We start from the raw sequence: 51618 nt of genomic DNA on the forward strand, positions 1-51618 counted from the left end.
CCCCGCCACCGCCGGCCCCGGAGCCGGTGACCAGCGCAGCGACCGAAGCCGCGACTGCCGCACGACGCGCCGAAAGCGTCGCGTCACCCAAGACCCAGCCGATCGCTCCGCCGCCGGCTGCGCCAGCGCCTGCCGTCATGGCTGCACCTGCTCCCATGGTCGCGCCGGTGGAGGTGGAAGCGGACGGGGCCGCCGCCGCGCCGGCTGCTGCGGCACCCGAACAGCGCCAGGAGCTGGATCGGATTTCGGTCACAGGCTCCAAGATCGATACCGAGCGCGAACCGTCCGCCCTGCGTCGCCAGCGCGCCGCGTCCACGCTGGCCGCCCGTGCCGAGCCCGCGGCCGCTGATGCAGCACGCAGCGCTAAAGCAGATCCGATCGCCACTGCGGTGGAAGCAGATGCCCTGCTGCCGAGGCGACGCTGGATCCAGCGCATCCGCGAGCGCCGCGATGCGGGCGATGTGGATACCGCGCGCGCCAGCCTGGAGCGCTACCTGCAGCAGTACCCTGAAGTGCGGATTCCGCGCGACCTTCGCGCCCTGCTCGATTCCTGAGCGCGGGCCACTAGAATGGTGGGCGATGCCCGATACACTCACCCACCCCGTCAGCCACACCCTGGACGTCAAGCACAGCCGCTTCATCGCGCACGCTGCGCCGATTGAAAGCGCGGCCGCTGCCCTCGATTTCCTGCAGCAGGTGGCGGTACCCGATGCCACCCACAACTGCTGGGCCTACCGCCATGGCCAGGACTACCGCTCCAGCGACGATGGCGAGCCGGCCGGTACCGCGGGCCGCCCCATCCTCGCGGCCATTGATGGCCAGGGCTTCGACCGGGTGATGGTGGTCGTGATCCGCTGGTACGGCGGGATCAAGCTGGGAGCCGGTGGACTGGTACGCGCGTACGGCGGTACCGCCGCCGAGTGTCTGCGCACGGCACCGCGGCTGCCGCTCATCGCGCTGGCAGAACTGGACGTGCAGGCCGCCTTCGAAGACCTGGGCCTGTTGCACGCGGCCGTCGCCGCGCACGCCGCCGAGAAGCTTGGCGAGTCGTTCACCTCCCGTGGGGTGGATCTGCAGATCCGCCTGCCTGCCGACCAGGTGGAACCGTTGAAAATCCGCCTGCGCGACGCCACTCGTGATCGTATCCGCATCCATTCGCGCACCGCCCCGGACTCCTTACATGACTGAAGCTTCCGCCACGCCTGCACCTCCCCTGCGCCGCCTCGGCAGTCTGGGCACGCTGTGGCCATTCGTGCGCCGCCATATCGGCCTGTTCTCGGCCTGGCTGGTGGCGCTGGCGGTCTCCTCGGCGGCCACGCTCAGCCTGCCGCCCGCGGTGAAGCAGATGATCGACCACGGCTTCAGCAGCGATGGCAACATCAACCGCGCCTTCGCGCTGTTGTTCCTCGTTGCCGTGGTGCTGGCGCTGGCGACCGCCGCGCGCTTCTTCTTCGTATCGATGCTGGGCGAGAAAGTGGTCGCCGACCTGCGCAGCCGCCTCTACGCCCATCTGATAAGCCTCGGCGCGGGCTTCCACGACCGCAGCCGCAGTGGCGAACTCGTTTCGCGGCTGACTGCCGACAGCGAACTGCTGCGCAGCGTGATCGGTTCGACCATGTCAGTCGCGCTGCGCAGCAGCGTCACCGTGGTCGGCAGCCTGACCATGCTGTTCATCACCAGCCCACGCCTCGCGGCGTGGTCGCTGGTGGGCATTCCGCTGGCGATTCTGCCGATTCTGATCGGGGCCGCCCGCCTTCGCCACATCTCGCGCGCCAGCCAGGACCGCATCGCCGATGCCAATTCGCTGGCCGCGGAAACCCTGGGGGCCGTGCGCACGGTGCAGGCGCACGCGCGCGAGCCCTATGAGCGCGGACGTTTCAACGCGGCACTGGGCGAATCGATCAAGGCCGCGCGCCGCCGCATTACCGCACAGTCGCTGGTCACCGCTGTCGCCATCGTGATGATCTTCGGTGCCATCGTCGGCGTGCTGTGGCTGGGCGCGCACGATGTCATCGACGGCCGGATGAGTGCGGGCACGCTGGGACAGTTCGTGCTCTACGCGCTGATCGGCGGCGGCTCGGTTGGTGCGCTGGCCGAAGTCTGGAACGAACTGCAGCGTGCTTCGGGCGGCATGGGCCGGATCGCCGAGCTGCTGCAGGAAGACGTGGAGATCACCCCGCCGGCACACCCGGTGGCCCTGCCCGCGCCGCTGCGCGGCGAGATCCACTTCAACGACGTGGTGTTCCATTATCCGCAGCGACCCGACACGGCCGCGCTGGATCACTTCGACCTGCACGTGCGCCCAGGCGAGACCGTGGCGCTGGTCGGGCCTTCAGGTGCCGGAAAGAGCACCGTGCTGTCGATGCTGCTGCGCTTCCACGACCCGGCCGCCGGTGGCGTGGAAGTGGACGGCGTGGACATCCGCCAGTTCGACCCGGCGCAACTGCGCGCGAAGATGGCACTCGTGCCGCAGCAGCCCACCCTGTTCGCGGCCACCGCACTGGACAACATCCGCTACGGCCGGCTCGAGGCCAGTGACGAGGACGTCCAGCGCGCCGCCGAAGCGGCCGAGGCCGACGGCTTCCTGCAGGCGCTGCCCGACGGCTACCTGAGCGAGCTGGGCGAACGCGGCGCACGCCTCTCCGGCGGCCAGCAGCAGCGCATTGCCATTGCCCGCGCCCTGCTCAAGGACGCGCCCATTCTGCTGCTGGACGAAGCCACCAGCGCGCTGGACGCACAGAGTGAGCGCGCCGTGCAGCAGGCGCTGGAGCGGCTGATGGCCGGGCGCACCACGCTGGTGATCGCGCACCGTCTGGCGACGGTGCTCAAGGCCGACCGTATCGTGGTGATGGACCACGGGCGCATCGTGGCCCAGGGCACGCACGCGCAACTGCTGGCCGAAGGCGGTCTGTACGCTGAACTGGCCCGACTGCAATTCATCGATTGATGACGCGCCGATAACGACCGCGGTCGCATGGTGGCGCTTCCAACAGCGGTTGAAGGAGGTGCTGCATGTCATTCCGCCAGTTCCCTGCCACTGATGCCAATGGCGAAACCCGCATCATTCTGGAATTCGTGTCCGACGAGAGCGATGGCGCTGAAAAGCGCTACGAGCTGGATTCCGGCGAACCGCTGGAGCGGGATGGCCGGCAGTACCACACGCGTGACGGCGCGTTGACCCTGAGCACGTAGCCCGGATTCCGCGTAGGGACACGCCATGCGTGTCCATCGAACCCCCACAGACCGCGAGAACACGCATGGCGTGTCCCTACGGTGGTGAATTTATTGCCAGGTATCTTGACAGCGTTGCGTGTCGGGAGCTGCACGCACTTATCCACACCTTTGTGCGCAGTTCATCCACACCCCCTGTGGATGAACTGCGGCTCGTCTCAGCGCGCCAGCACCCGACCGATGCCGCTGGCATCAATTTCCTGCGCTGCGCGCAGCATTGACTGCGCGTCGCTGCCGGCCACGAATCCCATGCGGAAATGCACTTCGCCTGCTGGCGTGCGCGAGGAATGGATCGACGCCAGGCTGACGCCATGGCGCTCGAACACATGCAGCAGCTCGCGCAATGAACCCGGTCGGTCCTCGGGCAGATGCACGCTGATCGCGTTGCGCTCGGTCAGGTCCGCAAGCAGGTAGCCGACCCGTTCAAAGGTGTAGTTGCCTTCGGCCAGCTGGTCCTTGCCCTGGTGCTCGCGATTCACCCGTAGCAGCTGATGCCGGAAGTCAGCACGCGCGGCATCGTCGCCCTGCAGCACCTGGTGGTGGAGCTGCTGGAGTTGGCCCAGCAGGCGTTCCAGCATCGGGGCCACGTGCGGGTTGCCGAACTGGATGTCTTCGTAGATTGCCGGATTCATCGACAGGATGCGCGCGATGATCGCGGTATCCAGTTCGAAAGAGGCCGACCGGTACGGCATCAGCGCCGGCAGTGCGCCCAACAGCGGCGCGTACTCGCGCAGCACGCCGGCCTGGGCCAGATGGGTGGCGTGCACCATCGCCTGCACCAGCGCCATCACCTGGTCATGATGTTCGGGCGTGGCCTGCACGCATTCGGCTTCCAGTGCCGCGCACAGGGTGTCCACCCAGGGCTGCCAGCTGCTCACGCGCGCCTGGCAGACCACCATCACCCTGCCCTTGAGCGTGGGAGCCTTGGGCGGCGCGGTCATCGGATGCAGGCCCACGACGTCCGCCTGTGAGGTCAGCATCGCCGCCACCGGCGCGCTCTTGACCGAGGTGACATCCAGCCACAAGCGCCCGGCTTCACGGCCGGCCGAGCGTTCCGCATACTCGGCCACCAACGCCGGGGTATGCCGGATCGGTGCGGAGAAGATCAGCACCTGTGCGCGCTCGAGCAGCTCTTCCGGCGAATGCGAGCCCGCGTCGGCCGGATCATGGCCGATCACCTCCAGCCCCATGCGCTGCTCGAAGAAGCGTTGCAGCCAGCGCCCGTAAGCACCGGCACTGCCGACAATGCCGATCAGCGGGCGCAGGCTCACGCCAGACGCTCGGCGACGAAGCGATCCGGGAAGGCCAGCGCGGCCGGCGCGGCCGCCAGCACGTCGAACTCCTCGTGGTGATGTGCCAGTGTGGTTTCCAGCGCCACGTGCACGCCGGCGATGGCGCGCGAGATGGCCTGCTCGAAGGTTTCACCCCGCAGCAGGAACGCGACCAGCAGCGACATCAGCACGTCGCCGGTGCCGGCCACATCCACCGGCAGGTGCGGAGACGACCAGCGCCAGATCGCCTCGCGGCTCACCGCCAGGGTAACCAGCTGGCCGGGCTCGCCGCCTACGCTGTGCGCCAGCACCCACTGCGGGCCGCGCGCCAGCAGCGCCTGCGCAGCGACGACGGCATCGCCTTCTTCCAGGCTGGGCAACCCGGTCAGGCGGTTGAGTTCGAAGGCATTGGGTGTCACCAGCCATGCATGCGGCAGCAGACGCTCGGCAAAGATGGTTTCCAGACCCGGTTCCACATAGGGGCCGGTATGCGTATCGCCGATCACCGGGTCAAGGCAGTAGCGCAGCTGCGGCGACGTCGGCAGCACCGCATCAAGCCAATCGGCGAAGGCCGCACCGTTGCCGACACTGCCGAAGTAGCCCGAGACCAGCATGCGCGCCCGCTGTGGCAGGCCGCGCTCGCCCGCACCCAGCAGCAGGTCGGCGAACCAGTCCGACGGCAGCACGCGACCGCGGGTGGTCGGGTAGAACGGCGCATTGCTGAGCAGCGTGGTCGGAATTTCCGCCACACGCACGCCCAGCGCGCGCAGCGGTGGAACGGCCGCGCTGTTGCCGGCGTGGCCATAGACGAGCTGCGACTGCACCGAGATGACATCGACCGGTGACGGACCGTCCGGGCGCTGGCGGCGACCGTGGACGAGGTGGCTTTCGAGGGGTTCGTTCATGGGTCCATTATAAAAAAACGCCGGCATTGCCGGCGTTTTTCGTTACCAATGGAACCAATCGCGATTACGAGGTCATGCGGTCCCAGAAGCCCTTGACGCCGTCGATGAAGGTGGCCGACTTGGGCGAGTGCTTGCGTGCCTCCTCGCCAACGAAGGTGGCTTCGAACTGCTCCAGCAGCTTGCGCTGGTCAGCGGTGAGGTTGACCGGGGTCTCCACCACCACGCGGCAGTACAGGTCGCCTTCGCTGCGGCTGCGTACCGAACGCACGCCCTTGCCACGCAGGCGGAACAGTTTGCCGGTCTGGGTTTCGGCCGGGATGCGGATTTCCGCATAGCCGCCCAGGGTAGCCACGCGCACGGTATCACCCAGCGCCGCCTGCGAAATGCGGATCGGCACCTCGCAGTGCAGGTCATCGCCATCGCGCTGGAAGATGGCGTGCTCGCGCACGCGCACTTCCACGTACAGGTCGCCCGGCGGCGTACCGGTCGGGCCCGCTTCGCCCTCGCCTGCCAGGCGGATGCGGTCACCGGTGTCGACGCCCGCAGGCACCTTGACCGACAACACCTTGTCTTCCTCGACACGGCCATTGCCGTGACAGGTCTTGCAGGGGTTCTGGATGATCTGGCCGCGGCCATTGCAGTTGTGGCAGGCCTGCTGCATGGCGAAGATGCCACGCTGGATGCGCACCTGGCCATGGCCCTTGCACACCGGGCAGGTTTCCACCTTGCCATCTTCCGAGCCGCTGCCGTTGCAGTCGTCGCACTCGGCCAGGGTCGGAATCTCGATGTTGCGTTCAACGCCACGGACCGCTTCTTCCAGGTCCAGTTCCATCACGTAACCGATGTCGGCACCGCGACGCGCCTGGCGCGGGCCACCTGCGCCGCCTCCGAAGATGTTGCCGAAAATGTCGCCGAAAATGTCGCCCATGTCCGGACCGCCTGGACCGCCGCCGCCCATGCCGTGCTCGAATGCGGCGTGACCATGGGCATCGTACATGCGACGCTTGTTGGCATCGGACAGGGTTTCGTAGGCTTCCTTGCACTCCTTGAAGGAGGCTTCGGCGGCCGCATCACCCGGATTGCGGTCAGGGTGGAACTTCATCGCGCAACGGCGATAGGCCTTCTTCAGTTCTTCTTCGCTGGCGGTGCGGGTCACGCCCAGCACTTCGTAATAGTCGCGCTTGCTCATAACTTCAATCGTTGTCCAGCAGTCGGGTTTTGCCCCCGACACACCGGGCTGCGGCGGTCAGGATCAGAGATGTGACAACGGGACGCTGCCTGCGCAGCGTCCCGTGTCGCGTCTGGATCAGGACTTCTTGTCGTCCTTGACTTCGGTGAACTCGGCGTCGACCACGTCGTCGTGGGCCGCCGAACCGCCGTTGCCGGCCGACTCGCCACCCGCAGCGGCACCACCCTGGTCAGCGGCCGACGCAGCGGCGAACAGCGACTGGCCGGCTTCTTCCAGCGCCTTCGACTTGGCTTCGATCTGGGCCTTGTCGTCGCCCTTCATCGCGGTTTCCAGATCGGCCAGGGCCGATTCCACCTTGCCGATCACATCGCCGCCGACCTTGCTGCCGTGTTCGGTGATCGCGGTACGGGTACCGTGGATCAGCGCGTCAGCCTGGTTGCGGGCCTGGACCAGCTCATGGAACTTCTTGTCTTCTTCGCGGTTGGCTTCGGCGTCAGCCACCATGCGCGCGATTTCGTCCTCGGACAGACCCGAACCGGCCTTGATCTCGACCTTCTGTTCCTTGTTGGTCTTCTTGTCCTTGGCCGACACGTGCAGGATGCCGTTGGCGTCGATGTCGAACGAGACTTCCACCTGCGGCAGGCCGCGCGGAGCCGGCTCGATGCCGGACAGGTCGAACTTGGCCAGCGACTTGTTGAAGCGGGCCTGTTCGCGCTCACCCTGCAGCACGTGCACGGTCACCGCCGACTGGTTGTCCTCGGCGGTGGAGAACACCTGCGAGGCCTTGGTCGGAATGGTGGTGTTCTTTTCGATGATCTTGGTGAACACACCGCCCATGGTTTCGATACCCAGCGACAGCGGGGTCACGTCCAGCAGCAGCACGTCCTTGACGTCGCCGCCCAGCACGCCGCCCTGGATGGCCGCGCCCAGTGCCACGGCTTCGTCCGGGTTGACGTCCTTGCGCGGTTCCTTGCCGAAGAACTCGGTCACCGCCTGCTGCACCTTCGGCATGCGGGTCTGGCCGCCGACCAGGATCACTTCGCTGATGTCGCTCGAGCGCAGGCCGGCATCGTTCAGCGCGATGCGGCACGGTTCGATCGACTTCTTGATCAGGTCTTCCACCAGCGCTTCCAGCTTGGCGCGGGTCAGCTTGATGTTCAGGTGCTTCGGACCGGAGGCGTCCGCAGTGACGTACGGCAGGTTCACTTCGGTCTGCTGGCTGGTGGACAGCTCGATCTTGGCGCGCTCGGCGGCGTCCTTCAGACGCTGCAGGGCCAGCGGATCCTTGCGCAGGTCGATGCCCTGGTCCTTGTTGAACTCGTCCACCAGGTATTCGATGACGCGGTTGTCGAAGTCTTCGCCGCCCAGGAAGGTGTCGCCGTTGGTGGCCAGCACTTCGAACTGCTTTTCACCGTCGACGTTGGCGATTTCAATGATCGACACGTCGAAGGTGCCGCCGCCCAGGTCGTACACGACGATCTTGCGGTCCTTGCCGTCACCCTTGTCCAGGCCATAGGCCAGGGCTGCAGCGGTCGGCTCGTTGATGATGCGCTTCACTTCCAGACCGGCAATGCGACCGGCGTCCTTGGTGGCCTGGCGCTGGCTGTCGTTGAAGTAGGCCGGCACGGTGATGACGGCCTCGGTGACGGTCTCACCCAGGAACGCTTCGGCGGTCTTCTTCATCTTCTCCAGCACGCGGGCGGAGATTTCCTGCGGGGCCATCTTCTTGGCATCGCTGGTGGACACCCAGGCGTCGCCGTTGTCGTGGGCCAGGATCGAATACGGCACGTGCGCGATGTCCTTCTGGACTTCAGCGTCGGTGAACTTGCGGCCGATCAGGCGCTTGACGGCGTAGAAGGTGTTCTTCGGGTTGGTGACCGCCTGGCGCTTGGCCGAGGCACCCACCAGCACTTCGCCGTCCTTGGTGTAGGCGACGATGGAAGGCGTGGTGCGGTCGCCCTCCGCATTTTCGATGACGCGGGCCTTGCCGCCGTCCATGATCGCCACACACGAGTTGGTGGTGCCGAGGTCGATACCAATGATCTTGCCCATGGGGAGACTCCTGAAAGTTCTTATGTTCTGTCCGGCGGCTGCCGGGTTATGAAGGGGATGTGGGGGATGGGTTTGTCACATTCAACCCATTCCGCGAACGCTGTGTTCAACCAGGGTTGCCGTAGTGCCGGGCTTGCCCGGCTGCACGGTTGATCAATCCCGCGCGACAACCACCAGCGCGGGGCGCAGCAGGCGGTCATTCAGCAGGTAGCCCTTCTGGAACACCTGGACCACGCTGCCCGGAGCCGCGCCGGGGGCGTCGACCTGGCTGATGGCCTGATGGTGCTCCGGGTTGAACGGCTGGCCGGTCGGGTCCAGCAGGGTCAGGCCGTTATCCGCAGCGACCTTCAGCAACTGCTTGTAGGTCAGCTCCAGGCCTTCGCGCAGCGGGCTGGCGTCGGTGCCGGCGGCGTTCAGTCCGGCGTCCAGGCTGTCGAACACCGGCAGCAGTTCGCCCAGCAGCTTTTCATTGGCGAAACGGCGCGCCTGTTCCACGTCGCGGGCCACGCGCTTGCGCTGGTTGTCCAGGTCGGCGCGCTCGCGCAGCGACTCTGAACGCAGCAGGGCCACCTCGTTCTGCAGGGCCTCCAGCTGCTGCTGCAGCGAGGTGCCTTCAGCGGCGGTGTCGGCCGGGGACGGGGTTGCGGTATCGGGGTGATCTTGGTTCATGTTGGGGTCCTTGGCGGTCACTCCCCGCCTCCACACCCCCTATGTGGGCGCGGCGGACCGATTCAAGAGCTGAAGGCTCTTTTTAGGTGCGATCACGGGACAATCCGCCTGCGGACGGTGCGTCCAGCGCTGCCCCCAGCACCTGGGCGGTCGCCTCCACCAGCGGAATCATCCGGTCGTAGGCCATCCGCTTCGGGCCGATCACCCCCAGCACGCCCAGCACCTGGCCCCCGGCCGAGTAAGGCGCGGTGACCAGCGACACGCTCTCCAGCGGCACCACGCCGGTCTCCTCGCCGATGAAGATGCGCACGCCCGGGGCCTGGCTGGTCCGCTCCAGCAGCTGCAGGATCTCGCGCTTGCTGGCAAACACGTCAAACAGCTCGCGCAGCCGCTCCAGGTCGGACAGGTCCTGCACCCCCATCAGGCGGGTCTGGCCGGCCAGCACGATGTCGTCGGCCGGCGGAGCCAGGGCCTGTTCGGCCAGCTCCACGCTATGGTCCAGCAGCTGCTCCATTTCCGAGCGGGCCTGGCGCAGTTCCAGCAGCAGGCCGGCGCGGATCTCGGCCAGGGTGCGACCGGCGCAGTTGGCATTGAGGTAGTTGGCGACCTTTTCCAGCTCGGCCGGTTCCCAGGCCCGGCGCGGTTCGATGACCCGGTTCTGCACCTCGTTGTCAGCGAACACCAGGATGGCCAGCACCCGACGCGCGTCCAGGGCGACGAAATCGATATGCCGGAACGCGAACTGCTCGCGCCGGGGGGCACCCACGACACCCACGAAATGACTCATTGCCGACAGCAGCTCCGAGGCGCTCCCCAGCAGGGCCTGCGTGCCCGCCCCGCTGGACAGCTCGCTGCGCAGCCGCTGCAGCTCGCCGTCGCCCGGCGGCTGCATCTTGACCAGGCTGTCGACGAACACCCGGTAGCCGGTGGCCGTGGGCACCCGGCCCGCCGAGGCATGCGGCGAACTGAGCAGGCCGAGGTCTTCCAGGTCGCCCAGGATGTTACGGATGGTGGCCGGGCTGACATCCAGGCCGGCCAATCGCGCCAGCGTCTGCGACCCCACCGGCTCGCCGTCCTGGATGTGGCGCGCGATCAGGGTCCGCAGCAGATGGCGGGCGCGCGGTGCCAGCGGTGGCGAGGATGCGTGCATGGAATCAGCCTGTGAGACGCCCGCCTTGATAATGTCTGGCGTGGACGTTGGCAAGTCATTGGAGTGGCTCCCCGCCCATGCTAGCGTTGCGCGGCTCAAGAACCCAATACCATGCTCAGACATCTTTCGATCAAGGATTTCGCCGTCGTCCGTGCCACCGAACTGGAGTTCGGGCCGGGCATGACCGTGGTCTCCGGTGAAACCGGGGCCGGCAAGTCGCTGATGGTGGACGCGCTCGGCTTCCTGTCCGGCCTGCGCGCCGACAGTGGCGTGGTCCGCCATGGCGCGGCCCGCGCCGAGCTTTCGGCCGAATTCGCACCGTCTGCGGATGCGCCAGCCCGGGCCTGGCTGCGCGACAACGAACTGGACGACGATGACCAGTGCCAGCTGCGCCGGGTGATCCGTGCCGACGGCGGTTCACGGTCGTGGATCAACGGTCGCCCGGTCACCCTGACCCAGCTCGGCGAGCTCGCCGGCATGCTGGTGGAGATCCATGGCCAGCACGACCAGCAGGCCCTGCTGGCGCGGCCCTCGCAGCTGGCCCTGCTCGATGCGTATGCCCGCAACGAGCCCGAGCGCACGCAGGTGCGCCAAGCCGCGGCGCGCTGGCAGGCACTGGTTGACGAAGCCGAGGCGCTGTCGCGCCAGGGTGACGTCAGCGACCGCATCGGCTTTCTCGAACACCAGCTGGGCGAACTGCAGCGCGAAGACCTGGAGCCGGCCTCGATTGCCGGCCTGACCAGCAGCCACCGCCGCCAAGCCCATGCCGGAGCCCTGCTGACCGCCTGTGACATGGCGGCAGCCCGGCTCAATGGCGATGACGACGCCTCGGTCCTGCAACTGCTGCAGCAGACCCGGCATGAACTGTCGCGCGTGGCCGAGCATGACCCGCGCCTGGGCGAAGTGGACGCCCTGCTGGACGGCGCGGCGATCCAGCTGCATGAAGCCCTGGCCCTGCTCGACCGGGTGCACGGCGATCTGGATGCCGACCCGGACCAATTCGAGGACATCGAACGCCGCCTAGGCCGCCTGCACGACCTGGCGCGCAAGCACCGGGTGCCGATGGAGCAGCTGGGCGAGCACCGCGACGCGCTGGAAGCCGAAGTTGAGCAGCTGCGCGGTGCCGATGCCCGGCTGCAGGCACTGGCCGGCGAGATCGAGCGCGCAGCGGGGCAATGGCAGGGCGTGGCCGCCACCTTGAGCGCCAGCCGGCGCACCGCGGCGGCCGGGCTTTCCGCCACCACCACCGCCCTGATTGGCGAGCTGGGCATGGGCGGCGGTCAGTTCCTGATCGAGATCGAGCCGCAGGCCGTGGCCAAGCCGGACCCGAACGGGGCCGAGCGGGTCGAGTTCCTGGTCGCGGCCAACGCCGGACAGCCCCCGCGCGCCCTGCGCAAAGTGGCTTCCGGCGGTGAACTGTCACGTATTTCGCTGGCCATTGAAGTCGCCGCGCTGGATCTGGACGCGGTGCCGACCATGGTCTTCGACGAAGTGGATTCGGGCATCGGCGGTGCCGTGGCCGACATCGTCGGCCAGAAGCTGCGCGCCCTCGGCGAAAAGCGCCAGGTGCTGTGCGTGACCCACCTGCCGCAGGTCGCCTCCAAGGGCCACGCCCACTACCGGGTCAGCAAGGCTCCGGTGGACGGGATGACCCAGAGCGCGGTCGAGAAGCTCGACAGCAAGGCGCGCGAGGAAGAACTGGCGCGGATGCTGGGTGGCGTGGAAGTCAGCAAGGAGGCGCGGGCGGCCGCACGGAAGCTGTTGCAGGTGTGACCTGCAGCAACTTCGGATGCACTTCGGTGGCGCCGGCCGTTGGCCGGCCCTTATGAACCCGGATGCACCGCCTGGGCCGGCCAACGGCCGGCGCTACCGGATGGATCCGGCATCGGAATAAGCGTGGATACCCGTCGTAAACAACCGCGTTGCGGTTATTTACGCTTCTTGCGCACGTAGAGCACCAGCGAGTGCTCTTCCAGCTCGTAGCCGTGGTCGGCGGCGATCTTGCGCTGCAGTTCTTCGATCTCGTGGCTTTCGAACTCGATGATCTTGCCGCTGTCGACATCGACCATGTGGTCGTGGTGACCGCCGCGGTCCAGTTCGTAAACGGCCTGGCCGCCTTCGAAGTTGTGCTTCAGCACCAGGCCGGCGGCCTCGAACTGGGTCAGCACGCGGTACACCGTGGCCAGCCCGATTTCATCGCCATGCTCAAGCAGCTGGCGGTAGATGTCTTCCGCGGTCATGTGGTGCTGGTGCTTCTGGGCATCCCGCTGTTCCAGCAGGGCCAGGATCCGCATCCGCGGGTGGGTCACCTTCAGGCCAACTTTGCGCAGGTCGTTGGTTTCCATAAGTCTCCGTTCATTGGCGATTTAGCGCCAGCTGCCTCGGATTGGGTCGCGGCGACACGCGGGGAGTGTATCATCGACTCGATTTCCCCAAACGCCCTTTCCGATGCGCAATCTCCTGCTGGTCGCCGCCGTTGCCCTGTCCACCACCGGGTGCGGCATCATCTACAAGCAACCCATCTATCAGGGCAACCTGGTCCGGGAGCAGGCCGTCGGTCAGCTGCAGGTGGGCCAGAGCAAGCAGCAGGTCAATGCCCTGCTCGGCACCCCGTCCATTCCCGATCCCTTCCACGCCCAGCGCTGGGACTACACCGCGACCGAGCGTACCAACCGGGTCGGCAACACCGAAGTGAAGAACTTCACTGTGTTCTTCGAGAACGACCTGGTGACCCGTTGGGAGGGTGACTTCTTTGCCACCCGCGATGCCCAGCTGGCCCAGGACACGGTGCGCCAGTTCGGCCGCAACCTGCCCAAGGACAAGAAGAAGCAGCGCGGCCGGTAACGGGCCGTTGACGGTTTCATGGGGTTGCCGGCCAACGGCCGGCACGACCTGATCGCCCGGCCGCCGGCATTACCGCGCGGCCCGCCGCCGGCGGTTGTCCTTCGGGTCGGCCAGCAAGGGCCGCAGCAGTTCCACCCGGTCGTTGTCCTCCAGCACCTGGGTAGGCCGGGCGAGCAGCCCGTGCACCGCCACTGCCGGACAGTCTGCACTACCAGGCAGGTTCGCCGCCGCAATCGCTTCGGCCACGGTCGCTCCCTCGGCCAGCTCCAGCGCCCGGCGCTCCACCCGGTCCGGCCAGGCCAGTACCACTTCGACGCGGATCACGCGTCAGTCCTGGCTGTCGGCAACGCGGATGAAGTCGTTGACCATGCGATCGGCCAGTCCCTGGAAGCCCAGCGCCAGCGCCGGTCCCAGCAGGCGGCTGGTCGGTTCGAAGTCCAGGGTGAGGGTGACCTTGCAGGCGTCTTCGGCCAACGCATGGAACTCCCAGCGGCCATGCAGCTGCTTGAAGGGGCCATCGCGCAGCTTCATATCAATATGGTGTGGTCGCTGCAGGCTGTTTTCGGTCATGAACCAGGTCGAGAACGAGCCCAGGCCCAGATCCAGCCGCGCCACCACCCGGTCCGGGCTGGATTCCAGGACCTGCGAGGCCGAGCACCAGCGGAACCGGCGCGGATAGGCCTCGACATCATTTACCAGGTCGAACATGCGGGCGGCGGAATGTTCAACCAGGGCACTGCGGCGGATGGTAGTCATACGTTGGCTTGACTGACGAATCGACCACGGACGGCCGGAATCGGAGACAATAGATAAATGAGCAAGAACAGCGCCAAGGATAAAGCAAAGAACGCGACGGCCAATAAAACCATCGCGCTCAACAAGCGTGCCCGCCACGAGTACCACATCGAAGAGCGCTTCGAGGCCGGACTCGCCCTGCAGGGCTGGGAGGTCAAGTCGATCCGCGCCGGCCGCGGCAACATCGTCGACGCTTACGCCTATGTGAAGTCCGGCGAGATCTACCTGATCGGCGCACAGATCACCCCGTTGATCCAGGCCTCCACCCACGTGGTGGCCAACGACCGCCGCGAGCGCAAGCTGCTGCTGCACCGCCGGGAGATCGACAAGCTGATCGGCAAGGTCGAACGCGACGGCTTCACCATCGTGCCCACCGCGATGTACTGGAGCAAGAACAAGATCAAGCTGGAAGTCGCGCTGGCCAAGGGCAAGCAGACCCACGACAAGCGCGATGCCGCCAAGGACCGCGACTGGGCCATTGAAAAGCAGCGGGCCATGCGTCGCGGAAACCGCGACGCCTGATCCCTTGATGCCACATTACCTCCCCTCCCACGGCAGGAGCCGCGCGTGACCCAGACCCCTACTCCGGCCGAATTGCAGGCAGACATTGCGGCATTTGAGTTCATCTTCACCGAATTCAGCCGCACCATGGAGCCAGCCGCCCTGCTCAAGGTGCTGACCTACCTGCTGCGCAACGCCCAGCGCGAGGCCGCTGAAACCGACAGCCCGCTGCTGCAGGCCCGGATCGCCCGCCTGCAGGCCCTGCTGGCCCAGGTGGAACCGGAAGCCCAGCGCCAGCTCACCGCGTTGAAGCACGAGAAGAGCAACCAGCGCCGCGAAAAGGCCCGTCACCGCGCCGAGAACCTGCGCCAGCGGTAATCACCTCCGTGCGCTTGATCCGGGCCACCACGCCCCGATCCTGGCACACGATCGGACATCCTCGCCCGACACTCGCGACGATCCGGGCCGCCACGCCCGACATTCGCGGACGACCCACGTAGAGCCGGGCTTGCCCGGCTGCTCTTCGCGGCCCTCCAAAAGGTGACTGTTCAGCCTATTTGGCGTAGCATTCCTGTCATCGGGTAGGGCCTCTGGCCGGTTTCGACCATCCAGCAGCCTGAAAGCCTTGCAAGAACTGAAGAAACCGGGGGTGCATTGGTTTCGACGGGGGTTGTGAAGTTACCTGGTGCATGCCGAGGGGGCAGCTTTCCTCGTAAATCCAGCGGCAAAACTCTAGTTGCCAACGATAGCGACTACGCTCCGAACTTCGCTGTTGCTGCCTAAAAAACAGCTGCAGTTGTAGTTCTTCTGCCGCATAAGGCGGAGCCCCGAACCCACTTGTGTCCATGCTCGTCGGTGTAGGGTCATTATCATGGAATCGGCTGTGGTGGCTGCCCGTCAGTCACGGCCTAACCTAAAGCGGGCTGATCCTGGGGTGCGTTTCGCACACCGTACTGCTTCAGGACGACACCAAACGGTGAGCTAAGCATGTAGAACTGGGGATGGAGTGCCTTCGGACGGCGGTTCAATTCCGCCCACCTCCACCAACGAAGGGTCTGAGAGGACCCACAGAAGCCGGGAAAGCCTTATAAAACGGGCCTCCCGGCTTTCTTTTTGTCCATAGCGGACTACCCCCATCTGTTGCAGGCAGTGAGAACGTGGGGGTATATCTTGGGGTATCGCCTCCGCCCGAAAACCCGATACCCCCATGCCTCTGACCGACGTCGTCATCCGTCGCGCCAAGCCGTCCGAGAAGCCGCAGAAGCTGGCTGACGGCTGCGGCCTATATCTGCTGATCACCACCACCGGCACGAAGAGCTGGCGCTGGAAGTACCGCATCGGGGGGAAGGAAAAGCTGTTGACCCTGGGCCTGTACCCCGACGTGACACTGGCAATGGCCAGGGACGCGCGCGAGGACGCCCGCCGGCTGCTACGTTCCGGTGTCGACCCGGGGGAACACCGCAAGGTCGCCGCGTCGACGGCGAGCGCCGGCATGCCGCCGGACAGCTTCGAGCTGATCGCCAGGGAATGGCTGCGCGGCCGGAAGTGGGTGCCTAACTACGAGAAGAAGGTGCTGGCGTGGTTCGAGAACGAGGTGTTCCCCGCCGTGGGCGCGCGCCGCGCCGTGGAGTTGAAGGCGTCTGACTTCCTGACGATCGCCAGGAAGATGGAAGCGCGCGAGGCGTTCGAGTCCGCCCATCGCGTGATGCAGAACTGCGGGCAGGTCATGCGCTATGCCGTGGCCACTGACCGGGCCGAGCGCAACCCTGTCGCCGACCTTCGCGGAGCGCTGGTGCCTGCCCCGGAGCGGAACCACGCGGCCGTGGTGGACCCGGTGCAGCTGGGCGGCCTGCTGCGCGCCCTGCACTCCTACACCGGTACCGGCGTTGTCTGCGCCGCGCTGAAGCTGATGCCCCTGGTGTTCGTGCGGCCTATCGAGCTGCGGGCGGCGGAATGGTCGGAGATCGATCTGGACGCTGCGCTCTGGAGCATCCCCGCGGGCCGCATGAAGATGCGCCAGCCCCACATCGTGCCGCTGGCACGCCAGGCCGTGGCCATCCTGAGCGAGCTGAAGGCGCAGATGCCAGCCGGGTACGCCGGCAAGTACGTGTTCCCCGGGCTGCGGTCTGACGACCGCCCGATGTCCGAGGTGGCAGTGCTGGCCGCCCTGCGCAGTATGGGGTTCGACAAGGACACGGTGACCGGGCACGGCTTTCGCGCCACCGCGCGCACGTTGCTGGACGAGGTGCTGGGCTTCCGGCCGGACATCATCGAGCACCAGCTGGCGCACGCGGTGAAGGATCCGAACGGCCGCGCGTACAACCGCACGACCCACCTGCCCGACCGTGTGCACATGATGCAAACCTGGGCCGACTACCTCGAGGGGCTGCGCACGGGCAACGTAGTGCAGCTGCGGCCCGGTCAGGCCGCCTGATCGTCGTCGAAGGGTTCGAACCGGCTGGCGATGCGGTCGTATCTGGTCGCCTCGCTGCGGAGGCGTGCGGCACCGGCCTTGCGCCGTGCCCTGGCCCTCCAATCGCCACCCCGGTCCTGTTCCAGTTCTCTGGCCTGCTGGTACAACGAAGCGGCCTTCCCGCGCGCCCAGCGCGCCTTGGCAGTGCTGTTCTCGTCCATGGCCAGCATGGTGAACTGGCGGCGTCGCACCGGCCGATACGCCGGCAACGGCAGCTGACTGTGGGCGTTATCGCTTCGCGTGGTAACGGCGTTCCTTGATGCCCTGCAGGTAGCGATCGACCTCCGCCCGCAGCCGGTCCTGATGCCGCTCCGCCCACAGTTCAGCGCCGGCCTTGCCCTTCTCGTATCCGCTGCAAAGCTGCTGCTTTCGCAGCTTCTGGTCCCGTTGGTTATTCAGGCTGATCCACCAGGTGTGGTCGTCCACTCGCTGGTACAGGCGTGCGACCTCGACAGAATCGAGTAGCAGCTGATTCGGACGGTCGTGGGGGGCACCGCCAATGGCGTGCCAGCGGAAGTCGGGCGGAAGCATGGGGCGCAATCCTACGGACGGCCGTCTCAAATCCTGCGAGAGGTCGGGCCGGCCGAAAGCCTGGCCCCGGATGCACCAGCTGCTGAGGGAACAGCGGCGGATAGCCAGCGCATCCGGTAAAGCGGCCAGGAAGGCAGCGGGGCTGATGCTGCCAGTGGGGCGAGATGCCTCCCCCTCACTGACGCCAAATCTGCAATTTGCGTCGTTAAGGCCGCGCGAAATGAGCGCGGGCGTACCCCGTGTCGATAGATCTTCACCTCCGAGTGAGACAAGTACGTATAGTGGAAACCTCAACGCTTCTGGCGGCGCAACAAGAGTTGCTACCGCGTTTAGCCCTTTGAGAAGCGTGACCTAATGTCGAATAGTTTTTCAGCCCACTTTAGGGTTCATCGCGTCTTCGCAACCGTCTTGCGCCGAACGGGCGAAATCCAATCGGTTCAGTCCTTCGACGCTACTTGCTGTCGGTGCGGCGAGCGAGGCACCTTCGCGCCTTCTACGGGTCTGGAAGATGATGGGGTCACGTCAGAGCTCACATGCCGTTCCTGCACCCAGGTAGCAACATTATTCCGAAAGGAACTTGCGACAATGCTGGATGACCAACAGCGTCGCGACCTGCTTCTGCTTGCTAACAGAACCTAGCTCGGCTGGGCTACCGCCACAGAAAAAGCTCGGCCACGGCCGAGCTTTCGTCGCCTAGTTGATGTACGGGCCAACCACCGAGCGCATTCGATCAATCCCCGTATGCGAGATGCCTTCTATCAGCCGAACGCGGCGTTGAGCCAATCCGCGCCAATCACTGCGAACTGCGATGCGCAGCTCAGGCTCGTCCACAGGGATCCAGCGCATCGACCGGTATGGAAAGCGGCGCTGGCCGCCCCGGCTTCGTCCGAGTTCAACAATCTCAGTATGGCTGCGAGCATTGAGAATGCGTGAGTAGGTCAAAGCAAGACCGTCCTCCGGCCCCTCGATGTATTGCAGGAAGTGAATGCCGTCCGTGAGAAGAATGCCTGTCACACCCGCAAGGTGGTTGTGCTCAGCTGCGTCTTGGGTCAAATCATCGATCTGGTCAATAGTCAGCCCAGAGATCGCCTGGCTGAAATAAACGAGAGCGTGTAGCGTCATGCCCTGCCCTCCAGTGTGAATCGCCCCCTGCAATTCACACCGTAACAGCTGCCTCACTACCCTTGGTGTGAAATCTGTCGCTATGTGAATAGTCGCTGGAGTATGGCTCCCGATGTGCGGCCGCTTCGTCCAAACGCCGATCAAGGCAAAAGGCAGCTTCGCCTTCCCCGAGCTGGTGGGTGACCTGCTGGCCATGCCGTCCAGCTACAACCTGGCCCCGACGCAGCGCGCCTCGGTGCTGCTGGATCGGGGTACCGGCCTGCAGCTGACGCGGCTCTCTTGGGGCCTGCTGCCCTTCTGGGCCAAGGCGAAGAGCCTGCAAGGTTCCACGATTAACGCCCGGATCGAGACAGTGGCCACGAAGCCGGCGTTCCGCTCGGCGTTCAAGAAGCACAGATGCCTGATCCCCATGGCCGGCTACTACGAGTGGTCGGTGAGCCCGGAGGACGGGAAGAAGGACCCGTGGTTCATCCACGCGGCAGAACCGCTGTGGGCGGCCGGTCTATGGGAGGACCGGAGCCCGCTGCTGGACGATGAGAACCTGGGCACCTTCACGATCATCACCGGTGACAGCAGTGGCGTGTCGGCCGATATCCACGACCGGATGCCGGTGTGGCTGGGTCTGGACCAGGTGGAAGAGTGGATCACCGCGGAGCCGGACGCGGCCATGGCGATGCTGCTGGCATCGGAGCCGCCCGCCATGGAGGCCTACCGCGTCAGCCGCGCGGTGAACACGCCCCGGAACAACACCGAGGGCCTGCTGCAGCAGGTCGCATAATTGGCAGATATCGGCGGTTCGACCGATACTTGGGGCCAACAACAGTCCGTGAGCCACTCATGCTCGGCAGCTTCCGCTTTTTCCTGGCCATCTGCGTGGTCCTCTTCCACCTGACTGCGCAGATCCCGAATCTCGGGCAGTTCGCCGTCGAGTGCTTCTACGTCATCAGCGGCTACCTGGTGACCATGATCCTCACGAAGACCTACAAGTTTGAGTTCAAATCGTTCGCGCTCAACCGGTTCCTTCGGCTCTACCCGTCGTACTACGCCCTTGCGCTTCTGACCCTGGCCATGTGGTTCATCCTGCCGAGGATGGATGAATTCCACGCATGCTGGGTATGGGCGGGCCGGGCAACGGACGTGATCGGAAACCTACTGATCTGGCCCTGGACCTTCTTCCCAGACCAGCCCGGCAACTACAAATTCAGGTTGATCCCTTCCACTTGGTCGATTGCAGTGGAGATCTGCTGCTACGCGCTGCTCTGGGCGTTCGCCGCCAGAAGCTGGAAGTGGACCGTCGCCACGCTCGTTGCTTCAGCCTCGTACCACGCATACAGCCTGTACAGCGGCATGGATCCGTCGACTCGCTACTCGCCGGTATCAGCCGCGATGCTCGCCTTCGCAACCGGCTCCCTGGCCTACCGCGCCAGTTCGTTCGTTGTGCGGCACAGGCCGGCTTGGATGGGTGCGACGGCTGCCCAGCCGTTCCTGCTCCTGCTGGCCGTTGGCGCGTTCCTCGCAGTCTGGAAGGCAAGCACCTATGACGGCACGGCCACTTCAAACCCCTTCTACTACGGTGTAATCATCGTCGCGGCAGCTGCCGCTCTCATGTTCCACGGTATCCGCGCCACCGGGGTTCTCGGATGGGTGGACCGCTGGCTCGGTGACTTGTCCTACCCGGTGTTCTTGATTCACTACCCGGCCGGCTATCTCGTCTGGCTGGCTTTGGGGCAGCCAGAGGCCATGCGCAGCTGGTCCATCGCCCTGTGGGCCATACCCGTATCGGTCGCCATCAGCGCAATCACGATCCTTGCAGTGGATATACCGCTGCGAAGGACCAGAGACAGGATCCGGGCGGGCGCTCCAGGCGTCTCTCCGATTCCTGGATCGCCCATTGCGCCTTCAGCGGTTGCTGATAGCCGCTAGCGCGCCAAGCTTTCTGCCCAAACTGACATTCAGGAACAGCTATCGCGAATGTCAAAAACTCAGGCGATGGGCCATTTTCGCCCCTAACCTTGTGCTGTCACCACGACACACAAGGAGAGCGAAATGCGTGCACTGATCTTTGTCCTGCTGACAGCTTCAGCATTCGCCAGTATCGCTGCAGAGCCGCTCGACGATGCCCAGGTGGTCGATTCCTACCAGGAAGTATCCGCCCCAGGTGAAACCCTCGACAGCTTCATGGTTCGAATCGCTCCGAAAGCGGTCCGTTACACCAACGCGACCGGGCATAGGGTCTGCGGGAGCGTAATAGAGCGTTCGGAAGGCGGATATCAGGTTGAACTTCGCTTGTCGGCAAAGACGCACAGTTGCCAACTGCCGGCAGATACCACCGTCTACTTTGCAACCCGCACGTGGGGCAAAGGCACCTTCAGTGAGAGCGAACGGGAAATCCCAGGGTACATGGCCACGCGAAACCTGCTGTACCACCAGAGCGGCAAGCGGGAGAGGAAGGTGGGGAAGCTCGGCTTCTGGTGATTAAGCGCCTGTCATGTCCAGGATGGTGTACTCGGCAGTACGGCGCATACTGGGCATGGCAAAGCTCATGTTGTAGGTCATCAGGTGCCGGGCAGTCTGCAAGGCACCTGGTTGATTCAACACTAAGCGAATGGCGATCAGGCGATCAAACGACGGTGGCTGCCCTGGAATGCTAATCGGGTTCGACTGAGCATAGGTCCCACACACCGACTGCACCGCGATGTACTTCCTGCCGGCCGGCACAGGGTATTGCTGGTCCGGATCGCCCCAGTTCTGAAAAGGCACTGACATCCGGCCGACAACTCTGGCATAGCGGAAGAGAGCGTCGAACGTGAGCCGGCCCTGCGCGTCGCAAACCTGAAGGCCGAATGTACTTGTTGAGCTGCTTGGGGGCTGATCGAAGATCCAGAACGTTCCCGTGACAGTAGAACCAGCCAAAGGGAAGACCATCCGGAAAGTGAACGTATTGCCGGTGGCAGATAGCAGGAAAACGAAGCTGCCCTCAGTCGCCTCCACGGCCACCATCGGCGGCTCCGCGTATCGCGCCGTGTAAACGATGTCCGCATGCTGATAGTTCCCCCAGAACGCGCCGCCCGACACGATAGTGGTAGTGAACGGAACCTTCGTAGCTACAGCAAGGTTCTTGTAGTTTTCGTCGATCTGCACCGTGTTGGCGTCATTGACGATGGTCAGGCCAGCGGGCATCAGCGCACTCCGTACAAAATCAAACAGTTGTCCCGAAAAGCGGTAACCGCCGATTCAAAGGTCCACGTCATGGTCGTGCCAGAGAAGCTGACCTCCGGGGAGACGTAGCCAATTTCCTGACCGAGAATAGTGAACCAAGGCTCTCCCTGCTCCAAGCCCGCATGCCCTACCGATCCGCTGGTGGTCCCCGTCCATACGGTTCCCAACGTGCGGGGCAGACGGTCAGTGACCGATATAACCGGCTGCCCCGCCGCGTCGTTGACTTCCAGACCCGCGATCATCCCCAAATCCCCATGCGCACCCGGCGCACGTTGTTTGCGTCGAACACCTCGATCACACGGTCGTTGATGGTGAGGTAGCCTCCATTCGCCGGCCCGGTCATAGTCAGCGTCCCGTTCTTGTCGAGCTTCCACCGCGGCTGCCCACCTGCGCCAACAGCATTTGACTGGATGACGTCCCCGATCATGGCGTTTTGGATCCAACCTGTGCCGATTAGCGCCTGGCTGATGAAGGTCTGCCCTCCTTGGATGACGAACGGAGCAGTCACTGCGCCGTTCACGACATTGATCACAGCGAACCGATCTGCCTGCACCAGAAACTGAGACTGGTAGCTCCCGTCGGGCTGCTGTTCGACGCCCAGCCCCATACCAGCCGCGTAGATCTGCCCACCGTCAGTGACCTGGGCCCGCAGGGTGTACGTCGCACTGATGCGGCCGTCGATCCCAACCACCGCCTGGCTGACCTGTTGCACTGAGGCGTTGGTATCTCCGACCTCGGCCTCCACGGTGTCCACCCGCTTACCCATCGCGTAATCGCCGCCGACAACAGCGGTCTGAACGGTGAGAGTACCCGCGAAGACGTTCATGTCGCCGGCGTTCCACTCTTCATCGCCAGCGTGCTGCGTGTCGATCTGAGCGAACAGGCCGTCCGTCTTCTCGGCGACAGCCTGCAGCCCCGTCTCCGGGTCGTTGATCTGCAACTCCAGCGTGTCGACGCGCCCCACCACTGCGCCTGCCTGCGCCATGGCATCGCCAATGTCCTGCCAGTTGGTACCCGGCGGCTCTTCGTTGCCCGGCTCTGCCCCTGTCCAGCTCCAGATCTTCCCGTTGTAGATCACGGTCTGCCCGGTTTCGTACTCGGCATCCTCCTCCCAGATCAGCGGCACGATGCTGTCGATGGATTCGATCTTCGACAGCAGATCCTGACCCAACGCGCTCTCCGTGATACGGCCGGAGAAGTACTCGTCGTACTCAGACTGGTCTACGCTGGCTTCGCCCATAACACCTGCTTCAAGCTCAGCCGGATACCATGGACCGACGTTTCCGCTCTTGTCGATCAGGCGGCCCCAGAAGAAGAAGCGCGCACCGGCGGCCAATCCGTTGATCTGGTGCTTGTTCTGAGGGTACGCGAAGTCGCCCAGTTTGATCGTGCTCTCGGCACCCAGGTTCGGAGACGGCCCGTACCAGATCTCAGTACGCTCGGTATCGGAAGCTCCCAGAGGGAAACCCCACTGCAGCCCAATGGCATACACAATGCTGGTGGTGGTCAGCGAAGTCAGGGCCGGCGGCGGCTCCGTCTTGCCCTCGATGGTCGTCAGCGGACTCATGGCCGGGATGGACACGGCGTTCAGCGCATTGACCGCGCGCACCCGGGCAAGGTACTGGCCGGCATAGATGCCGGGCACCTCAAGACTGGCCGTTGCCACGCGGCCGGCACGCACCCAGTTCAGGTCGTCACGCCGCCACTCCACGTCGTAGGCGATGGCCTTGTCCGCGGCGTCCCACTCGATAGTTAGCGTAGGGGTAGCGATGTTCTGGGCGATTACCACGTGCGACGAAAGGCGCACGTTCGTCGGCGGCGGCTGGACGCTGGGAGGAATGATGCTGATCGGCGGCTGCTCGAGCTTTGTGCCATCGTCGATCGCGGCAAACTTTCCAGGCACATGCTTCAGTGCGGTAACACGGTAGGTGAGGCCTTCGTCTCCAGTGATCGGATTCTCGGCAATGCCGATCACCCGGAACTGCTGCAGCGCCAGCACCGCGTTCTCCAACGCCCAGATAGACTGCGGCACTGGCTGCGACGACCAGGGAACGGTTACGGTGACGGTGCTGCCAGCCACCGACTCCACTGTCCGTGCTTCGGATCGCCCATTAGGCAACGTTGCGCGAATGGTATCGCCGGCATAGATCTCCTCCGGCACCTTGTCCAGGACGAGCGTGTCAGCGCCAGCACTCCTGATACGTCCTGCATTGCGTCGACCAGCGCGGTAAGGGTCCGCGACCTGGATGATGTCCCCGGGCATGCAGGTCAGGGAATCGAGGCCCACCGCGAATGAAACCGTCTCCGTCTCCAGATTCTCGGTGTATAGGATGTGGTTACCAATGCGCTGCGCCTGCGACCGTGAATGGCAGCCGATGGCCGTGACTTCGGTCTGCTGGATGCCGTAGCGCTGAACGCCGGCAAGGTACTGAACGGGCTCAACCTTCTGGCGGCCAAAGTCTTCTGGGTCAGTTCACGACACCAGAGCTACGGTATGGCGGGTCTTTCGCCCACTACCTTCGTAGACGAACTGACCGTCAATGACGTTCGCCTGGCTGAAGGTAAACACCGGGTCCTGGGGCATATCAGCGGATGCCAGAATCTGGCCCGCTGCGTAGTAGCTGATCCCACGGAAAATAGACGCCATGTCTTGCAGTACGCGGTAGGCATCAGCACGGGTCTGCATGTACAGGCTGCAGGTGAAGCGAGGCTCCATTCCGCCCCGCCCGTCACTGACCATCTGATCGCAGTACTGCCCGATCTGGTACAGCTTCCACTTATTCACCCAGTCCAGTGGTAAACGGTCACCAAGTCCGAATCGATCGTTGGTGACAATGTCGAAGAATCCCCACGCGGGGTTGTTCGTCCACGCGGACTTGAAGGTGCCGTCCCATACGCCGGTGTAGCTGCGATTGATCGGATCGTAGTTGCTCGGCACACGCACTATCCGGCCCCAGATTCGGTAGGACCGGGTTGGGATGTTCTGGAACTGGCTCGCGTCTACCTCCACTGCGGCCAGGGCGCAGTTCGGATAGCGGAGTTTTGCATCGATGACCTCGGTCATCGAGAGCACATTCACACGGTCCGTCACAAGGCCGCTGTTCGCGTTCGGGGTGAGTCTGCGGACTCGAACCTGCCATTCGTTTCCAGGCGGCAGGTCAATGCGGTGGCTGCGCTGGTACTCTGTGGTGGTCTTGCCGTTGAATGCATTCGTCAAGACGGTGGTGTAGGCAGCTCCGTCGGTGGAAAGATCAACGGCGTAGCTGACCACGTAGCCGTTCGTATCACCGTTCTCGCTGTTGACCTTCTGCAGACCAGGCACCCCGAAGCGCAGCCGGATCGCCGACAACTCGGAGCCAGTCGCGCTGCGCACCACTGGACTGTCACTCCGCAACTCGACGTTGACAGCGATCTCATTTTCTACAGACGGAAAGCCAGGGATATGGCTCTGGTCCTGCGTCCCAGAGCGCGTCTCAACGCGCACACCCTGAAAGTTGAGCGTGCCGTCTGCGTTCTGGATTGGAACCTGGTCCAAGTAAATAGACTGGTTCCCGGCCACAAGTCCGCGAATCTCGCCTTCGCTGATCAGGTCCAGAATGCGAGCGCGCGCGATGGAGTTCAGGCTATCTGGCGACTCTACCGGGGTGCGACCATCGTTGCCGCTCTTGCCACCTGCACCCACCAAGTCGCGGCAGCTCGGGACGACCGCTAGATCCGTACCAGGATGGCTGTAAAGAACGGGCAGGTTCACTGCTGATCCTCCGCCATGATGCCGCCGCTGATAACAGCCGAACCAACCAGCATCCCAAGCACATCATCACCTCCAAAGGCGTACGGCACCGGGTTGCCCTGAGCTTGGGTATTGACCGTTCCGTTCATGCTGTAGCTCGGGCGGTTCTCGACGCTGTCCTGCGCGCCAAGCCCCTTGGGCTGCGGTGAAAGCATCTGCACCACCCCGCCAATCACCATGCTCACGCCAAGGTTGATTAGCGGAGTTCCGCTCACACCCGTGTAAACGTTCAGCACCACACCGATGACGATGAGCACGATTCCCAGCACGGTTTGCAGAACGCCGCCGCGCTTAGAGCCGACCATCACAGGCGCAATGCGTATAACGTCGTCGCCGGGCGGGTCGTCGATCTGGTCGGGGCGCAGGTTGGTCCTGCCGAGGAACACGGCGAACTCCATGCCCTTTGACTTCGCCTGCTCCATGAACTGGCGGAAGCCTGGAAGCATGACGCTCAGGGCATAGGCTGCCTCTCTGGCGCTGCCCACGGCCAACTGAAACTCCCGGCCGAAGCGTGCGCCGAGGACTCCGTAGAGACGGACGGTGCGCACCCGCTCAGTCATGACGCACCTCGCGGTGACGGACGATACGCACCGTGCGCTCTGCCCACATGCCGCCGTAGGGCACGACCTCGGACAGCCGATCCTGCATGTGGTGCAGCATCTTCCCGTCGCCGAGATAGACCCCGGCATGGTTCGGCACGTCCGACCGGAACTGCATCAGGATCATGTCGCCGCGGCGCGGCTCGTCGGGGATCAGGTCGAAGCCTTCGGAACGGAGCCGATCAAGACTGTAGAGGTCCTCGCCCTGCTCCCACCACTTATCCTGCCGGTCGTACTGGTTGAGCTGTACGCTCAACTCGCGCGCATAGAAGTCACGCACCAGGGTGTAGCAGTCGAGGATGCCGTGCGCGAATTCTCGGCCCACCAGAGGCGCTTCGTAGCCACACGGCACGATGGTCTGTACGTCGCCGCAGCTCGGCTCCTCACCCACGACCTGACCGACGCTGATGATGTGCCAGCGTATGCCCGAGCCAGGCAGCAGCTGGTCGGGCAGCTCGCACATGACGCGGTCCGCCTGCGATGCCGCGGCCGCAGCGTTCGGGTGGCTGTGTACCAGCGCCAGAACCTTGCCCAGATCCTCCGCCGCAGCGTAGTCCTCACCGGGAAGTCGAAAGTGCTCGCTGGGCGTCGTAGCTGTGTTCCGGCAAGGGATATATATCTCGCCCTCGGCCGTGGCCACGATTAGGCCGCAGCACTCGCGCGGGTACTCAGCCACGGCATGCGCCTGGATGGCCTGGAGGGTGCTCTGTTGCATGTCTTCGCCCATGAAAAAGTCCGCTCAAGGCGGGCTGGGATGGAATGGTGCTGGTGAATTCGGTTAGGTTCGCAGCAGGCCTGCGGCCGGGAAGCCGCCGTACGGCAGCTCGTTGTTCTCCCCAAACCTCAGCTTGCAGCTATGAACGCGCAGCCCACACTGGTCCCTCGACGGGTCGTCCGTCGGGTTGTCGTCCGCGTCTGCAACGGCTGGGCCGGTGTAACCGCAGTACGGGCCGCGGTACCCACCGATGCTTCCCCATCCGCACAGGCCGGCAATGATCTGCCGACGCGGTAGCTGCTCGCCATTGAGGTCGATCGCGGTGGTCAGCTCGAACTCGATGACCTGGTAGTCCTCAGAAACCTTGCGCTCGATGAACCAGATCTCGTCCGGGAAGTGCTCGTCAGGATCTGCGGTCGGATTGCCTTCGGCGAAGTTGGCTGCGTCAAGGTACTTCACCAGCGTCTGCCGGCGGATGATGCGCGCGCCGACCAGGTCGTCGAACATCAGGCACAGGGCACCGATACGGCCATCGATGTTGCCTACCTTCAGGCGAGGGTTCGGCGGCTGGTCGCTGGTGCGTTCGAACCCGGTCGCCTCGATAGGCCAGGCCCCATATTCCTGCCCCTGCCACCAGATGACTTCCGACCGCAGGTGCTGGTGGAAGAACAGCTGGTCTGCTCCGAAGCTGCTGCAGTCCAACTCGTACACCGTGACCCTGCCGCCCGGCTCCAACTGCTGGGCATCGGCGGTGATCATGCCGCGTTCCTCATTGCATCCAGTTCAGAGAGCATCGCTCGGGTGACCAGAAACAGGAGCTCGTCCTTTCTCAGGCCGTAGATCTCGCCGGCGTCCCGGGCGGGACGGATCACCTCCCCCTCGTCGTTGACGGTTGCGGCCTCCGCCTGCCAGCTGTCGTAGCAGAAGCAACCGTAGTGCCGCCAGTTGAGTCCGTGGCTATCCATCACAGCGATGGCTGCCTGTACGGTAGGGCCTGCATGCAGCCGACCGTCATCCGCGCTGCAGCCGGCCTTCGACAGCCAGCGCCACAGCATAGGCAGCCGTCCGATCTCGGAGAACGCCGCCAGCTCTTCAGCGTTCAGGTCTCGAGGCGACGTCTTCAGTTCGGCGTCGGAAGTGGAGATAGCCGAATTGTTGGAATAGATCTGCCGAACGCGGGACGACCCGCTGCCCAGATCGTAGGTGTTGTCTGCACTGGGCTGGAGATGGCCAGAATCTGCCACAACCCAACGTCGGGTACGCGTAGTGGACCCCGCTGCCGTCGTCTCCAGGGAAACGAACGTGGGGGTGGAGGTTGTCGTCCAGTTCGTTCCCGCAATCAGCGCGACAATGGCCTTTGATCCGACGAATGCAGATCCATCATGGCCGCACAAGCCGATGCCTACGGCAGACGAACCCGGCGTTGCGGTGGGTGCAACGACGGTACCGCCGATGGTGTAGCCGCGAATAAGCGAGCCAAAGCCAGGGTAGTTCGAGACCAGCGATATCTCTGCCGGAGCAGCATTCCTTGCGATCTCGATGCCACGACCTCGCTCTTCCGGAACCACCTTGCGCTGCGTCAGCCCCTTCGAAACGATGACGTCTCCGTCGCCATTGAAGTTGGCTACGTACACACGCCCCGACTGGGTCGCGCCAAGCGGGGTGGCGAGTACTCGAAAGTCGGTTCCTTGGGCGCTTGCGGTATGCGCCTGCGTGGCGATGAGGTGGTATGCCGCGGTGGAGTGGTCAGAATAGCCAGCGCCAGTCCATGGCCGACTGCCCGCTCCGCCCACCAGCTGACCATCGCCGGGGAATCCCGCCGTGGGGTGTTTGAAATGGTAGTGGAGCACGGGCGTGCCGCCACCGTCGTTTCGGATACCCAGCGATATCTCGGTGATGTCCGTACCGGAGAATACGAACTCGTTGGCGGTCTTTTCTGGAAGCGCTGCGCCGACCGCCGAGAAGTTGTCATTGACTTTCTCAAAGGCGACGCGAGCAGGATCTCCCACTTTCCCGCCAGGCTGAGGCGTGTCGAGATCGATGATTTCAAGGTCCATAGTGATCCCTTACGGCTGGAACGTCTGTTCAAAGGTGGCGTTGAGCGTGAATACGCCGTTGCCATGTGGGATGAGGTTGTATGTCTTGCACCGGTAGAGGCCTTGCGCACCGAGGGGCGGCGTCCACAGGAAAGAGCGAGCGCCTTGATGCGCACGAATGAATTCCAGGGCAGGTTGCACCTTTGCCGCGCGTCCGACGATGGAGATCGGCCACTGCTGTTCTTCGTTGTTGATTCCTTCGGACGCGGCCTGGCTGTAGCCATCTCCGAACTTCGCTTCTCGCACCGAGAAGGTGCCGGTGCCGTTGATCTCGGTGCGCACGCACCAGGTGAACTCTTCTGCCATCTCAGTACGACCTCGCGCTGGCGAGAATCCCGCCGGGCTTCATCTGCTGAATCAGTTCCTTCTTCACGACGTTGCTGATCAGGTTACCGAGCTGCTGCCCGGCCTGGTCCTGACTGCCGCTGGTGGTGCTCTGCGTCCCGCTGTCGCTCACGGTGACGTTGGTGATGACGTTGATTGGCGCTCCGCCAGCGCTGGATCCGCTTGCGGCTTGAGCGCTGGCGGTAATGGGGACAATCGAGCCGGCATCACCCGGGATCAGGTAGGACTTGCCGCCCTGCTGGAACAGTTCCGGCCGGCCGCCTTCGCCGACGCGATACACGTTGTCGCCAGCGACCGGGCCGCCCCCTGCGCGCCCACCGGCGTAACTGCCAATGGCCTGCCCGATGGCGTTGATCCAGCTGGAACCGCCGCCCTGGTAGTTGGACGCCCAACTGCCGACCATCTCAAAGAACTTTGCGGCGGCTGCTTGTGCAGCCATGCGCCTCAGGGCATCGGCAAACCCTTTGACCATGCCGTCGACGCCATCTTCGAAGGGGTCGAACAGGAATTCGGCGAATGCATCCTGCGCATTGCGGGCCGCCTGCTCGCCGAAGGTGGAAAGCGTACCGGAAGCCTCCTTCGTTCTGCTGGCCATGGCGTCCATGCCTTCGCCGTAGATAGCCTTGTAGTCCTCCACGGCGTCAATGGTCTTTGCAAGACTCAGCAGGTTCTCCTGCTGCGCAGCCGTGAGCCTCTGCAGTTCGCCGCGCTCTATGTCGTACCGGACTGCCTGTTCCTGGCCGTCGCCGTTCTCCAACATGTACAGCCGTCGATCCATGCTGCTGTTGAGGGAGTCGTAGGACTTGGCCAGCGCATCAGCGGCCTTCTGCTCCTCCGACATCCCCTGCTGTTTCGACTTCGACGCCCTGCTGGACTTCTCCGCGCTCTCGCCCCACAGCGACTGCAGCTTTGCTTCCCATTCGGCCGCCTTGCGCAGTTGCTCGGTCTGATCCTTGGTGGCTTGGATCTCCTCCGCCGTTGCCCGCGTGCGCCGCCCACGCGGCCCGCTGCGCCCAGCGTCCGGTATGCCCTGACCTTGGCCCTGCATCGCCTTCCAGCCGCTGTCGGCGTAGGCGGTGCCGGCTTGGTATTCCTTGGCGAACTGCTCCCAGCCGCCGCCCTGTGAACCCAGCAGGCCGCTGTACTGTCCGGTGACCAGCTTCATCACCGCGTTGCCCTGCTTCTCCACGGCTACAAGGCCACCGCGGAGGCGGTCCAGCCAGTCTTCCACTACCCCGAAGATCTCCGCCGCCTTGCCGATCTCGCGGAATGCGCTGGCGATCGACGAAGCGACGTCCCTGACGCCGCTGCCCTCTCGGGCGATGTCCACCAGCTGCGTGGTGAGGTCGGTGAGCGTCGGCAGTAGTTCACCCGCAAGCTGGGTGAACCACCCCTGCGTCGCCGCACGCAGGTCGTCCACTCGGTCATTGAACTCCGCCGCTGCGCCAGCGGTGTCGGAGTCGATCACGATGCCAAGCGCCCTGGCCCGCTCTTCCATGGTGCGCATGCCATCCGCGCCCAGGCTCAGGAACTCCAGGAACTCCGCGCCGGACCGGCCAAACAGCTGCATGGCCAGCGCAGTCTTCGTCGTTTCATTGCTGATACCGGCGAAGCGGTTCTGCACCTCTGGCAGCAGGTCTTCGAAGCTGCGGAGGTTGCCGGCCTGGTCCTTGACCGAGATCCCGAGCGCCTTGAAGGTCTTGTCGGCTTCACTGCCGGCCTTCGAGGCGTCGGCGATGTTCTTGGAGAACTTCGGGATGACGCCGACCAGCGCCTCCAGGTCATTGCCGGTCATCTTTGCCGCATAGCCCCAACCTGCCAGCGTCTCCGTAGAGATACTGAAGCGAGCGGAAAGCTCGTCCAGGCGGTCAGCGGCGTTGATCGCGGTGGTCAGGCCAGTGAGGGCGGCATCGAAACTTGCAATGGCCGCGATGGCACCGCCCACCACACTGCCGATGGCAGTGAAGCCGGCGACGATCCCCTTACCAACACCAGAGGCAGTCCGCTCCATGGACTTCATCTGCTTTTCGGCGCGCTGGGCGTCCGTCACGAACGACCCGGTTTTCAACAACAGGTCGACGACGATGGATCCGGCAGTTGCCATCAGATCAGCCTCTGGGTGGTTTCAGGCCGAAGGCTGCGAGAGTTCGCAGGTCGGCATCGGGGAATTTGTGGGCAACCGGGACTGGCTGCAGGTACTCGAGGTTCTTCTGGATCGACCCGCCGAAGCTGGCACCGATCAGGGCGGCCGGCCGGTGGTAGCGGTGCAGGTCGTCGAAGGGATACAGCTCGTAGAACGCGAGCCAGCGCTGGAACTCTGGCTCGGGAAGATCGTCGATCTCCCCGAGGGTCTTGCCGAGCGCGAGGCCTAGGATGCAGCTGAAGTACTCGCGTCCGCGCTCGGCAAGGATTTTTTTTGGTCAGCGCCGATGCCGGCCACCGCGACGACATGGGGGAACAGGTCGGTCAGACCGGTGGGGGTGAGGTTTGCGGACTCCGCTTCCGTAATCACCGGTTTGCCATCGGCATCGCACAGGCTGGCCGCCACCAGGCGCTGCATCGAGAAGCACCGCTCGTCCTCGTCGCTGGACGCTTCTGCGGCACGCCAGCGGCGGACCTGGCCGGCGCTGACCTGTTTGAAATGGACGGTCTCGGTGGTGCCGTCGCTGAAGGTGACCTCGCGGGCCACCGGGGCATTGCTCGTCAGAATTCTGCTCTTGTCCATCAGCCGTTCTCAGAAGGTGGGGGCCGGGTACGCGACGGCTGGGCGCGCAGAGCCGGACACCCCGAAGGTTGTCGTAGAAGCCGTCAGGCCGTGTACGGCCCGTTCCAATAGGGAATGACGCTGCCGCTCCGCTGGATCGTCAGCGTTCCGCGCACGATCTCGTTGGTGGCGATGTCGATGTTCAGGTCGGAGACATAGCCGCGGAACGCGATCGACGTACGCGCGGGCGATGCCGGCGCAACCAGCTCGTCTTCGGTATCCAGCGTGGGCACGGCGGTGCCGTCGCTCAGGCCGATCAGCCAGGGGATCACCTCGCGCGATTCCTTCAGTTCGAACAGGATCTGGTGCGATCCGCTTCGCGGGATGAAGTTGAAGGGCACGCTGACCTGCCCGGGATTGCCCAAACCGCCTTCGTATTCCTTGTCGCCCACGGTGTCCAGGCACGTGGATTCAATCTGGTCGGCTGCGCCGCCCAGGCCGGTGATGCCAGTCGGGCACTCGAACTTCAGGACCGAGGCGACGCTGGAACTCAGCTTGTCCACGGTGAAGAGCTCGGACCCCTGGGTTTTGATGACGCCCTCGGTCATTGCAAAGTCCTCTGGTCAAAAAGAAACCGCCTTGCGGCGGCTGGTGGTGGTTGCCAGCGGCTCAGCGCTGGTCGATGAAGTCGGCTTCCATGCCGACCCGGTAGAGCTTCGTGTCGGGGTCGCGGTTGTTGACCACTACCCGGTTGCAGATCAGCGCTCCGTCCAGCGCCGCCCGAATGGCCAGGGCCAGCTTCTCCGCGTCACCGTCGTTGGCGTGGTAGCAGTCGATCTGCACCGTCGTGAAGTCACCGCCAGGCCCGCTGCTGAGGTTGTCGTAGGGCTGGCCCGTGACGATCTGCCATGTGATGTAGGGCCGTCGCTCCGTTGCCGCGATATCGCCGTGCCGGCCGATTCGGTCGTCGACGATGGCCGCTACCGCTTCCGTGTGGATGGTTCTGTACACCTTCGGGAACATCAGCCCTTCCCCCGGTTCTGCGCGCCGAGGCGCTTCGTGAGCTGGTCCAGCCGCTTAAGCAGGTCCTCAGTGACGATGTCGATGATCTGCGTCCCGTACCGGGTGACCGCCGGTCGGAGCCAGGGATAGGCCGGCTGAGTTGATGATCCGTACTCCATCAGCTGCGCTGCCTTCCGCGTGCTGGTGGCGGTGCCCCTGGCGTTGATGAAGGCCTTGCGCTTCACGCGCACCAGGTAGCGCTCGCCATTCGTTCCGGTCGGAGCCTTACCGCGGCTGGAAATGATGTGGTTCACGGTGGTGTCGGTGCTTGCCGCGCCATTGGCTGCGACCGAGCGCCTGAAGTTCTCCTTCGCTCGGTCCCGGAGCGCCCGAGCCCCCTTGGCCAGAGACGCCTTCACAGGCCCACCGCGCTTGCTCACGACCTCTGCCGGCAGGGACTGCAGCGTGCTGAGCACGCCGTCGATCCCGGTGATCTTGAACTCGACTTTCACAGGTACGCCGCCGCGTCAGGTCCTACCCACATTTCCAGCAGCTCACCGCTCGGATCTGGCCGCCCCTTGAAACCCGGCGCATGCCCCATGCCGATACCGCCCCGTCCGGGTAGGCCCTTGATACCGACGACGCGGTGACCGTCGAACAGATGCCGGGTCTTCGCGCTACGCCACAGCTCCAGATCAATGAACTGCGGTCGTGAGCGGCAGGCCTCGGCAAAGGTCTGCAGCGCCGAGCCACGCATCGCGGTGCTGCACAGGCTGGCGTGACTGGTGTTGGAAAGCTGCCTCCCGCAGCGCTGCTGTACGTTGTAGTAGCGCGCCAGCCGCTCGCCGACCAGTTCCGCGTGTTCTAGCTCCCGGGCAACGGTGGATAGCCAGTCCGGCGAGTACCAGTCGTCGTCCTCGATGATCACCAGCTGATCATTGGCATCCACCGCAGACAGCCCCTTCAGCAGGTTGCGAGCCTGGGTGTTCTGGCCAACAGACCAATTCGGCGTGGGGCGAACCAGCACCAGCTGCCAGTCTTCCCGCTGGAAGGTCACCGGCTGCGGCTCAGACCCATCGTCCACGATGATCCAACGGACCGGCCCGGCGTAGTCCTGCCTGGCCATCCAGCGCTCGCACAGCGCCCAGGCGGCAGGCCGTGCACCAGTTGCGGTCAGAAGGGTCAGCATTGCTCGATCTCGAAGGGAAAGCATTGAAGCGCGGAACCTGCGGTGCAGTTCAGCACCACCACCTGCGGGTGCATCTGCGCCCACAGCTCGAACTGTCGTTTGTGGACCTCGCGCCGGGGCGGCGCTGTGTTGGCCAGCCCATTCGCGTATGGCCCGAAGAAGTGGGTGCCGTGCATATCGAACCCGTGCAGCCGGATCAGCCGTGCGCCGAGGTGCACGGCCACGGCCAGCGCCAGCACGCCGCTGTTCCAGTTCGTCGCCGCGCCGGCCAGCAGGTTCACCCCGCCGATGCGGTGGCTGCTGTACTTCGCACCAGCGAACTGCCGCGCGGCTGGGTACTTGTCCCACCACTGCCGGTCGTTGGCGGCCAGGAACTCAGCCCACGGTGCCAGTTCATGCGCGTTGCTCACCACACCGACCCGCCGTCCGCGCAAGCGCTCGGCCAGTCCAGCCGACGCGCTCGGACCTGGTCCCAGCAGATCAACCTCGATCATTGGCCTTCGTTGACCCCTGCCGACACCGGGATGGTGATGTACTCCAAACCCGAAGCCTTGTCCGGCAGCAGGCCTGCGATGTTGTAGACCAGCCCCCGGTGGACCAAGCGCATGGTCGGCAACAGCCCGGCGCGGTGCCGGATGGTGACGCGCGCCGTCACCGCCGACTGCCCCTGGCCAGACTGGATGAACTCCCTGGCCGACAGCGGCTCTACCGATGCCCACACCGTGGCCACATCCACCCAACTGGTCTGGGACACACCATCGCTGTCGCGGGCCGTCACCTGCTCCTGTATCCGCACCCTGTGGCGCAGCTCGCCTGCAGCTACGTTGCTCATCAGACCACCGTCGATCGACGAAGAGGTGCCAGCAGCGCGGTGGCCGCGCGCGACAGGACGTAGCCGTGGCCGGCGTCTGCAGGAACCGTGTTGTCGCCCTCGCCTTCCCGGTACCGGTACTGGGAGGCCAGTTCTACCAGCGTCGCGCCGATCACGGCCGGCTGGGCGATGGGGTCGCCATTACTGTCGACCAGCAGCACCAGGTCGCCGTCACTGTCCCGCAGCGGATCTCCGTTGGAGTCCAGCTGCAGCTGGTACGGCCGCCAGCGATCCTTCAGCCAGCCAGCGACCGCACCCGACACGGCCGGGATCCAGATGACCAGCCAGGCGTCATCAGCATCGCCGTCGATGCGCAGCTGCTGGCGGGCCTGCTCAACCGTGACGAAATCACGCATGGCCGCCGCCCAGCTGCACGGGCTGCTGCGGCAGCCGCACCGACTTGCCGTCCTTCCCGTCACGGCCCTTCCGTGCGCCCAGCGCCCAGTCCTGATCGTTCTCAAGGCAGGGCTTTGAGGCGTTGTCGCGCTTTGCGATCCACAGCGCGCCATCGTGGGTGATGGACTGGCCGGACTTCATACCCAGGCCCTCACGCCAGAAGCCGCGGTGGACCATGTACGGCAGCACCAGTTCCTTCCGGCGCTCGCCAGAGCCCAGCGTGATTACGAAGCCGCGCTCGCTGTCGTACTCACCAGAGGCGGTTTCGAAGCTGATGCCATCATTGCCGTCCTTGCCCACCACCACCCCCAGGCGGATCGCCTCACCCTTTGTGGTGGTGATCACCAGCTCGCCAGCACGGTCAATCATCGCCCCGGCCAGGCCAACGCCGTCAGCGCCGGCCTGCGGCGGGTTCGCGGCCAGGTGCTTGGCCACCACCTCGGCCAGCTGCTGCTCCGTCACCGGGTCGGCGTCCTTTCCATTTTCCGGAGCAGGTAGCGCGGCCACGGCCTCTTTCACCATGCCCGCAATGGCCACTGGATCCGCGTCCTTCCCGTCACGCACCGGATGTTGGGCGAAGTACTTCTCCACTGCCGCGGTGGTGCCCACGTCCAGCAGCGTTTCCAGCCGGTCAGACGCCAGGAGCTTCGCCACCACCAGGTCGGCCAGCGCCTCGACATCGACCTGATCTGCGTCACGGCCCGCCTTCACCGGGTTGGCTTCCAGATGTTTCGCAACCTGGGCGGCGATCTGCTCGTCGGACACCGGGTCGGCGTCCTTCCCTGCGGCCGGTGCGGGCAGCACCGCGATGGCGGCACGCACCTGCTCGGCGACCATCTCCGGATCCGCGTCACGGCCAGGCTGGCCAGCCGGAATCTCCCGCTCTTCCAGCTGCGTCAGACGCTTTAGGATCGGGGCGAGAGCCTCGCGGATCAGGCCGCCGATCATCTTGCCGAAGTCCATTGGGTCACTCATTGCGGAACACCTCGGCTCGGGCGGCCTCGAGGGCCTTAAACATGAAGTTCTCCTGCTGCAGCGCTTTCAGTTCCTCGCTGTCGTCAGGGTCGTCCTCTGCCGGTGCCGGGGTTTCAACCGGTGCCGGTGCGGCATTGATCTCGTTCTTCCTGACCTGGTCCAGCGGGAAGTCCTGCTGCTGCATGTAGACGGTGTCGCCACCCTCCAGCGGCGGTAGGTTGAAGGCGAGCCGGCCTTCGTTCGGGGTTTCGATCGCGCCGGCAGTCAGCTTCGTGTGCACCTCGGCCTGTTTGCCAACGTCCATCCGCAGCAGCGGTTCCAGATCGAGTTCCACTCCCATCGGCAGCGAGATTCCCAGTCCTTCGTCGAGCAGTTCTTCCATTCCCTCGATGTGCGCCTGCAGCGCATCCGAGTAGTACAGCTGGTTGATGTCGTCGACCTTCATGCCGGCCGGAATGGACCCGATGCCGATTTTGAAGGGCGGAATGCCGAACGGTTGGCACACCTGCTCGTCGGAGTACCGCATCTGCTCGACCAGCTGCGAATCGGCAGCCTTGAAGGCGAATGGGGTGAACTTCATGTCAGCGCCGACGACAGCCACGTTGCCGGCCTTCGCGCCCTGGAATTCCGTGTTCCAGTAGTCCTTGACCAACTGGGCGTCCTCATCGGACATGCCAGCCGGTGCTGTCAGGATGCCGCCCGGGCTCGCACCATTGGAGAAGAAGGTGGTCGAGTCCTTCAGGATTTTCAGGTTCTTCACCGCCGGCCAGTGAGCAGCGCACAGCGGCGGCACGCCGATCAGCTGGTGGTGGAAGCAGTTCATCCGGTCATGGATGATCTCGCTGGACGGCACGATCAGCTGGGTGCCAGGGTAGTTCTCCGGCAGCAGGTTCGAACCGGTGCTGTAGTTGATCTGGTAGAACACCTCGCCGCCTTCGGAAACCATCGGCTGCACGCTGCAGGGATCCAGCACCCACAGCCGGTTCACAACGCGGCGCTCGTCGCGACCCTTCAGCACGTAGGTGTTGCCCTGGATCAGCTTCGACAGCATCCAGACCGCGCGAAACTGCTGGGCGATCTGGTAGCCGTTGGGCTTACGCAGTACCGGCCAATACGAGGTGTTCTTCGTCTCGACGCGCCAGATGCCGTTCTCGTCCCTGGTCTTCAGGACGAACGGCAGCTTGCCGATGTCTGAGGCGATTCGGTTGAGGCACGCGTACAGCGTGGGGTAGCAGAGCACGGTTCCGTGCTCTTCCTCCATGTCCCGCTGCCATGCCCCAGAGAACGGCTCGCGTATGAGAGAGCGCCAGCCGCCGCGCTTCGGGACTGGAGTCAGTGCCTTCTTCGCCAGCGTAACTTCCAGCCCGAAAATGCGCATGTCAGTCCTTTGCCTTCATGTCACGGCGGCTGTAACCACGCCGCGTGGACGATTCCTTCGCTGGCGGGGCCGCGTCCTGGGTTGCATCGCCGGCCGCATTCGCCTCTACCGGCTCTACCACCTCCACCGGCTCCACCGGATCTGCCAGCTTCTCCGGCTGTGCTGAATCAACTTGTTCGACCGGCTCCGGAGCAGGCGGAACTGCCGGAGGCTCAGCTGCAGCAGGTTGTTCTTCTGCTGGTGGACTGCCAGAAGCCTTCTTCTTCGGCAGCTGCGCCTTACCGTTTCGGATGAGGCGATCAGCATGGAACGAAGGAACCTCTACGGGCTTTCCATTCACAATCACGATGGTCTTCATTTTTCGATCTCCTGGAATCGGGGAGAGCCGGCTGGCCCTCCCCTGCACCGGTTAGTTACCCCAGTTCACGCCGGACAGGACCGCAACCGCCGTCTGGCGACGACGCGACCAGTTGATGAAGCGGTGGGCGCGAATCGCGGTGCTGTCGGTCTGGAACATCGACACCAGCGACGTTGCGGTGGCCGGCTCACTCGCGTTCGTCGGGTTGTCCATCATCTGGATGGACGCCTCGTTGCTGAAGTCCACCGTGGCCTGGCCGTCATCGGACAGATAGATGTTGCTGGCATCCACCAGCACCACGTAGCTGCCGTCCGAATCCGCCGGCACGTAGTTGGACACGATCACCGGCACACCATCGATCGAACCACCCTGCGGGGTCAGGTCCGGGAACTCCTTCTGGCCCAACGGATTGACCAGCGAGGACGCGGAACGTGCGGTGGAGGCACGCATGATGTAAACCGGCGTGGTGAACACGTGGTTGGCTTCATCCGACGCCGCCCACAGCGCGTTCAGGTCAGCACGGATATCCGCCGCGGTGTTACCCGACGAGGGGATGGCAGTGACACCGTTGGTGATGGACGCCGGGGCGACGTTCGCCACGCCTGCAAAAGCCGGGTCGATGAAGTCGGTGTCCATGCGCTCGACCAAGGCGTCGACCAGCATGTCGCGGAACAGGGTTTCCGCAGCCGGGTCGCTGAAGCGGATCAGCTCATCGGTCGCGACGGTGATGCCGGCCACCTTGAACCAGCCGTGGTAGACGTCGTTGAAGCCGAATGCGGTCACCGGCTTCGGCTTGCCCTGCCCCACCCAGTAACCGGTGCCGCCCGAGGTCGCGCCGCGGATGTGCACGTTGAACGGGATACGGCGCAGCGACGGGATACCGCCCTGACCGAAGCGACCAACGATGGTCCGGGGCCGCAGGAACTCGACGAAGTCTGCGGTGTACTGGTTGTACGCCACCAGCGGGGCAGCCCAGGTCGCATCGGTGGTGGTGGCGGCATCTACGGCCGCCTTGGTGACATTCGCCTGCAAAATGGATTCCATCTTCTGCGAGCCGCAGAAGGCCAGGGCCTTCGCGATCGCGCTTTCGACGCCGAAGCGTTCCTTTGCGATGTACGACGCCTCGCGCATGTTTCCGCGCGCCGCGAACACGCACATTGCGTGACGGGCGAACATGATGCCCGGTTCGAGCTTCTCGGCCGAACGCACCTGAATTGCGCCGCGCTGGTGCACGACGGTACCCGCCGGCTGCTGCGCGTTATCCGCGGCAATGGGCGCAACCGGTACGGCCGAGCGCGCCTGGATCGCCAGCAGCTGCTCAAAGCGCTCGATGTCGCCGTCCAGGGCCTTGATCTGGTCCTTGACCGAGTCGAACTCTTCCTGCTCACCGGTGTTCATCGACCGGCCTTCACCCATCGACTTCTCGACGACGGTGTTCAGCTTCTTCTCCAGCTCGACACGGGTGGCGCGGAGCTTTTCCAGCTGTTCTGCGATGTTCATTCGGATTTCCTTGTGGCGCAGCCGTTCGACCCGGGTTCCACGCCGGGCAGTGCCTGCATAAGTGGGAAGCGGGTTCCACCCCGCAGGGCCGCGTGGCCCGGTGCTTCAGTGCAGCAACTTCACCGCGCCGCCGGCAGGCCTTTCGACCTTCTCCGCCTGGCGCTGGATGAGGGGAACGCCATAGTTCACCGACCGACGGATGCCGGTGGTGTCCATGGCCTTGATGGTCTGGATGGTCGCCGCGGCATTAGCCGGGATGGTGACCAGGGAGAGCTCGAAGATCTCGACCTCCGTGAAGCGGATGCCGCCGCCCTCCATGTAGCTGTATTCCAGCGCGCGGAAGCCGATGGAGACGCCGCGCACCAGCTGTTCCTTCACCGACTGCCAGGCGAGGTCGCACAGATCCTTCAGCGCGCCGGGAGTGGTGATCTTGGCGACGGTCGCGGTAAAGGGGATGCCCTTCGCCGTCGGCTTGCCGAATTTCACGATGCCGACCGGGCTGTCGTGGCGGTGCTGCCAGAGCAGCGGCAGTTCGGCTGCGAACTTCGCGCCCAGCGGTTCTACGATGTCGCCGTAGCGGTCAGGCTCCGGCGTGGTCGCCCAGCCGGTAATGATCTGCTGGTCGTCGTCGTAGGACTTGACCTCCAACACGCTGTAGGCGCGGTTCTCGATGTTCATCAGGCTCCACCCAGGGTCATGAGGACGAGTTTCTTGTTCTGCGGCTCGGGGTTGCGGGACATCAACTCGACAGCGTTCATGGCAGCCATCAGCGGGTCGATCTTCCCGACGCCACTGGCCGCCTTGGTCACGTACAGCGCGTTCTTGGATGCCTCGACCTTGGCATTGCCCACGCACCAGTCCATCAGCCGCGAGCCGTCGTGCGTCAGCAGCCCATCGGCCAGCCAGCGTTCGAAAACCTTGCAGGTGCCAGTCAGCTGCCAGCCTTGGCGGATACCGGTGATCAGGTCCGCGTCGATCTTCTCCGTGGCCAAGGCGTCCAGCACGGTGCCGAGCCCGGAAGGATCGACGCCAATGCCAGCCAGGAGCCTGGCCTTTTCGACCTTCTTGACCATCTTGGCCATGTCGCGCAGGTCGGTCGCGCCTTCCTCCGCCTCACTGCCAACCATCAGGTGCCCGTCAGCGATGAAGTCCGTGTAGCGGGATTCCTCGCTCTTGCGCCGCTTCAGTGCCTTCGGATGAGCGAAGGCCCAGCTCAGCAGCAGCTTCCGCTTCGTGTGCTTGTCCCGGCCGCAGAAAGACAGGCCCAGCAGGTCGTCCAGTCCACCGCCGTCGATGCCCACGGTGATCGCATCACACCGGCGGATCATCGCCTCCAGAGTGAGCCCCTTGTCCGCCTGCGCCTCCCAGAACTCAGCGCCGGCCCAGCTGCCCTGGTGCAGTGCGACGCCGATCTGCACGTTGAGGTGCTGCGAAGCCCAGCTGCGCAGCTCCGCCTCGCTGGTTCCCTCTGCGTCATCGAACTCTTCGACCATGCGCTCCAGCGTCATGGCCCGGCCGATGTTCGGGTTCAGCAGCGGCCACAGCGCCGGATCCCTCCACTGCTGGTCCTTCGATTCCTGCACCTCCTGCGGGAACTCGAACAGCACTGGAAGCATCTTGCCGACGCGCTTGCCGTCGCGGATATCCCGCGCCTTCTGCAGCTCGTCGGCGAATACACCCACCGGTTGCTCGTCGCTCTGGGTCGTGATGAACCAGAGGAACGCTTCCGGGTACGGCACCATGCCGCCTCGGATCTGGCGCAGCGCCTGGGCGGCCTTGGCTTTCTTGGCGCACACGTGCAGCTCGTCGATCAACGCACCGCCGGACACCTTCACACCGGTGAGCACGGACGGGTCAAACGTCATGATCTCCAGGGAGGCTTTCGTCTCCCGGTGGATGATCGTCTTCAGGTGGTGCCGGATGTGGAACTTGGCATCCAGAACCGGATCCAGTTCGATCGCGCCTGCAGCAGCGTCGAACGCCAGCTGCGCGGTGTCCTGCACCGGCGCTGTCATCAGGAACGTCGCACGCGGGCGCTGGTTCAGCAGCGTCGCGGTAACCATGCCCAAGGCACCGAAAGTGGTCTTGGCGTTCTTCTTCGGCACCAGGGCGAACAGGTCGCGAATCTCGCGCTGGCCATTCTCCGGGTTGAGGGAACCGAACATGTTGCGGGTGACGTCCTGGAACCACTCGCCCCCGGCCTCCGCTACCGTCGGCGTACCCGGCACGTCAGCCAGGCGAAGCCGCCCGAGGATAGCCGCTGCCCGCTCCGCCTGCGGGGTCCACAAAGGCAGGTCAGCAACCGGCAATTGGCCGGCCTGCAGCTTCTCCCACCAGTCGCGGCAGGAGAGATCCCAGCCCACTTACTTCCCCGCCGCGCTGCGGATCGGCGTCACGTTGTTGTTCAACAGGCCATCCCAGCCGGTGCCAGCCTCGGCACCCACGGCGTCGACGTTGGCCTGCTCCTTCTTACCCATCGGCTTCTCCTTCGGAACCGGGGGCGCACTCAACGTGGGCACGTTGGCAAGGAACGCCTTCTGGGCTGCCACGTTGCCCTTAAGTGCCGTCCTCGCCATGGCGTCCATCACCTCCATCCGGCGCTTGAGCGCCTGGGTGGAAAGCTCCTTCTCGAAGTGCTTCTCCAGCGTGTTCCGGGACACCCCGAGCGCAATGGAAATCTCTTCGTGCGACATGCCGCTGGCCGCCGCGTTCGTGACCATGCGGCGCTGCACGGCGGTCGCCTTGAACGCCGGCCGACCCGGTTTCGTGTTTTTGCGCATAAATGGCCTTCAGCCTGAAATTCCGGCTGAGAAAAAAACCTCTGAATGAGTGGGCGGCGGGTGTCCGAGGTCGAAGGTCTGAAAATTTTTCACACCCCCCCGGGCCCCGTTCAGGTTTCACGTTCAGGTTTCACGTTTTTCGTTCAGGTTTCACGGCCGGCTTTCATGTTCCACGTTCAGCGCCGTGCTGCTCCACGTCGCGCTTCTGCCTGCGTCTTCAGCTTGTGGCAGCCGTGGTTGATGGCTCGCAGGTTCGACTCGTCGTCCGTGCCGCCCTCTGCCACAGGCACGATGTGGTCCACCTCGTCTGCCAGCAGGGGAAGCCGGCCACCGGCCTGGCAGTCCTCGCACTGGCACAGATACTTGTCCCTCAGCAGCACAGCGTCCCTCTTCCGCCGCCAGGGGCGGCCACCTCTCCCCTTCCCATACGTGGGCACCACCGGTGCGGTGGGCTTCAACCTGCTGGGTGCGCAGGCGATGCGCGGGGCGAGCGTGGTGATGCGGGCCATCAGCCCAGGCTCTGCGACTGGTCCCGCTCACCGGGGATGAAGCCGCCGTCCAGATCCCTGGCCGGCTGGTCCTGCTCTTCCTCGCCCTCTTCTGCCAAGGCACCCAGCAGAGCGTCCAGCTTCTCCTCCACCCGTGCGGTGGCCAGTCGCTGCTCTTCCTGCTGCTGCTCGAGGCGGCGCAGGCGGTCGGACAGGCTCATGTGGTTCTCCCGAGTACAGATTGGGGACGCGGAAGTTCTGCAAGTGGAACGCCGGCCCAGACCAACAGACGATGCGCAGGTGGGCGCGGCGCGGTGACCCCCGGCGTGGCCGCCCATGGAGTTTTGGTACACGTACGACATAACAGCCCCAAGGAGACGCTACACCCATGGTTTTAACTATCAGTCCAGAGTTCATCACGGCAGCGGCTGGCCTACTGCTTGCACTGGCTAACTACATAGAGGCGCGCCGCAACCATCGCCGCAGGAAGTAGCCCAATAGGCCGCCGACAGATACCCGTGACCAGCGGGCGGTCAGGGCCTCACCTCGGCCCGATCTGCGGCGACGACGGCTTGGCAGGCGAGGACGTGGTTGTCGGCGTCGCGCCCGATTTGAACAAGAGCGCCCGCGATCTCGTCTCGTAGTTGGGCACCCGCATCACGTTCGACGGTGCCGGCGACAGCTTCGGATAGGCGGGAGGTGTTGCAAGTCGCGAGGTCGTCCCGCAGCCGGAGATTGCCAGCACGCAGGTCAGCCACAACAGCATCAGGGACGGCCTCGGCCGCAGCCCGGTCTTCTTCATGCTTCGCTCCAATGGCGGCCAGCGTGTCGGCCTGGGAATGCTCGGTGGCGCGCACCTCGTTGACCTGCTGTACCTGGGCGGCACTGGCGCTGGCCTCCTGCCGGGCTTCCTTCCCCTCGGCGCGGTCGCCGCGCCAGGCCCAGCCGGCACCGAAAGCAGCTGCAGACCAGCCGACGAAAAGCGCGATCTTGATGGCGGTGGCGTTCATTCGGCACCGAGCCGCCGGCCGATGCTGATGGGCGACTCGATCACCTCGTCCTCGTAGAAGAAGCAGGCCTTCAGTTCCATGGCCATATCGGCGATCCAGCACCAGACGTGCAGCACCGGCACCTTCGGGGTGCCGGTCACCTGCTCGTCGCTATCGACGCGGAGCCAGGCAGGAACACCGAACAGCTTGCCCTCATGGGTCATGCCGGCCTCGACCGCCTCTTCCTGGGTGACGTAGAACAGATGGCGCATATCAGGCTCCCGACCCGCGACGGGCCATACCGAAGAAGTAGCCGATGACCATGCCGGTGGCGTTGTTCAAACCGCCGACAAGCTGGCTGAAGGCGTCCTTGTTCTCTGCAGGGATCGCGACCGACACCAGGGCCGCCATAGCCAAGCCGAGCATGGTCAGCACCAGGACAGCGATGCCCACACGTGCTGCGCCGATGTTTCGGGTTGCGAAGGTCATGCGGCACCTGCCAGTGCGTGGATCTCCCGGAGCGCCCAGTGGTACAGCGGCTGGTCGATGACGGTGACTCGGGTCAGCTCTTTGTTGCGGACCACCCGCACCACCACCTCGGTGGACTGCTGGATCGCCAGGAGCACGAAGGCGATCTTCTGCTTCGTGGGATCCGGCTCCTGCATCACGGCCAGGGCGTCACCCACCATTTCCCGCACGTTGGCCAGCATCTCGGCCGTCGGCCTGCCGCTGCGGTTGTCCAGCACCAGCAGTACGCCCTGCAGCTGGCTGATCGGCGACAGCTTCGGGGCCTTTTTCTTCGACCCGGTCATGCGATGCGGAACAGCTTCTTGGCCTGGGCCAGCGCCACGCGCCGCTCCGCGAGGCCGTTCAGGCCACCGTTGACCTTCCTGGTGCTGCCCTCGAGGTCGTCGCGGCGTGCCGGCTCCCCGCAGTCGCGCCACTGCCAGTACCAACCGGCGGCCAGGGCCGCATCGGGCAGTCGCTCCAGCATGGACGGGTCGCGCACCACCCGGTCGCCGCCGTACCTAGCCTGCGAGTAGGCGGTCACGTTGGCACGCCCAGTTAGGTGGATCAGGCTGAGTCCAGCGAACTTGGCTCCATCACCGGGCTGCGTGTTGCCGAGGTTCTTCGCGCCCCAGGCACCGCCGTAGATTGCCTCTGCGATGCCGTCGCGACCTCTCGCGACAATGGCCTTCGCCTGATCCAGCGTCTTCAGCCCATTCCGGCCCGGGAACACCGCCAGCAGGCGCTGGGCGCTGTAACCAAGGTTCTCGCGGATACGGGTGAAGCCCTGGGACTCCACCGACGTGTGCGCCAGGAAATGGCACTTCTCCAGCGCAGGGACGATCCCAAACCGGATGCAGGCCTCTTCCAGCGCCTGCGCGTACTTGCCCGCGCCCATGGCGGCCGCGACTGATTCGGTGCTCACCATGGTGTCTCCGCTGGGTGTCGATAGGTGCCCGCCCCTCGACCGGTCTCTTCGACAGTTCGTGGTTGGTCCGGGGGGCTGCGGGCGTAGAAGGCCGATTACCACCGCTGGATAGGCACCGCCGGGGTCATGGTCCCAGCTCCCTCCGCCCGGAGGATCCAAATAGTGCCGGCCCATGTCGCCTCACGGCGAGGAACTACCAGGCCTGGTCGCACGGTGGTCAATCGGTGTTCGGGGTCCCGGAAACGCAGAAGCCCCGACGCATGGCCGGGGCTTCAGGGACAATTCTTGACAGTGGCAGAATCATGCAGATTGCTTACGTTACTGTCAACTGTCTTCGGTGAACCACTTCAAGTCCCTCGAGTACGGAACGAACTTGGTCCCGTAAACATCCGTGTACTCGATCACCATCTTGTAGCGAGCCAGCTCAGCCGCAGTGGCTTTCACATCGCTGCCATTCTTGCCGGCTTGTCCATTCAATTTGAACAGCGTTCGCCGCCGGTTGGGGCCGAGCGCCGCTCCATCCATCAACGTAATGCCTACCCCGTCGCGCGTAGACACGAGCTTAAGAACATTCGGAAGAGAGCTGCCAGATTCATCTACAAAGCGCAGGCTGATAACACGCATCGGCCCTATCCCGTTGTTCATCACGGTGATCTTCAAACGATCAGCGAAGAGAGTAAGTCCAACTGTTGGGAAAGGACTCACAGAAAGCCGGTTATGCACGCGTTGAGCGCGCCATGCCAACAACGCAATGAATGCGGCAAGCGCCGCGACGATGACTTCCATTTCCTAACATTCCGTCAGGCGGCAGCAGCGCCGCGAACCAAGTCTAATGCACGTCCCAGTTCATAGCGATACTGCCGCAGAGTAAGGCTCCCGCCGTACTGCTCGGCCACCATCCGTGCCTTCACCGCTTGGCTAGCCGATACCGTGAACTCCGTGCGCACGATCAGCGCCCTCAACGGATATTGCCGGCCCATGGAGGCCAGCGCCCTATCCACCCAGCGCAGCTCGTCCGGGGTGCCGGTGTCGACCGCAATCTCCGGGTTGTCGTGGGGGTGGTCCGCGTCGTTGGAGGCCCGAACCGGGTCAACCGCCCACGTCGGCAACATGACCATGCCCTGCACCCCGCTACGCGCAGCCATGAACCGGCGACGCTCGGCCCCGTCCCTGGCCACCAGGTCGCGGGCGGCCCGCTCCCGGGTCATAGGCGCGTGGTCCCGGACCTTGTCCAGCACGTGCACACTGCGGTCGGCGCGGCTCAGGGCGAACCTGTTGACCTGGGCATGGCCCCACTTCCGCAGCTGCTTGGTCAGTTCGTCTTCATTGCGCATCGCGCATTCCCTCCAGTACATCAGCATCAAATCGAAACGCCGGCAGTCTGCCGTCGGTGTCACAGGTGCCCTGCCGGCCTGGCCAGCCCTTGCAGTGGAAGCCGTCCTCGCCCCGGTCCCGGAACTGGCAGACCGCGCAGCGGCCGTGCTTCTTGAGGTAGGACCGGTACCGCTTCTTCATCCGGATCTCGGCGACGTCCTGGGTCATGCGGCCTTGCCCATGGCGATCTGGTGATCTGCCCACAGGGCAATCAGCAGCGCGTCGGCCCGGCCGTCGTCCTTCTTCCTGGTCAGCAGATGCGCAGCGGCCGGATAGCGCTTCAGCGCCAGCTGCCGGCTGGCGTCCTTGTCCTGCCCCACCAGCCCGAATCGCCGCTTCCAGCTCAGCGGCTCCGCGCGGATGGTCGGGATGCCGAGCAGCTCCAGCACCGCCTTGGCCTTGCCGTAGTTGTCCCCGAAGTTCATGGACGACTGAGCGCCCTGTTTCCGGCCCTGCGCCGGCATGGCGCGGACCCGCTCGATGCAGGCCAGCACCTCTGCGCCGGGGTGCGCGGCGCGCTGCTCCCGGATGAAGACGGCGATGGCCCGGGCGTCGATCTCGGTGCGGCCGTCCACCTCCATGGTGGGCATGTCCAGCACTGCGGTAGGGAAGCCGTCGGCCAGCACGGCGATCGCGCCCTTAAGGCCGGGGTCGATTGCGATGGTCAGGCGGCTGGTCGCCATGAGGTCTTCTCCATGTGTTGCTCGATCAGGGTGTTCTGCAGGTCCAGCAGGTAGTCGTCGGTACCGATCTCCTCCCGGAACCTGCGGGGCTCACGGGCATAGCTCGGGCCATAGCGGTCAGCGCAGGCCGAATGGCTCAGCCCGGCCATGGGCTCGCCCACGTGATGCCAGGGGCACAGGCCGACGGTGTAGTCGTGGCCACGCCGCTTCTGGCCGTGCTTCCCGCCCACCAGAAGGTGGTGCACCTGGCAGTGCATGAAGCCGTGCCCGAGGGCGGCGCAGACGATGCAGCCGATGTCCGTGATGGCGTCCATCCGCGCCTGCTGAGCGACGCTGGCCTTGCCGGTGGAACGGCCGCGCCTCATGCTTCCTCCCATCGCGGAGTGAGCGCCGCTAAGTGACGGAGTAGACCATGGGGCAAGGACCGGACAGCCGTGATTGGGGAGTGGTGGCTGTCATGACTTTCTGTGCAGGAGCCCTCCTCGCGTGGGCGCTGCTGGCCGACCATCCAAGCAATCTGGACGCATCCAAAAGCAGCAGCGATCTCCCGGCTTGGGTTCAGGCCATCGGCAGCATCGTTGGCATCTTGATCGCCGTCGCTGTCCCGGCAGCTCAGCACAGAATTAGCGCAGCCGAAAAACGGAAGGATGCGGACAATCGTGCCAGAAGCTTGGGTCTTCAGTTGCTTCCCCACATTCAGCGGATGATCGATCAGAACAACAAGATCTGGGATAAGGAACATCCCGATGATCAAGTTGAAGACAGGAGCGAAAACTCGTGCATCTTGGGGGACTGCACTAGGGATGCCTTGACCGTCCCAGGTGAAATCTTGGAGGAAGTAGGTCGCCTTCACGAGCTCGGTGACGCGGCCGAAGGCATACAGCGAGCCATCTACAACCTGGCGCGAGCGAACGAGCTCCTCACATACGAACAGGTAACACGTCAAATGGTTGGCTACATCCGCGTGGGGCCGGAGCAAGTCATCTTCGACAAGAGCAGCTTTTACGACCTGATGTGGGACGCTCTCAGAGGCTTGTCGCAGTCGCAATCCAGAATCGAAGGGTATTTTGAACACTCGCGTAGACCTGGAAAGAGGAACGCTGGGTAAGTACTTCACGCCGCCCTCCTGTTATGCCCTGCCATATTCCAGAACTCCGCACGCACGTCATCGAGCATGACGTGCGCGTAGCACCGGCCAATGTGTTCGGTGATCCCGTCGAACAGCACCTGGAACCGGTCCTGTTCCATTTCGTCGAATGACAGGCTTTCCGCCTGCTTCACCATCAGCCGGCCGACGCCGGGCACGTCGATCTCGATCTCTTCGCAGCAGGTGCCAGACTCGCGCTGCAGGCGCTTCACGGCGTCGTGGGCGTCCAGTTGCTCCCAGCCCTCGACGTTGTCCACCACCAGGTGCCCAATCTTGTGAATCAGCCGGTGCTGCCACTCCACGCGCGGCTGCTTCAGCTCGGCGCGGACAGAGCGCCCGGTGTGGAACTTCCGCTCGCGGAGCAGGCGCGCGTCGACGTCGTGCTCAGGCACCAGAGCACCGACCAGTTCGCCCGTTTCCGGATCGACCAGTTTCTTGACCGTCAGGTAGACGGGACGGCGGGCGCGCTTCGCCCGGATCTTCTTTGCAGCTGCGGTAAGGGTCATGCGGCTTCTCCTGCCTGCGGGAGGAACCCCGCTAGGCCTTTGCGCTTCGCGGGCGCTTTGCCTGCAGCCGGTGCACTCGCGCTGCTTTCCTTCGGCTGCCAGTACTCCGGCAGCGTCGAGAACCTGAAGTACTCCGGCTGGTACTGCACCCGGGCCATGCCTGGCGCGCCGTCACGCTGGATGGCCACGATCAGCTCGGCAGTGCCCTCCCAGCGGCTGTCCTTGTGGTAGATCTCGTCGCGGTAGATGAAGATCACCGCGTCCGCGTCCTGCTCGATCGAACCTGAGTCGCGCAGGTCAGCCACGATGGGGCGCTTGTCCCCTACCCGCTTCTCCACGTCGCGGTTGAGCTGGCTCAGCAGCAGCACCGCCACGTCGATCTCGCTAGCCAGCAGCTTCAGCGCACGGGTGATGTCGCCGATACCTGACGCGCGGTTGTCGCCGGGCACGTGCATCAACTGCAGGTAGTCGATGACAACCACGGCGAGGCCCGGATCCTGCGCCTTCATGCGACGCACCTGGGCGCAGACATGCTGGACCTTGGCGATGCGCGGCCGACTGATCCGGATCCTGGCCTCGCCAATGCGACGAGTCCACTCAGCCACGTTCTGCCAGTCGACTTCGTCGAGGTCGCCGCGGCGCAGCTTGCTGCCGCTGATCCCCGCCCGGTTGCACAGCATCCGCTTGCCCAGTTCCTCCGGCTTCATTTCGAAGCTGAAGAACGCAACCGAGCGCCCAGCGCGCATCGCCACCTGCTCGGCGATGTTCTGCGCCAGCGTCGTCTTGCCCATCTTCGGGCGCGCAGCCAGCACGTAGAGCCGCCCTGGCTGTAGGCCATCCAGCAGGTTGTCCAGCTCTTCCATGCTGGTGGACAGGCCGGTGATGCCACCGGGCAGCCCCGACGCGCGGGTCAGCTGGTCGTAGACGCGCGCCATCACCGGTGCCACTGGCTCCAGATCGCAAGGCTCGTTATCCAGCAGGCCGCCGATGCGGCTCTGCGCCTGCCCGACCAAGTCCAGCGCGCTGCGCCCTTCCGGACTGTAGGCGGCGTCGATCAGGTCGTGCCCGGCATCGATCAGGGCGCGTAGCTTCGCCTTCTCGGCCACGATCTCAGCGTAGGCCACGATGTTGGCCGCCGACGGGGTCGTGGTGTAGAGCTCGATCAGGTACGTGCCCTCGCCCACCAGGTCCAGCTTGCCGCGTGCTTCGAACCACTCGCCCATAGTCACCGGGTCTGGTTCCCGTCCGCGCTTCACCACGTCCTCGATGGCCTGCCAGATGAGCCGGTGGTCGTGCCGGTAGAAGCTCTCGGCGCTCAGCACGTCTGCGACCTCGTCCCAGGCGCTCTGGCGCATCATCAGGCCGCCCAGCACCGCCTGCTCGGCGTCCACGCTGTGCGGCGGCAGGCGCAGTGCCTGCTGGTCGCCATACAGGCCCGCCAGCCGATCAACCTCTCCACGGACCGCGCTCATGCCGCAGCCTCGGACGCGGCGCGGTCAGCCAGCTTGGCGATGACCGTCTCCCGAAGCAGGTACTCGAAGTCGGGTTTCCAGTTTTCGTGGCCAGGGCCGCCCTGTTGCCGGCCGGCGTGGAAGTCGTCACCGGCCGCAGTCTCGAAGTAGGCCTGCCAGAACTGCGGCGTCACCCGCTCGCTGCCGAACATGGCCTGGCACAGCTGGCGCACGGTCGGCAGCGCCTTCTCCACGGCCTTGATGCGTGGCTTGTTCAGCACAGTGCAGGCGGAAAGTTCCCCGTGGGGTTTGGCGAGGATTGCGTTGTACGCAGTCCGGGCGTCCTCGGCGATCTGCCGGATGCGGTCTGCCCGTTTTGCCTTGAGGTCGGCGGGTGCCGAGGGGTCGCCCGTCAGCGCCAGCTGCGGGGACGACTCCGAGCGAAGCGAGGATGTTGTTTCCTGATCCTGTTCCTGCTCCTGTTCCTGCTCTTGGCTTGAAAGGGGGTTCGAAGGGACTCCACGACCACGCCGATTCTTGAGGTGGAAATCTTCCAGATAGCGGTCGAAGAATCTGCCCAGGAACGGGTTCACCGGGAGGCTGTCGTACTCGCGCTGGATGCCCACGCAGCGGTTGTCAGAAGCCTTCAAACCCTTGCCAATCTGGAAGGAGGCCATTTCCTGCACCCACACGAACTCGGTGACCTCGTCGTAGAGGCAGAACCCCTCTTCGATGCAGTCACGAAGCCCCTTCGATGCCCCTTCGATGCCCAATCCTGTTTCATGAGCCATGTACAGAATCGGCTGGTAGTACAAGCCCAGCATGTTCGAAGTCGGGGAAGACATCAGGTACAGGGCCACGACCACCCCTTCCGGCCCCCTTTTGCGGATCGCCT

The 51618-nt window shown here is 64.6% G+C and carries 65 protein-coding genes, 1 other RNA gene and 2 pseudogenes (1 of these 68 only partly in view); 15 read left to right on the forward strand and 53 right to left on the reverse strand.

Annotated features, from left to right (window positions below; all coding sequences use genetic code 11):
- From EGJ34_RS22065 to EGJ34_RS02535, 4 genes and pseudogenes are all read left to right on the forward strand, one after another.
- A pseudogene (locus EGJ34_RS22065) lies at nucleotides 1-554 on the forward strand (hypothetical protein); the annotation flags it as partial.
- Nucleotides 555-579: 25 nt separating this feature from the next.
- Nucleotides 580-1188: a YigZ family protein gene (locus EGJ34_RS02525; protein ID WP_125358798.1), complete on the forward strand. Its 609-nt coding sequence runs from the start codon at nucleotides 580-582 to the stop codon at nucleotides 1186-1188.
- Nucleotides 1181-2947 (forward strand): ABC transporter transmembrane domain-containing protein, encoded by a 1767-nt coding sequence (locus tag EGJ34_RS02530; protein ID WP_125358801.1) that lies wholly within the window; start codon nucleotides 1181-1183, stop codon nucleotides 2945-2947. The genes EGJ34_RS02525 and EGJ34_RS02530 overlap by 8 nt, the downstream gene beginning before the upstream one ends.
- 65 nt (nucleotides 2948-3012) lie before the next feature.
- Nucleotides 3013-3192: a hypothetical protein gene (locus EGJ34_RS02535; protein WP_125358804.1), complete on the forward strand. Its 180-nt coding sequence runs from the start codon at nucleotides 3013-3015 to the stop codon at nucleotides 3190-3192.
- 197 nt (nucleotides 3193-3389) lie between these two features.
- On the opposite strand, the gene EGJ34_RS02540 is transcribed toward EGJ34_RS02535, so the two are convergent.
- The 6 genes from EGJ34_RS02540 to hrcA all read right to left on the reverse strand — a co-directional run bounded on the left by EGJ34_RS02540 (nucleotide 3390) and on the right by hrcA (nucleotide 10467).
- Entirely contained in the window at nucleotides 3390-4502 is a 1113-nt protein-coding gene (locus EGJ34_RS02540) for a prephenate dehydrogenase (protein ID WP_125358806.1), read from the reverse strand.
- Nucleotides 4499-5407, reverse strand: a complete 909-nt coding sequence (gene pdxY / locus EGJ34_RS02545; RefSeq protein ID WP_125358808.1) for a pyridoxal kinase — start codon at nucleotides 5405-5407, stop codon at nucleotides 4499-4501. The genes EGJ34_RS02540 and pdxY overlap by 4 nt, the downstream gene beginning before the upstream one ends.
- A 64-nt stretch (nucleotides 5408-5471) precedes the next feature.
- On the reverse strand, nucleotides 5472-6596 hold the full coding sequence (dnaJ, locus tag EGJ34_RS02550) for a molecular chaperone DnaJ (protein WP_125358810.1): 1125 nt from the start codon (nucleotides 6594-6596) through the stop codon (nucleotides 5472-5474).
- 117 nt (nucleotides 6597-6713) lie between these two features.
- Nucleotides 6714-8648, reverse strand: a complete 1935-nt coding sequence (gene dnaK / locus EGJ34_RS02555) for a molecular chaperone DnaK (RefSeq protein WP_125358812.1) — start codon at nucleotides 8646-8648, stop codon at nucleotides 6714-6716.
- A gap of 153 nt (nucleotides 8649-8801) precedes the next feature.
- Complete coding sequence (gene grpE / locus EGJ34_RS02560; protein ID WP_125358814.1) at nucleotides 8802-9317, reverse strand: nucleotide exchange factor GrpE; 516 nt, start codon at nucleotides 9315-9317, stop codon at nucleotides 8802-8804.
- An 82-nt stretch (nucleotides 9318-9399) separates the two neighbouring features.
- Complete coding sequence (gene hrcA / locus EGJ34_RS02565; RefSeq protein WP_125358816.1) at nucleotides 9400-10467, reverse strand: heat-inducible transcriptional repressor HrcA; 1068 nt, start codon at nucleotides 10465-10467, stop codon at nucleotides 9400-9402.
- Between the two features lie 111 nt (nucleotides 10468-10578).
- On the opposite strand from hrcA, the gene recN reads away from it, so the two are divergent.
- Nucleotides 10579-12240, forward strand: a complete 1662-nt coding sequence (gene recN / locus EGJ34_RS02570) for a DNA repair protein RecN (protein ID WP_125358818.1) — start codon at nucleotides 10579-10581, stop codon at nucleotides 12238-12240.
- Between the two features lie 155 nt (nucleotides 12241-12395).
- On the opposite strand, the gene fur is transcribed toward recN, so the two are convergent.
- Nucleotides 12396-12812: a ferric iron uptake transcriptional regulator gene (gene fur, locus EGJ34_RS02575; protein ID WP_125358820.1), complete on the reverse strand. Its 417-nt coding sequence runs from the start codon at nucleotides 12810-12812 to the stop codon at nucleotides 12396-12398.
- 103 nt (nucleotides 12813-12915) lie between these two features.
- Between fur and bamE the strand changes: the two genes are divergently transcribed.
- Nucleotides 12916-13311 (forward strand): outer membrane protein assembly factor BamE, encoded by a 396-nt coding sequence (gene bamE / locus EGJ34_RS02580; RefSeq protein WP_125358822.1) that lies wholly within the window; start codon nucleotides 12916-12918, stop codon nucleotides 13309-13311.
- A 69-nt stretch (nucleotides 13312-13380) separates the two neighbouring features.
- Here bamE and EGJ34_RS02585 read toward each other — a convergent pair whose 3' ends face one another.
- Nucleotides 13381-13635, reverse strand: a complete 255-nt coding sequence (locus EGJ34_RS02585) for an RnfH family protein (protein ID WP_125358824.1) — start codon at nucleotides 13633-13635, stop codon at nucleotides 13381-13383.
- Between the two features lie 3 nt (nucleotides 13636-13638).
- Complete coding sequence (locus tag EGJ34_RS02590) at nucleotides 13639-14067, reverse strand: type II toxin-antitoxin system RatA family toxin (protein ID WP_125358826.1); 429 nt, start codon at nucleotides 14065-14067, stop codon at nucleotides 13639-13641.
- 57 nt (nucleotides 14068-14124) lie between these two features.
- On the opposite strand from EGJ34_RS02590, the gene smpB reads away from it, so the two are divergent.
- The 4 genes from smpB (at nucleotide 14125) to EGJ34_RS02610 (ending at nucleotide 17041) form a co-directional block, all read left to right on the forward strand.
- Nucleotides 14125-14628: an SsrA-binding protein SmpB gene (gene smpB, locus EGJ34_RS02595; protein WP_125358828.1), complete on the forward strand. Its 504-nt coding sequence runs from the start codon at nucleotides 14125-14127 to the stop codon at nucleotides 14626-14628.
- Nucleotides 14629-14673: 45 nt separating this feature from the next.
- The gene (locus EGJ34_RS02600) at nucleotides 14674-14985 is read left to right on the forward strand and encodes a hypothetical protein (RefSeq protein WP_125358830.1); all 312 of its coding nucleotides are present in this window, start codon (nucleotides 14674-14676) and stop codon (nucleotides 14983-14985) included.
- Nucleotides 14986-15252: 267 nt separating this feature from the next.
- Nucleotides 15253-15653: a transfer-messenger RNA gene (ssrA, locus tag EGJ34_RS02605) on the forward strand.
- A 161-nt stretch (nucleotides 15654-15814) separates the two neighbouring features.
- Nucleotides 15815-17041 carry an integrase arm-type DNA-binding domain-containing protein gene (locus EGJ34_RS02610; RefSeq protein ID WP_125358832.1) on the forward strand — a complete coding sequence of 409 codons (1227 nt, stop codon included), beginning with the start codon at nucleotides 15815-15817 and terminating at the stop codon, nucleotides 17039-17041.
- Here the strand turns inward: EGJ34_RS02610 and EGJ34_RS02615 are convergent.
- The 3 genes from EGJ34_RS02615 to EGJ34_RS02625 form a co-directional block, all read right to left on the reverse strand.
- A complete protein-coding gene (locus EGJ34_RS02615; RefSeq protein ID WP_125358834.1) occupies nucleotides 17029-17271 on the reverse strand; it encodes a hypothetical protein in 243 nt (80 codons plus the stop codon). The two genes, EGJ34_RS02610 and EGJ34_RS02615, sit on opposite strands and share 13 nt — an antisense overlap.
- Before the next feature lie 37 nt (nucleotides 17272-17308).
- Entirely contained in the window at nucleotides 17309-17611 is a 303-nt protein-coding gene (locus EGJ34_RS02620; protein WP_125358836.1) for a hypothetical protein, read from the reverse strand.
- A gap of 693 nt (nucleotides 17612-18304) precedes the next feature.
- Nucleotides 18305-18733: a BLUF domain-containing protein gene (locus EGJ34_RS02625; RefSeq protein ID WP_125358838.1), complete on the reverse strand. Its 429-nt coding sequence runs from the start codon at nucleotides 18731-18733 to the stop codon at nucleotides 18305-18307.
- Between the two features lie 112 nt (nucleotides 18734-18845).
- Between EGJ34_RS02625 and EGJ34_RS02630 the strand changes: the two genes are divergently transcribed.
- From EGJ34_RS02630 to EGJ34_RS02640, 3 genes are all read left to right on the forward strand, one after another.
- Nucleotides 18846-19511 carry an SOS response-associated peptidase gene (locus EGJ34_RS02630; protein WP_125358839.1) on the forward strand — a complete coding sequence of 222 codons (666 nt, stop codon included), beginning with the start codon at nucleotides 18846-18848 and terminating at the stop codon, nucleotides 19509-19511.
- Nucleotides 19512-19570: 59 nt separating this feature from the next.
- On the forward strand, nucleotides 19571-20656 hold the full coding sequence (locus EGJ34_RS02635; RefSeq protein ID WP_125358841.1) for an acyltransferase: 1086 nt from the start codon (nucleotides 19571-19573) through the stop codon (nucleotides 20654-20656).
- A 123-nt stretch (nucleotides 20657-20779) separates the two neighbouring features.
- Nucleotides 20780-21208 carry a hypothetical protein gene (locus EGJ34_RS02640; RefSeq protein ID WP_125358843.1) on the forward strand — a complete coding sequence of 143 codons (429 nt, stop codon included), beginning with the start codon at nucleotides 20780-20782 and terminating at the stop codon, nucleotides 21206-21208.
- Here EGJ34_RS02640 and EGJ34_RS02645 read toward each other — a convergent pair whose 3' ends face one another.
- From EGJ34_RS02645 to EGJ34_RS02685, 11 genes and pseudogenes are all read right to left on the reverse strand, one after another.
- Nucleotides 21209-21913: a hypothetical protein gene (locus EGJ34_RS02645; RefSeq protein ID WP_125358845.1), complete on the reverse strand. Its 705-nt coding sequence runs from the start codon at nucleotides 21911-21913 to the stop codon at nucleotides 21209-21211.
- The gene (locus EGJ34_RS02650; RefSeq protein WP_125358847.1) at nucleotides 21913-22194 is read right to left on the reverse strand and encodes a hypothetical protein; all 282 of its coding nucleotides are present in this window, start codon (nucleotides 22192-22194) and stop codon (nucleotides 21913-21915) included. The genes EGJ34_RS02645 and EGJ34_RS02650 overlap by 1 nt, the downstream gene beginning before the upstream one ends.
- On the reverse strand, nucleotides 22191-23519 hold the full coding sequence (locus EGJ34_RS22845; RefSeq protein WP_312023013.1) for a DUF1983 domain-containing protein: 1329 nt from the start codon (nucleotides 23517-23519) through the stop codon (nucleotides 22191-22193). Before EGJ34_RS22845 ends, EGJ34_RS02650 begins: the two co-directional genes overlap by 4 nt.
- 642 nt (nucleotides 23520-24161) lie before the next feature.
- Nucleotides 24162-24362: pseudogene (locus EGJ34_RS22640) on the reverse strand (phage tail protein); the annotation flags it as partial.
- Nucleotides 24363-24425: 63 nt separating this feature from the next.
- Nucleotides 24426-25703: a hypothetical protein gene (locus EGJ34_RS22645; protein WP_260476880.1), complete on the reverse strand. Its 1278-nt coding sequence runs from the start codon at nucleotides 25701-25703 to the stop codon at nucleotides 24426-24428.
- Entirely contained in the window at nucleotides 25700-26302 is a 603-nt protein-coding gene (locus EGJ34_RS02660) for a tail assembly protein (RefSeq protein WP_125358849.1), read from the reverse strand. Before EGJ34_RS02660 ends, EGJ34_RS22645 begins: the two co-directional genes overlap by 4 nt.
- Complete coding sequence (locus EGJ34_RS02665; RefSeq protein ID WP_260476881.1) at nucleotides 26295-27068, reverse strand: C40 family peptidase; 774 nt, start codon at nucleotides 27066-27068, stop codon at nucleotides 26295-26297. Before EGJ34_RS02665 ends, EGJ34_RS02660 begins: the two co-directional genes overlap by 8 nt.
- Nucleotides 27069-27119: 51 nt before the next feature.
- On the reverse strand, nucleotides 27120-27815 hold the full coding sequence (locus EGJ34_RS02670; RefSeq protein ID WP_125358851.1) for a phage minor tail protein L: 696 nt from the start codon (nucleotides 27813-27815) through the stop codon (nucleotides 27120-27122).
- Nucleotides 27812-29113 carry a tail fiber domain-containing protein gene (locus EGJ34_RS02675; protein ID WP_125358853.1) on the reverse strand — a complete coding sequence of 434 codons (1302 nt, stop codon included), beginning with the start codon at nucleotides 29111-29113 and terminating at the stop codon, nucleotides 27812-27814. Before EGJ34_RS02675 ends, EGJ34_RS02670 begins: the two co-directional genes overlap by 4 nt.
- Nucleotides 29114-29122: 9 nt before the next feature.
- A complete protein-coding gene (locus EGJ34_RS02680; protein WP_125358855.1) occupies nucleotides 29123-29458 on the reverse strand; it encodes a phage tail protein in 336 nt (111 codons plus the stop codon).
- A 1-nt stretch (nucleotide 29459) separates the two neighbouring features.
- Complete coding sequence (locus tag EGJ34_RS02685) at nucleotides 29460-31508, reverse strand: hypothetical protein (RefSeq protein ID WP_125358857.1); 2049 nt, start codon at nucleotides 31506-31508, stop codon at nucleotides 29460-29462.
- On the opposite strand from EGJ34_RS02685, the gene EGJ34_RS02690 reads away from it, so the two are divergent.
- Nucleotides 31507-31869, forward strand: coding sequence for a hypothetical protein (locus EGJ34_RS02690; protein ID WP_125358859.1), 363 nt, complete (start codon nucleotides 31507-31509; stop codon nucleotides 31867-31869). The genes EGJ34_RS02685 and EGJ34_RS02690 overlap by 2 nt on opposite strands.
- On the opposite strand, the gene EGJ34_RS02695 is transcribed toward EGJ34_RS02690, so the two are convergent.
- The 27 genes from EGJ34_RS02695 to EGJ34_RS02820 form a co-directional block, all read right to left on the reverse strand.
- A complete protein-coding gene (locus EGJ34_RS02695; protein WP_125358861.1) occupies nucleotides 31866-32222 on the reverse strand; it encodes a phage tail assembly chaperone family protein, TAC in 357 nt (118 codons plus the stop codon). The two genes, EGJ34_RS02690 and EGJ34_RS02695, sit on opposite strands and share 4 nt — an antisense overlap.
- Nucleotides 32223-32305: 83 nt before the next feature.
- Nucleotides 32306-32809: a phage tail tube protein gene (locus tag EGJ34_RS02700; protein ID WP_125358863.1), complete on the reverse strand. Its 504-nt coding sequence runs from the start codon at nucleotides 32807-32809 to the stop codon at nucleotides 32306-32308.
- A 61-nt stretch (nucleotides 32810-32870) separates the two neighbouring features.
- Nucleotides 32871-33224 (reverse strand): DUF3168 domain-containing protein, encoded by a 354-nt coding sequence (locus EGJ34_RS02705; protein WP_125358865.1) that lies wholly within the window; start codon nucleotides 33222-33224, stop codon nucleotides 32871-32873.
- Nucleotides 33224-33715 carry a hypothetical protein gene (locus EGJ34_RS02710; protein WP_125358867.1) on the reverse strand — a complete coding sequence of 164 codons (492 nt, stop codon included), beginning with the start codon at nucleotides 33713-33715 and terminating at the stop codon, nucleotides 33224-33226. The genes EGJ34_RS02705 and EGJ34_RS02710 overlap by 1 nt, the downstream gene beginning before the upstream one ends.
- Entirely contained in the window at nucleotides 33712-34392 is a 681-nt protein-coding gene (locus EGJ34_RS02715) for a glycosyltransferase family A protein (RefSeq protein WP_185750038.1), read from the reverse strand. The genes EGJ34_RS02710 and EGJ34_RS02715 overlap by 4 nt, the downstream gene beginning before the upstream one ends.
- On the reverse strand, nucleotides 34386-34886 hold the full coding sequence (locus EGJ34_RS02720) for a hypothetical protein (protein WP_125358871.1): 501 nt from the start codon (nucleotides 34884-34886) through the stop codon (nucleotides 34386-34388). The genes EGJ34_RS02715 and EGJ34_RS02720 overlap by 7 nt, the downstream gene beginning before the upstream one ends.
- Nucleotides 34883-35224 carry a phage head closure protein gene (locus EGJ34_RS02725; protein ID WP_125358873.1) on the reverse strand — a complete coding sequence of 114 codons (342 nt, stop codon included), beginning with the start codon at nucleotides 35222-35224 and terminating at the stop codon, nucleotides 34883-34885. The genes EGJ34_RS02720 and EGJ34_RS02725 overlap by 4 nt, the downstream gene beginning before the upstream one ends.
- Entirely contained in the window at nucleotides 35224-35619 is a 396-nt protein-coding gene (locus EGJ34_RS02730; protein ID WP_185750039.1) for a head-tail connector protein, read from the reverse strand. The genes EGJ34_RS02725 and EGJ34_RS02730 overlap by 1 nt, the downstream gene beginning before the upstream one ends.
- Nucleotides 35612-36634 carry a hypothetical protein gene (locus tag EGJ34_RS22070; protein ID WP_185750040.1) on the reverse strand — a complete coding sequence of 341 codons (1023 nt, stop codon included), beginning with the start codon at nucleotides 36632-36634 and terminating at the stop codon, nucleotides 35612-35614. Before EGJ34_RS22070 ends, EGJ34_RS02730 begins: the two co-directional genes overlap by 8 nt.
- Nucleotides 36627-38012, reverse strand: a complete 1386-nt coding sequence (locus tag EGJ34_RS02735; RefSeq protein ID WP_125358877.1) for a phage portal protein — start codon at nucleotides 38010-38012, stop codon at nucleotides 36627-36629. The genes EGJ34_RS22070 and EGJ34_RS02735 overlap by 8 nt, the downstream gene beginning before the upstream one ends.
- Nucleotide 38013: 1 nt before the next feature.
- Complete coding sequence (locus tag EGJ34_RS02740; RefSeq protein ID WP_125358879.1) at nucleotides 38014-38370, reverse strand: hypothetical protein; 357 nt, start codon at nucleotides 38368-38370, stop codon at nucleotides 38014-38016.
- A 51-nt stretch (nucleotides 38371-38421) separates the two neighbouring features.
- Nucleotides 38422-39870 carry a phage major capsid protein gene (locus EGJ34_RS02745; protein ID WP_125358881.1) on the reverse strand — a complete coding sequence of 483 codons (1449 nt, stop codon included), beginning with the start codon at nucleotides 39868-39870 and terminating at the stop codon, nucleotides 38422-38424.
- A gap of 105 nt (nucleotides 39871-39975) precedes the next feature.
- Nucleotides 39976-40548 carry an HK97 family phage prohead protease gene (locus EGJ34_RS02750; protein ID WP_125358883.1) on the reverse strand — a complete coding sequence of 191 codons (573 nt, stop codon included), beginning with the start codon at nucleotides 40546-40548 and terminating at the stop codon, nucleotides 39976-39978.
- Complete coding sequence (locus EGJ34_RS02755; RefSeq protein WP_221740371.1) at nucleotides 40548-42233, reverse strand: terminase TerL endonuclease subunit; 1686 nt, start codon at nucleotides 42231-42233, stop codon at nucleotides 40548-40550. The genes EGJ34_RS02750 and EGJ34_RS02755 overlap by 1 nt, the downstream gene beginning before the upstream one ends.
- Complete coding sequence (locus EGJ34_RS02760; protein WP_125358885.1) at nucleotides 42234-42650, reverse strand: hypothetical protein; 417 nt, start codon at nucleotides 42648-42650, stop codon at nucleotides 42234-42236.
- A 176-nt stretch (nucleotides 42651-42826) separates the two neighbouring features.
- On the reverse strand, nucleotides 42827-43030 hold the full coding sequence (locus EGJ34_RS22490) for an HNH endonuclease (RefSeq protein ID WP_221740372.1): 204 nt from the start codon (nucleotides 43028-43030) through the stop codon (nucleotides 42827-42829).
- A 128-nt stretch (nucleotides 43031-43158) separates the two neighbouring features.
- Nucleotides 43159-43359, reverse strand: coding sequence for a hypothetical protein (locus EGJ34_RS02770; RefSeq protein WP_125358889.1), 201 nt, complete (start codon nucleotides 43357-43359; stop codon nucleotides 43159-43161).
- A gap of 312 nt (nucleotides 43360-43671) precedes the next feature.
- Nucleotides 43672-44148: a lysis system i-spanin subunit Rz gene (locus EGJ34_RS02775; protein ID WP_125358891.1), complete on the reverse strand. Its 477-nt coding sequence runs from the start codon at nucleotides 44146-44148 to the stop codon at nucleotides 43672-43674.
- Entirely contained in the window at nucleotides 44145-44399 is a 255-nt protein-coding gene (locus tag EGJ34_RS02780; RefSeq protein ID WP_125358893.1) for a hypothetical protein, read from the reverse strand. The genes EGJ34_RS02775 and EGJ34_RS02780 overlap by 4 nt, the downstream gene beginning before the upstream one ends.
- A 1-nt stretch (nucleotide 44400) precedes the next feature.
- Entirely contained in the window at nucleotides 44401-44616 is a 216-nt protein-coding gene (locus EGJ34_RS02785; protein WP_125358895.1) for a hypothetical protein, read from the reverse strand.
- The gene (locus tag EGJ34_RS02790; RefSeq protein ID WP_125358897.1) at nucleotides 44613-44939 is read right to left on the reverse strand and encodes a hypothetical protein; all 327 of its coding nucleotides are present in this window, start codon (nucleotides 44937-44939) and stop codon (nucleotides 44613-44615) included. Before EGJ34_RS02790 ends, EGJ34_RS02785 begins: the two co-directional genes overlap by 4 nt.
- Nucleotides 44936-45559, reverse strand: coding sequence for a hypothetical protein (locus EGJ34_RS02795; RefSeq protein WP_125358899.1), 624 nt, complete (start codon nucleotides 45557-45559; stop codon nucleotides 44936-44938). Before EGJ34_RS02795 ends, EGJ34_RS02790 begins: the two co-directional genes overlap by 4 nt.
- Before the next feature lie 327 nt (nucleotides 45560-45886).
- Nucleotides 45887-46348: a hypothetical protein gene (locus tag EGJ34_RS02800; RefSeq protein WP_125358900.1), complete on the reverse strand. Its 462-nt coding sequence runs from the start codon at nucleotides 46346-46348 to the stop codon at nucleotides 45887-45889.
- A 14-nt stretch (nucleotides 46349-46362) separates the two neighbouring features.
- Entirely contained in the window at nucleotides 46363-46896 is a 534-nt protein-coding gene (locus tag EGJ34_RS02805) for a hypothetical protein (protein WP_125358902.1), read from the reverse strand.
- Nucleotides 46886-47104 carry a hypothetical protein gene (locus tag EGJ34_RS02810; RefSeq protein WP_125358904.1) on the reverse strand — a complete coding sequence of 73 codons (219 nt, stop codon included), beginning with the start codon at nucleotides 47102-47104 and terminating at the stop codon, nucleotides 46886-46888. Before EGJ34_RS02810 ends, EGJ34_RS02805 begins: the two co-directional genes overlap by 11 nt.
- Nucleotides 47101-47619: a hypothetical protein gene (locus tag EGJ34_RS02815; RefSeq protein ID WP_125358906.1), complete on the reverse strand. Its 519-nt coding sequence runs from the start codon at nucleotides 47617-47619 to the stop codon at nucleotides 47101-47103. The genes EGJ34_RS02810 and EGJ34_RS02815 overlap by 4 nt, the downstream gene beginning before the upstream one ends.
- Nucleotides 47601-47984 (reverse strand): Ref family recombination enhancement nuclease, encoded by a 384-nt coding sequence (locus tag EGJ34_RS02820; RefSeq protein WP_185750041.1) that lies wholly within the window; start codon nucleotides 47982-47984, stop codon nucleotides 47601-47603. Before EGJ34_RS02820 ends, EGJ34_RS02815 begins: the two co-directional genes overlap by 19 nt.
- A 47-nt stretch (nucleotides 47985-48031) precedes the next feature.
- Between EGJ34_RS02820 and EGJ34_RS02825 the strand changes: the two genes are divergently transcribed.
- Nucleotides 48032-48727 (forward strand): hypothetical protein, encoded by a 696-nt coding sequence (locus EGJ34_RS02825; RefSeq protein WP_125358910.1) that lies wholly within the window; start codon nucleotides 48032-48034, stop codon nucleotides 48725-48727.
- Nucleotides 48728-48732: 5 nt separating this feature from the next.
- Here the strand turns inward: EGJ34_RS02825 and EGJ34_RS02830 are convergent, their stop codons facing one another.
- The 3 genes in view from EGJ34_RS02830 to EGJ34_RS02840 are tightly spaced (each overlapping or abutting the next) and all read right to left on the reverse strand, a layout consistent with a single transcriptional unit that may run on beyond the window.
- On the reverse strand, nucleotides 48733-49272 hold the full coding sequence (locus EGJ34_RS02830) for a hypothetical protein (protein ID WP_125358912.1): 540 nt from the start codon (nucleotides 49270-49272) through the stop codon (nucleotides 48733-48735).
- Nucleotides 49269-50744, reverse strand: coding sequence for a replicative DNA helicase (gene dnaB / locus EGJ34_RS02835; RefSeq protein ID WP_125358914.1), 1476 nt, complete (start codon nucleotides 50742-50744; stop codon nucleotides 49269-49271). Before dnaB ends, EGJ34_RS02830 begins: the two co-directional genes overlap by 4 nt.
- Nucleotides 50741-51618: the 3' portion of a hypothetical protein gene (locus EGJ34_RS02840; protein ID WP_125358916.1), read on the reverse strand. Its footprint extends 52 nt past the window's final position; only the last 878 of its 930 coding nucleotides appear in the window; the start codon falls outside the window, past its right edge; the stop codon is at nucleotides 50741-50743. The genes dnaB and EGJ34_RS02840 overlap by 4 nt, the downstream gene beginning before the upstream one ends.

The sequence above is a fragment of the Stenotrophomonas sp. 278 genome (genome assembly GCF_003935715.1).
GTDB classification, from domain to species: Bacteria; Pseudomonadota; Gammaproteobacteria; order Xanthomonadales; family Xanthomonadaceae; genus Stenotrophomonas; species Stenotrophomonas maltophilia_AH.

Bases quoted from the DNA above. Each gene is read 5' to 3' on its own strand.
- EGJ34_RS02680 (WP_125358855.1), bottom strand. From the start codon at position 29,458: ATGGCAGAAGAGTTCACCTGGTGCGTGCGCACCGAGATCAACGGCACC.
- EGJ34_RS02700 (WP_125358863.1), bottom strand. From the start codon at position 32,809: ATGACCGAGGGCGTCATCAAAACCCAGGGGTCCGAGCTCTTCACCGTG.
- EGJ34_RS02815 (WP_125358906.1), bottom strand. From the start codon at position 47,619: ATGGCGACCAGCCGCCTGACCATCGCAATCGACCCCGGCCTTAAGGGC.
- EGJ34_RS02770 (WP_125358889.1), bottom strand. From the start codon at position 43,359: ATGAGCCTGTCCGACCGCCTGCGCCGCCTCGAGCAGCAGCAGGAAGAG.
- EGJ34_RS02820 (WP_185750041.1), bottom strand. From the start codon at position 47,984: ATGAGGCGCGGCCGTTCCACCGGCAAGGCCAGCGTCGCTCAGCAGGCG.
- EGJ34_RS02620 (WP_125358836.1), bottom strand. From the start codon at position 17,611: ATGCTTCCGCCCGACTTCCGCTGGCACGCCATTGGCGGTGCCCCCCAC.
- EGJ34_RS02715 (WP_185750038.1), bottom strand. From the start codon at position 34,392: ATGCTGACCCTTCTGACCGCAACTGGTGCACGGCCTGCCGCCTGGGCG.
- EGJ34_RS02705 (WP_125358865.1), bottom strand. From the start codon at position 33,224: ATGTTCCCGAAGGTGTACAGAACCATCCACACGGAAGCGGTAGCGGCC.
- bamE (WP_125358822.1), top strand. From the start codon at position 12,916: ATGCGCAATCTCCTGCTGGTCGCCGCCGTTGCCCTGTCCACCACCGGG.
- EGJ34_RS02665 (WP_260476881.1), bottom strand. From the start codon at position 27,068: ATGGGCGAAGACATGCAACAGAGCACCCTCCAGGCCATCCAGGCGCAT.
- EGJ34_RS02695 (WP_125358861.1), bottom strand. From the start codon at position 32,222: ATGGACAAGAGCAGAATTCTGACGAGCAATGCCCCGGTGGCCCGCGAG.
- EGJ34_RS02630 (WP_125358839.1), top strand. From the start codon at position 18,846: ATGTGCGGCCGCTTCGTCCAAACGCCGATCAAGGCAAAAGGCAGCTTC.
- EGJ34_RS02525 (WP_125358798.1), top strand. From the start codon at position 580: ATGCCCGATACACTCACCCACCCCGTCAGCCACACCCTGGACGTCAAG.
- dnaJ (WP_125358810.1), bottom strand. From the start codon at position 6,596: ATGAGCAAGCGCGACTATTACGAAGTGCTGGGCGTGACCCGCACCGCC.
- EGJ34_RS02805 (WP_125358902.1), bottom strand. From the start codon at position 46,896: ATGCGCAATGAAGACGAACTGACCAAGCAGCTGCGGAAGTGGGGCCAT.
- EGJ34_RS02720 (WP_125358871.1), bottom strand. From the start codon at position 34,886: ATGATCGAGGTTGATCTGCTGGGACCAGGTCCGAGCGCGTCGGCTGGA.
- EGJ34_RS02645 (WP_125358845.1), bottom strand. From the start codon at position 21,913: ATGCCCGCTGGCCTGACCATCGTCAATGACGCCAACACGGTGCAGATC.
- dnaB (WP_125358914.1), bottom strand. From the start codon at position 50,744: ATGAGCGCGGTCCGTGGAGAGGTTGATCGGCTGGCGGGCCTGTATGGC.
- grpE (WP_125358814.1), bottom strand. From the start codon at position 9,317: ATGAACCAAGATCACCCCGATACCGCAACCCCGTCCCCGGCCGACACC.
- dnaK (WP_125358812.1), bottom strand. From the start codon at position 8,648: ATGGGCAAGATCATTGGTATCGACCTCGGCACCACCAACTCGTGTGTG.
- EGJ34_RS02830 (WP_125358912.1), bottom strand. From the start codon at position 49,272: ATGACCCTTACCGCAGCTGCAAAGAAGATCCGGGCGAAGCGCGCCCGC.
- hrcA (WP_125358816.1), bottom strand. From the start codon at position 10,467: ATGCACGCATCCTCGCCACCGCTGGCACCGCGCGCCCGCCATCTGCTG.
- EGJ34_RS02740 (WP_125358879.1), bottom strand. From the start codon at position 38,370: ATGAAGACCATCGTGATTGTGAATGGAAAGCCCGTAGAGGTTCCTTCG.
- EGJ34_RS02780 (WP_125358893.1), bottom strand. From the start codon at position 44,399: ATGCGCCATCTGTTCTACGTCACCCAGGAAGAGGCGGTCGAGGCCGGC.
- EGJ34_RS02760 (WP_125358885.1), bottom strand. From the start codon at position 42,650: ATGCGCAAAAACACGAAACCGGGTCGGCCGGCGTTCAAGGCGACCGCC.
- EGJ34_RS02810 (WP_125358904.1), bottom strand. From the start codon at position 47,104: ATGACCCAGGACGTCGCCGAGATCCGGATGAAGAAGCGGTACCGGTCC.
- smpB (WP_125358828.1), top strand. From the start codon at position 14,125: ATGAGCAAGAACAGCGCCAAGGATAAAGCAAAGAACGCGACGGCCAAT.
- EGJ34_RS02660 (WP_125358849.1), bottom strand. From the start codon at position 26,302: ATGACTGAGCGGGTGCGCACCGTCCGTCTCTACGGAGTCCTCGGCGCA.
- EGJ34_RS02670 (WP_125358851.1), bottom strand. From the start codon at position 27,815: ATGATCACCGCCGATGCCCAGCAGTTGGAGCCGGGCGGCAGGGTCACG.
- EGJ34_RS02635 (WP_125358841.1), top strand. From the start codon at position 19,571: ATGCTCGGCAGCTTCCGCTTTTTCCTGGCCATCTGCGTGGTCCTCTTC.
- EGJ34_RS02745 (WP_125358881.1), bottom strand. From the start codon at position 39,870: ATGAACATCGCAGAACAGCTGGAAAAGCTCCGCGCCACCCGTGTCGAG.
- EGJ34_RS02530 (WP_125358801.1), top strand. From the start codon at position 1,181: ATGACTGAAGCTTCCGCCACGCCTGCACCTCCCCTGCGCCGCCTCGGC.
- EGJ34_RS02800 (WP_125358900.1), bottom strand. From the start codon at position 46,348: ATGGAAGTCATCGTCGCGGCGCTTGCCGCATTCATTGCGTTGTTGGCA.
- recN (WP_125358818.1), top strand. From the start codon at position 10,579: ATGCTCAGACATCTTTCGATCAAGGATTTCGCCGTCGTCCGTGCCACC.
- EGJ34_RS02790 (WP_125358897.1), bottom strand. From the start codon at position 44,939: ATGACCGGGTCGAAGAAAAAGGCCCCGAAGCTGTCGCCGATCAGCCAG.
- EGJ34_RS02750 (WP_125358883.1), bottom strand. From the start codon at position 40,548: ATGAACATCGAGAACCGCGCCTACAGCGTGTTGGAGGTCAAGTCCTAC.
- EGJ34_RS22070 (WP_185750040.1), bottom strand. From the start codon at position 36,634: ATGAGTGACCCAATGGACTTCGGCAAGATGATCGGCGGCCTGATCCGC.
- EGJ34_RS02610 (WP_125358832.1), top strand. From the start codon at position 15,815: ATGCCTCTGACCGACGTCGTCATCCGTCGCGCCAAGCCGTCCGAGAAG.
- EGJ34_RS02775 (WP_125358891.1), bottom strand. From the start codon at position 44,148: ATGAACGCCACCGCCATCAAGATCGCGCTTTTCGTCGGCTGGTCTGCA.
- EGJ34_RS02675 (WP_125358853.1), bottom strand. From the start codon at position 29,113: ATGGACCTTGAAATCATCGATCTCGACACGCCTCAGCCTGGCGGGAAA.
- EGJ34_RS02685 (WP_125358857.1), bottom strand. From the start codon at position 31,508: ATGGAGCGGACTGCCTCTGGTGTTGGTAAGGGGATCGTCGCCGGCTTC.
- EGJ34_RS02735 (WP_125358877.1), bottom strand. From the start codon at position 38,012: ATGCGCATTTTCGGGCTGGAAGTTACGCTGGCGAAGAAGGCACTGACT.
- EGJ34_RS02725 (WP_125358873.1), bottom strand. From the start codon at position 35,224: ATGAGCAACGTAGCTGCAGGCGAGCTGCGCCACAGGGTGCGGATACAG.
- EGJ34_RS02690 (WP_125358859.1), top strand. From the start codon at position 31,507: ATGGACTTCATCTGCTTTTCGGCGCGCTGGGCGTCCGTCACGAACGAC.
- EGJ34_RS02640 (WP_125358843.1), top strand. From the start codon at position 20,780: ATGCGTGCACTGATCTTTGTCCTGCTGACAGCTTCAGCATTCGCCAGT.
- EGJ34_RS02535 (WP_125358804.1), top strand. From the start codon at position 3,013: ATGTCATTCCGCCAGTTCCCTGCCACTGATGCCAATGGCGAAACCCGC.
- EGJ34_RS02590 (WP_125358826.1), bottom strand. From the start codon at position 14,067: ATGACTACCATCCGCCGCAGTGCCCTGGTTGAACATTCCGCCGCCCGC.
- EGJ34_RS02785 (WP_125358895.1), bottom strand. From the start codon at position 44,616: ATGACCTTCGCAACCCGAAACATCGGCGCAGCACGTGTGGGCATCGCT.
- pdxY (WP_125358808.1), bottom strand. From the start codon at position 5,407: ATGAACGAACCCCTCGAAAGCCACCTCGTCCACGGTCGCCGCCAGCGC.
- EGJ34_RS02825 (WP_125358910.1), top strand. From the start codon at position 48,032: ATGGGGCAAGGACCGGACAGCCGTGATTGGGGAGTGGTGGCTGTCATG.
- EGJ34_RS02730 (WP_185750039.1), bottom strand. From the start codon at position 35,619: ATGCGTGATTTCGTCACGGTTGAGCAGGCCCGCCAGCAGCTGCGCATC.
- EGJ34_RS02650 (WP_125358847.1), bottom strand. From the start codon at position 22,194: ATGATCGCGGGTCTGGAAGTCAACGACGCGGCGGGGCAGCCGGTTATA.
- EGJ34_RS02625 (WP_125358838.1), bottom strand. From the start codon at position 18,733: ATGACGCTACACGCTCTCGTTTATTTCAGCCAGGCGATCTCTGGGCTG.
- fur (WP_125358820.1), bottom strand. From the start codon at position 12,812: ATGGAAACCAACGACCTGCGCAAAGTTGGCCTGAAGGTGACCCACCCG.
- EGJ34_RS22845 (WP_312023013.1), bottom strand. From the start codon at position 23,519: ATGAGTCCGCTGACGACCATCGAGGGCAAGACGGAGCCGCCGCCGGCC.